This is a genomic window from Monashia sp. HAY1-11D, from assembly GCF_056868035.1.
Genome location: NZ_CP200320.1, coordinates 1,991,451 through 2,048,157, shown reverse-complemented (window position 1 = coordinate 2,048,157; position 56,707 = coordinate 1,991,451). Strand labels below are relative to the sequence as shown.

The following is a 56,707-nucleotide window of genomic DNA, read 5'->3' as shown; positions in this document are numbered from 1 at the left end:
CCCTCGCCACCCACCTGCGCAACCTCCTCCAGCTCCACTCCGTCAAGCGATCGATCAGCGAGGCGTTCCGATGACCGACACCACCGAGCCGACCACCGAGCCGACCACCGAGTCGGCCCCGACCCCCGAGGTGCTCCGAGCCCACGCGGAGGCCGCCTACGCGTCCGAGCTCGCGGCCCTCGCCGCGGTCGACGACCGGCCGCGGCCGCCGAGCTGGCGGCTGTCGCCGTGGGCCGTGACGACGTACCTGCTCGGCGGCACGCTCGCGGACGGCACCGAGATCACGCCGAAGTACCTCGGGTCACGGCGGCTCATGGAGGTCGCGGTCGCCTCGCTCGCCACCGACCGGGCGCTGCTGCTGCTCGGCGTCCCCGGCACCGCCAAGACCTGGGTCGGCGAGCACCTGGCGGCGGCGGTCAGCGGGGCCTCGACGCTCGTCGTGCAGGGCACGGCGGGGACCCCGGAGGAGTCGCTCCGGTACGGCTGGAACTACGCGCGCCTCCTGGCCGAGGGCCCGACGCGTGCTGCGCTCGTTCCGAGCCCGGTGATGCGCGCCATGGAGACCGGCGCCCTCGTGCGCATCGAGGAGCTGACCCGCATCCCGGCCGACGTGCAGGACTCCCTCATCACCATCCTGTCCGAGAAGACGCTGCCCGTGCCCGAGCTCGACTCCGAGGTGCAGGCCCGCCCCGGCTTCAACGTCATCGCGACCGCCAACAACCGCGACAAGGGCGTGAACGAGCTCTCCTCGGCGCTCAAACGACGCTTCAACACCGTCGTCCTGCCGCTGCCGGACACCCTCGAGCAGGAGGTGGAGATCGTCCGCACCCGCGTCGCGTCGCTCGGCCGCAGCCTGCAGCTGCCGGCCGAGCTCGAGTCGCTGGCCGAGATCGAGCGCGTCGTCCAGGTGTTCCGGGAGCTCCGGTCCGGCGTCACGGCCGACCAGCGCACCACCGTCAAGTCGCCGTCCGCGACGCTCTCGACGGCCGAGGCCATCTCGGTCATGACGAACGGGGTCGCCCTCGCGGCGCACTTCGGTGACGGCGTCGTGCGGGCCGACGACGTCGCGGCCGGGCTCGTCGGCGCGGTCGTCAAGGACCCGGTCCAGGACCGCATCGTCTGGCAGGAGTACCTCGAGACCGTCGTCAAGGACCGTCGCGAGTGGACCGACCTCTACCGCGCGTGCCGCGAGCTGGGCTGACGGGATCGACATGACCGTCGAGGTGCTCGGCATCCGCCACCACGGGCCCGGCTCGGCCCGGTCGGTGGCGCGCGCCCTCGACGAGCTCGACCCCGACTCCGTCGTCGTCGAGGGACCGCCCGAGCTCGACGCCCTGCTGCCCCTCGCCGCCGACCCCGGCCTGGTGCCACCGGTCGCCGGCCTCGTCTACGCCGTCGACAACCCGCGCCGGGCGGCGTTCTACCCGTTCGCGCTCTTCTCCCCGGAGTGGGTGGCGCTCCAGTGGGCGCTGGCGCGCGGCGTCCCCGTCCGGTTCGCCGACCTGCCCGCGGCGCACTTCCTGGCCCCGGGGGTGGGGGACGCCGCAGAGGCCACCGAGGGCGACCGCGACGCCGACGATGCCGGCGCCGACGACGGCGGCGCCTGGGAGGGGCCGGCCCAGGGCGTCGTGCGCGAACGCGTCGACCCGCTCTCGACGCTGGCCCGCGCCGCCGGGTACGACGACCCGGAGCGCTGGTGGGAGGACGCCGTCGAGCACCGCCGCACGTCCTCGCTCGAGCACTTCCGGTTCCTGCGCGAGGCGATGCGCGACGTCCGCGGCGGCACGACCGTCGGCGACGACGCGCGGCGGGAAGCCTTCATGCGCAAGGTGATCCGTGCGGAGGTCAAGGCCGGCCGCGAACGCGTCGCCGTCGTGTGCGGCGCCTTCCACGCCCCGGTGCTCGACCCCGACACGTTCCCCCCGGCGGGGCGCGACAACGCCCTCCTCGCGAAGCTGCCCAGGGTCAAGGTCGCCGCGACCTGGGCGCCGTGGACCGCCGCGCGCCTCGCGTACGCGAGCGGCTACGGCGCGGGCGTCCGCTCACCCGGCTGGTACCAGCACCTGTTCGTCACGCCCGAGGACGAGGTCGTGCCCTCGTGGTTCGTCCGCGTGGCGCGGGCGCTGCGCGAGGAGGACCTCGACACCTCGACGGCCGCCGTCGTGGAGGCCACCCGGCTGGCCGACGCGCTCGCCGCGGTGCGAGGCCGCCCGTCGGTGGGCCTCGCCGAGCTGACCGACTCGGCTCGCGCTGTGCTCACCGACGGGTCGGACCTGCCGCTGCGGCTCGTCGACCGGCGCATCGTCGTCGGCGAGCTGCTCGGTCGGGTGCCCGACTCGACCCCGATGGTGCCCCTCGCGTCCGACCTGGCCCGACAGCAGAGGTCCTTGCGGCTCAAGCCCTCCGCCTCGGCGACGACCGTGCAGCTGGACCTGCGGCGCGAGGCGCAGCTGGCTCGCTCGGTGCTCCTGCACCGGCTGCGGCTGCTCGGGGTCCCGTGGGGCGAGCAGGTCGACGCCGGCCGGTCCACGGGCACCTTCAAGGAGGCGTGGCAGCTGGAGTGGGACCCCGAGCTCGCCGTGTCGGTCGTCGAGGCGAGCCTCTGGGGCAACACGGTGCAGAGCGCCGCCGAGGCCAAGGTCGCCGACGAGGCCGGCAGTACCGACGACCTCGGCCGCCTCGGGGCCCTCGTCGAGCAGTGCCTCCTCGCCGAGCTGCCCGGCGCGCTGCGGGCCGTCGTCGCGGCTCTGGCCGACCGCACCGCCCGCCAGCACGACACCCGGGCCCTCCTCGACACCGTCGAGCCGCTGGCCCGCACGTGCCGCTACGGCGACGTGCGCGGCGTCGACGTCGGCGAGGTCGAGCACGTGCTGCGCACCGTCGTGGTCCGGGCCTCGGTCGGCCTGCGGTCGGCGTGCGCGTCGCTCGACGACGACGCGGCCGCCGCGATGCGCGCCGCGGTCGAGGCCGCCGACCGCGGCGTCGCGCTCCTCGACCTGCCGGACCTGCGCGAGCCGTGGCAGCGGGCCCTGGCCGCGGTCGCCGCCGACGAGAGCATCCACGGGGCCGTGGGCGGACGCGCCAACCGCCTCCTGCTCGACGCCGGACAGCTGGCGCGCGACGAGGCCGCCGGCCGGCTGAGCCGACGGCTGTCGACCGGCGCGAGCGCACCGGCGACCGCCGCCTGGGTCGACGGGTTCCTCACGGGGGAGGCGCTGCTCCTCGTCACCGACGACACGCTCCTCGCCCTCATCGACGACTGGCTCGCCGGCGTGCCCGACGCCGTCTTCGAGGACCTGCTGCCCCTCGTCCGACGGACGTTCTCGCGGTACGAGCAGGCCGAACGCCGGCTCATCGGCCGGCACCTGACCGCGCTCGGCACGGGCGGCCGCGCCGATGCGGAGGACGCCCCGGCATCCGTCGACCTCGAGCGTGCGGCGCCGGCCGTCGCCACCGTCGCCCGCCTGCTCGGGCTCGAGACCGTGGGGGGCCCGCGATGAGCGACGACGACCCGACGCCGGAGGCCGGCGCTCCGGCGACCGGCAGCGTCACCCCGACGCGTCGCGACCGGCTGACCCGCTGGCGTCTCGTCCTCGGTGGCGAGGAGGCCGACGGCATCGGCGACGCGGCGTCGCTCGACGCGGACGACGTCAAGCGCGACGAGGCGCTGCGCGAGCTGTACGACGGGCAGCGCAAGGGCGGGCTCGGCGCGTCCGCGCCCCGGGTGGCGCGGTGGCTCGGCGACATCCGGGGCTACTTCCCGTCCTCGGTCGTGCAGGTCATGCAGGCCGACGCGATGGACCGGCTCGGCCTGACCCAGCTGCTCCTCGAGCCGGAAGCTCATGGAGGCCGTCCAGCCCGACGTCAACCTCGTCTCGACGCTCGTCGGCCTGGGTCGCGTCATCCCCGAGCGGTCCCGCGCCACCGCCCGGGGCGTCGTGCGCACCGTCACCGACCAGCTCGAGGAGCGGCTGAGGCAGCGGACCGTCGAGGCCGTCACCGGGGCGCTGAACCGCGCGGCCCGCACCCGCCGCCCGCGGCACTCCGACATCGACTGGAACCGCACCATCGCGGCCAACCTGCGGCACTACCAGCCCGACCTGCGGACCGTCGTGCCCGAGCGGCTCGTCGGGTACGCGCGCCGGGCCCACCGCGTCGAGCGCCAGGTCATCCTCTGCATCGACCAGTCCGGGTCGATGGCCGAGTCGGTCGTGTACGCGAGCGTCTTCGGGGCGGTGCTCGCCTCGCTGCGGTCGGTCGAGACGAGGCTCGTCGTCTTCGACACCCAGGTCGTCGACCTGACCGACGAGCTCGACGACCCCGTCGACGTCCTCTTCGGCGTGCAGCTCGGTGGCGGCACCGACATCAACCGGGCCCTGGCGTACTGCGAGTCGCTCATCGAGCAGCCCGCCGACACGATCCTCGTGCTCATCAGCGACCTCTACGAGGGCGGCATCGCCGAGGAGATGGTGCGGCGGGCGTCCTCGGTCGTCGCCTCCGGTGCGACGATGGTCGCCCTGCTCGCGCTCAGCGACTCGGGCAGCCCGAGCTACGACGCGGAGCACGCGGCCGCGCTGGCGGCCGTCGGCGTCCCGGCGTTCGCGTGCACCCCCGACCGCTTCCCCGACCTCATGGCGACCGCGATCGAGAAGCGCGACATCACGGCATGGGCCGCCGCCAACGACATCGTCACCACCCACGAGCCCGACCCGCCCGTCTGAGCCCGCCCACGGGCGTCGGACGCCGAGTCAGGCGCCGGGAAGGGCGGCCACGGCCTCGATCTCGACGAGCTGGTCGGCGTAGCCGAGCACGGTGACGCCGTGCAGGGTGCTCGGCACCTCGTGCTCGCCGAACGCGTCGTGGACGACCGTCCAGGCGGTGACGAGGTCCTCGCGCACAGTCGTCGCCACGAGGACACGCGTGTAGACGACGTCGACCAGACGGGCGCCGGACTCGGCGAGGGCTGTGACGAGGTTGTCGATGCACTGCCGTGCCTGGGCCGCGATGTCGCCGGGCGCCACCGTGGCCCCGTCGGCGTCGAGGGGACAGGCCCCTGCCGTGAAGACGAGGCGAGCGGGCCCGTTCGTCGTCGACGCGTACGCGTAGGGCGCGGTGTCGGTGAGCGCGGTCGACCGGACGAGCCGGACGACGCTGTCGGGTGCCGTCATGGCTCCGACGGTAGCGGCCTCGCGCGGACGAACCGGACCTGACGGCCGGGGCCTCGGCAGCCGTCCCGTCGTTCCGGACGACGACCATCACCGGCCCGCGGAGGCCCGGGCACGTTCGGCCCCACGACGCATCGGGTGATCGTGGTCGTCATCCGTGACGCCGTCCGTCGACGCCATCGCCACGAGAAGCTACTGAGGCAACGGGTGCTGGGACCGTCGTCAGGTCGACGGCGCCGCGTCGCGCGCGACCTCATCGCTGTGGAGAAGTCTGGGCCGCCGCTTCGAACACTTGGACGATTGGGGCATGGCGACGGCGGCGATCGAGGCGGGCTGGGAGCTCGTCGCGGCCCTCGCCGCCGACCTCCACGACGCGCACGGGCGCCTCGTCCGGCTCGTCGAGCACGCCCTGACCGAGGGGTCCTGGCAGGCCTCCAGCATCCGCTCGCCCGAGCACTGGCTCATGGTGCGGGCGGGCCTCTCGCGCGGCCAGGCGCGGGCGATCGTGCTGATCGCGCGCCGGGCCGGCGAGCTGCCACTGACCTCGGCTGCCCTGCACGACGGTCGGCTCTCGCTCGACCAGGCGGCCGTGGTGGCGCGGCACACCCCGCCCGAGTTCGACGCGACGGTTGCGGAGTTCGCCACGCACGCGACGGTCACCCCGCTGCACCGCACCGTCAGCCGCTACGACTTCACGCTCGAGCCGGAGACGTTCGACACCGAGGGCGAGATCCAGCCCTCCGAGCAGGCCGAGTCCCGTCGGGCACCGGTCGCGCCGCCGTCGCTGTCCATGGGCACCGATGAAGAGGGCCGGTTCCGGCTGCGCTACGACGCCCCACCGGAGATCGGGGCCCTCGTCGAGGCAGCGCTGCGCGAGGCCCGAGACCATCTCTTCCACACCGCCGGGTCGAGCGAGGACAGCACTCCGGCTCTCCTCGTCGACGAGGCCGCCGGTGGACACCCCGGCGTCACGTGGGCCGACGCGCTCACCCTCATGGCCGAGCGGTCACTGGAAGGTGGCGCGACGCCGGGGCGACGCTCGCGCTACCGCGTCCACGTCTTCCTCGACACCGACGGGGGTTGGCTCACCGGCACGCCGCGCCTGCCCCGAGGCGTCGTGGACGGGCTCACGTGCGACGGCAACCTGACACCGGTGTGGACGACCGAGGGCCGCCCCATCAACGTCGGGCGCAGTCAGCGGGTGGTGCCCCACCGCACCAAGGTCCTCGTGGACGACCGTGACCGCGGCTGCCGCTTTCCGGGCTGCGGCGCGACCGCCTTCGTCGAGGTCCACCACCTGGTCCACTGGCGCGACGGCGGTGCCACCGACCTGGCGAACCTCCTGTCGCTGTGCCCCTTCCACCACGACGCGCACCACCGCGGCGAGTTCACCGTCGTGGGCGACCCTGCTGCCCCCGAGGACCTGGAGTTCACGACGCGGCTCGGGCGCCCCATCGGCCCGATGCGCCGCACCTCCCATACCGGGAGCCGGGCCGAGCCGACCGGTTCAGGTGGTCAGGCTCGTCCGGTCCTCTCGACCGGGCCGTCGGTCCGACCCGGTGCGCGACCGGACTGCGGTGCACCGCCGGGCCGGCCACGTCCACGGCTCGGTCGCCGCTACGCCGCGCCCACGGGCGGCGTCCTGCACCTCGGCCTCGTCGACTTCACCCCGCCGCGCCGTCACCCTCTGCGTACCTAGGACCCACCGCCGCGCCCCGGTCGGCCACGCCGGTCACGCGGCGGTGACCTCGGATCCGGTGGCTCGGCCGTGGTGAGTCCGCCGCGGTCACTCGTCGGCGGTCATTCGTCGGCGGGGCTCTCCTCCTGCTGGGCCTCGAGCACCTCCGCGTCCGTGTCCTCCGGCGGCTGGCCGCCGGCCTCGCGATCCTCGTCGGGCACGGCTGACGTGGACTGCCCCTGGTCGGGATGCAGCGCGTCCAAGCCGTCTGGGCGGCCCTCCTCGGGGGCCGTCATCGTGGGCTCGGAGTCCTGGTCCTGCTCGGCGTCGTAGCCGGTGTCGTCGCTCATGTCGACCCCGTACCCGGTGACCGGCCGGCCGACGCGTCTATCCGCGTCGGGACGCGGCGGCCGCGGCCACCCACTGCGCGGCGAGCTCGGCGTCGAGCGGCGTGGCGCCCGGCACGGAACCGGCGGCCTCGTCGAAACGCGCCACGAGGTCCTCGACCGACGCGGCACCGACGGCCGCGAGCGAGTCGAAACCGGCCGCACGCAGCACGGTCACGTGCCTGCCCGTGGCGCCCGGCAGCGTCACGAGCTCGGCCTCGCTGACCCAGGTACGCAGCGTCGCCCGGTCGACGCCGAGGCGGCGCTGCAGCTCGGTCGCGACGCGGGCGCGCGAGCCGACGCTGACGAGGTCGCCGGCGCGGAAGAGCCCCGCGGCGGCGAGCGCCTTGCGGCCCGCCGCGTCGACGGACGGCAGAGTCTCGAGCGGCACCGACGGGCGCAGCAGTGACGCCGCCTCGGCGTTCTCGACGGGGATCGGCACGATGGTCATGGCGAGCCGCCCGACCGACGCGTCCTCCGGGGCCCCCGGCGTCGGGAAGCGGTAGCGCAGGTTGCCGAGCTCGTCGAGGTCGAGGCTCACCCTGGTGTCGAGCTGCACCTCGCGCAGCGCGAAGCGGGTGACGCCGTTGGAGGACTCGGAGAGCTGGCGCTGCAGCTGGTCGGTGGCGTTGGCGATCGCGGTGCCGAGCTCGTCGTAGTGGCGGCCCTCGCCCTGCAGGGACGCGACCTGCGCGCGCAGGGCGTCGTTCTCCTTCTGCAGCCGGGCGACCTCGGCGGCGAGGTCCTCGACGAGCTTGCGGTCGCTGTCGTCCTCGATGGAGTCGACCGGCCGGAAGATGCCGAGGACGCCGTCGTTGCGGATGACCGTGGTGCTCGGGCGCAGGACGGCACCGACGAGCACCGACCCGGACAGCGACCCGGACAGCGATCCGGAGGGCGATCCGGACAGCGGGCCGGTGGTCGCGGTGCCGACGTGGGTCGCCGTGCCGGGTCGCAGCGTGCCGTGGTCGGTCATGTCGGTCACGGGGATCGTCCTCCAGGGGTCGGAGCGTTCAGTGGGTGGGATCGGGGTCGGCCGGGAGAGCGCTGCGCGGCCGGGTGGGGTCGGGGTCGGCCGGGTCGGCCGGGTCGGTGGGCGGGGCGACGGGCGGGCCGGGCGGGAGAACGCTGCGCGGCCGGGCGTCCATGACGACCCGGAGCCGCATCTGCGTCGCGGCCTCGTAGCCCAGGAGCGCCGCGTCGACCGGGTTCGCGGTGCGCACGAGCAGGCTCGGCCGCCCCGGCACCGTCGCGAAGACCCGCGCCGCCAGCTGCACCTCGAGGGCCGTCGAACCGACGGTGAACCAGAGCGGCGGTGGCACCGGCACGTCCCCGGGAGGGTCGTTGAGCCACGCGCCGGTGCGGGCCTGCGCATCGGCGTCGATCGTCGCCTGCGCGTCGACGACCGCGCCGAGGAGCCCGGCGACGAGGTCGCCGAGCTCCGCGGCCGGGCTGCTGCTGCCCATGGCGGTCGCGGCCGTCAGAAGACGACGGTCGTGTCGTTGGAGACGATGCCGATGCGCGCCGAGACAATCGACTCGACCGGGGAGCGGTCCGCCGTCTCGTCGAGGAAGGTCCGCCGCAGCAGGATCTGCACGGTGCCGTCCGCGTCGGTCTGGTCGACGCCGCCGACGTACTCGAACGGCACGCCGGAGGTCTCGATCGAGATGGTCTTGCCCGCGATCGGCGTGCTGTCACGGCGGAAGTACTCGACCGTCACCTGCATCGTCCGCTGGGCCGGCGTGCCGCCTGCCGCGGGGATGTCGATGATCTCGCCGGCACTGACCGCCAGGCGTGGCCCTTGGACCGCCTGGCGCGGCTTCGGCACCCCGATGTCGTGCCGCGGGGTCAGCTCCGAGTACATGCGGATCCGGCCGCGGGAGACGTCGGAGGTCACCTCGCTCGTGCCCGTCGTCGTCGTGCGGTCGTAGTCGAGGTACGTGCGACCGCCGCCGAGGATGACGAACAGGCCGCCCTGGCTCGACCCGTCGCTGTCGGTCGTGGTCGTCGAGGTGCTCGATGCCCCGGCCGACAGCTCGCTGGCGACGAAGCTGCCCTGCAGGCGCACCTGGCTCCACTGGTAGAGGACGGGGTCGATGAAGGTGATGAGCGGCAGGCGCTGCTCGTGCGACACCGACTCGTCGATGTTGCCGTCGTCGTCGTAGACGGTCTCCTGGACCGCGAGGACGTCGACGGTGGTCTCGGCGAGCGCCGTCGTCGTCGTGACGGCGGTGTCGTTGAGCTTGCGCTGCGTCGTGGCGACGGCCTGGCCGACGCCCGCGACGAGGTCGCCGAAGGACGTCCCGGCGCGCGCGAGCTCGTCGCTGACGTCGGAGTTGGGGATGTCGAGCGGGGCCGTACCGGCCCCGACCGGGATGATGCTCATGGTGTGCTCCTCGTGGTGGGGGCTCCGCGCGTCGCTGCTGCGACGCGTCAGAGCGTGACCTGGCTGCTCTGGCGGACCTGCCCCAGCGAGGCGGTGACCGGGAACTGGCGGGGCGTGACGGTGGCCCCGACGGGGACGACGCGCGAGAGGGTGACCTCGACCTCGCCGTCCGTGTTGGTGGTGCTGCCGCCGAAGCCACCACCCGTCGTGAAGCTGATCCCGAGCCCGGTCGCCTCGACGACGAGGTTCTTGCTCGGGTTGACGGCGCCGGACGCCTTGAGGACCTTGATGCGGACCTTGACCGAGCGCGTCCGCACGCCGGCAGCCGTCGTGTCGGTGACCGACCCCTGCGAGAAGTAGAGGCGCGGGCCGATGTCGACGTTGGCCGGCGGGGTGAACCCGTCCGCCTCGCGCGGCGCGAGGAGCGCGTCGACGCGGACCTGCCCCTGTGACCAGTCGACCTCCTGCTCGGAGCTCGACGTGACGGTCGTCGTCCTCGACTCGTCGTGGGTGTCGAACCAGCCGAGGAAGCCCCAGAACATGCCGACGGCGTTCGAGCCGATCGAGACCTGCTCGCGCTTGAACGTCATGGCCTGGGTGTTGTCGATCTCGCCGACCTCGAGGTCCATCGCGAGGCGCACGAACTTCCACTCGTGCACCGTCGGGGTGATGAAGTTGAGCACCGAGACCTCGGAGGTGACGAGCTCGGTGGCATCGAGGTCGGGCAGGCCGTCGTCGTCGAGCGTCTGGATGACGTCGGTGACGACCTTGACCCTCTTGTCCGAGAGCGCCTTGACGCTGTCGACGAGCCCCTTGTCGAGGGCGGTCTGCGACGTGGCGACGCCGAGACCGATCGAGGACAGGACGTTGCCGAACGTCGGGGCGACGCGGCCGAGCTCGTCGGTCACGTCGGCGCCGAGGGCGGCGGGCGTCGTGACGGCGCCCGCCGGCACGGTGTCGTCGAGCGCGACCCCGCCTGCGGGACGCGTCGCGCGTCGGGTGAGCGCCGTCGACGTTCGCGACGACGTCGACCCGTTGGCGCCGTCGGCGCCGCCGGTGGATGCCGATGCGCTCGCCGCCGGGGACGCCGTCGTGGGACGGCGTGCCGAGGTGCGGCGGGCGCGCGGCGCAGTCTTCGTCTCAGCCATGATGTGGCTCCTGCCTTGTGCGTGGCCGGTCTGCCTCGCAGACCGTCACGGGGGCGGACCCGTGCCCCCGTGGGAGTCAGAGTCAGGACGGCGGTGGGGTGATACGTCCGGATGTGCGCCGTAGCCGGCTGCCGCGCGGGGCGCGCACGGCGAGCGCGAACCGGCGGGGCCCGGTCATGACACGGCTGCCGGCGACCTCGATGCGGTGCAGCCCCTCGGCCGCGGCCGGCAGGTCGACGACCTCGACGGTGTGCACGGTGTCCGGTCGGCCCGGCGCACCGTCGGGGTGGTTGCCCCACCACGTCGTGCCGTCGGGGGTGGCGACGACCAGGTCGAGGTCGTCGACGAGGCGCGGGTCGGGCGCGTCGTACCAGGCCAGCGCCACCCGGACCGCACCTCCACCGGGCGGCACCCGCAGCGTCCAGGCGCGTCGGTCACCGGTGTCGAGGGCGTCGGCGTCGGTGTCGACGAGCCAGGCCACGTGCGCGGGTCCCGAGGGCAGCGAGCCGGCGACGTCGAGGCGTCCCCAGCCGCACACCTGCGGGTCCTCGCGCTGCCCGGTCGTCGAGCCACGTCGCAGCACGGGCGCCGCGCCCATGAGGAGAATCGCCTTGAGCCCCAGGCCGGTCGGGCGCCGACGCGTCCGCTGCCAGCCCTGGAGCACGAGGGCTGCGCCGCCGCCCAGGACCCCGACGGCGATCGACGTGCCCGACCGGTAGCAGTAGTACGGCTGGGGCGAAGCGATGCCGTTGCCGATGTCCGGCGACACGAGGCTGCGCAGGCCCACGAGGTTCGTCCCGGGGGCGCACAGGTCGGGTTTGCGGCGTCCGTCCGGGGTCGGGCCGGTCGAGGTGAGCAGCGCGATGCGGTCGGGCTCGCCACTGACCGGGTCGACGCGGTCGGCGGGGTTGGGATACCGGCGGGACGCGTTCTCGAAGGCGGCCCACCCCCGACGCTCCCCGACGCCCGCCGTCGGACCCTCGGTCGCGCCGACGGCGAGGACGTTCTTCGCGCAGGCGGGCGAGTAGACGGTCGTCCCGTCGGGCGCTCGGTCGGCGTCGGGGTCGGAGCCGAGGTTGCCGGACGCGTAGAGGATGAGGTGGTCGGGGTGCTCGGCGAGGAAGAGGTCGACCTCGTGCGCGTCGTCGGTGTACGCGCCGGCGACGGCGTCGCCCCACGCGTTGACGTGGACCCGTGCGCCCTGCCCGGCGGCCGTCTCGAAGAGGTCGCGCAGGTCGAGGGGCCGGCCGGCCAGGTAGTAGCCGTCCGGAAAGGCCTTCTCCTGCAGGGGTTTTGCATCGACGTACTGCTCGATGGCCTGCACGACGACGCGCGCGCCGGGGGCGACCCCGTGCTTGGCCCCCTGGCTCGCCGCGCCCGTGCCCACGACGGTCCCGGTGACGAAGGTCCCGTGGCCGCGGTTGGTGTCGGCCGCCCCGTCGTCGGCACCGGGGTGCACCGCGACGGCGTCCCAGCTGGCGTCGATCGGTCGGCTGACGAGGCCTGCCACGCGGCCGCGCAGGTCGGGGTGCAGGTCGTCGAGGCGTCCGGAGTCGAGGCCGGTGTCGACGACGCCGACGACGACGCCGCTGCCGTCGAGACCGTCGTGCCGCGGCAGGCTCGCACCGACGGCGGTGTCGAGCGGGTCGTCGAGGACGTGCGGCAGGCGCGGCGTCGTCACGAGCTTGACGCCGACGACCGCGGCGAGGTCGGCCCGCGTCGTTCCGGCCGCGAGCTGCACCCGCAGCTTGCTCCGGTCCTGGGCGAGCACCCGGTGCCCGGCGTCCCGGAGCCGTCGCGCGACCGCGTCGCGCTCGGCCCGCTCGAAGACGACGACGTCGACGACGTCCGGGCCGGCCACCGAGGGAGGCACGACCTCGCGGGTGCAGTCGGCGGCCCGGTACGGGACGGCACCGACGGCTCCCGGCACGGAGTCCTCGAGCGGGCCCGACGCGTCGGGCAGGTCGACGCACGCGCCCGACGGCGGGCACCAGAACCGGACGGTCACACCCGCGCTGGCGAGCGCCGCCCGCAGCCCGGCGTCGACGGGCGTACCGAAGCGGACGACGACCCGCGGGCCCTCGCCGCGGCGCCACTCACCGCCCGGCACCCGCACCGGGGTGCCGTGCACGAACACGACGTCGTCGCTCATCACCGACAGTGGCCCGAGCGCGCCGCGCTGATACGTGCGCACAGCGGCCGCGTCGTCGCGTGCGCCGTGGACACGGGCCGCGCGCCGCCGTTCCGGATGACGACCACCATCGGCCGGTGCACGCGTCGGGCCTGCTGAGCGTCGCGCAGGCGCGGGGGTCGTGGTCGTCATCCGGTGACGCCGCGGGAGCCTCGGGCGCCCACGGCGAGCGCCATGACGAGCGCCGTCAGTCGCGCGGGCGGACGAAGCACGTGCGGCAGCGTGCCTCGTAGGAGAACGTGCCGTCGTCCGGAAGGGCCTGCGTGCCGCCCGATCCGCCCGATCCGCCCGGTCCGCCGAGCCGGTCGAGGAACGGCACCCCACCACGCAGCACCTGGGTGTGGGTGGCGCTGAAGTCGCGGCACACGTCGCACACGGCTCGCCGGTACGTCACGGCGTCGGGTCCGAGCTCGAGCAGGGCCCGGACCGGCGCGAAGAGCTCGCCGCGGTGGTCGAGGTCGATGCCCGCGACGACGACGCGCGTGCCGCGACGCAGCAGCTGGCCGACGACCTCGATGTCGGCGACGTCGAACATGTGGACCTCGTCGACGGCGACGAGGTCGAGCTCGGCGTCGAGCGCCTCGGCGAGGGCGAGGGTCTTGGTCGTCGTGAGGACGCCGCCGCTGCGCGAGGTGACGCCGGTGTCGCGCACGTGCCGAGCCGACTGGTAGACCCGGTGCCTGACGCGCGTGTACTGCAACGGCGACAGCAGGGAGATGAGCTCGAGGCTCTTGCCCGACTTCATCGGCCCGAGGACGACGTCGAGCGACACCTCGCTCGCGGTGCGGACGGCCTGCCTGACGTCGTCGATCGTGGTCACGGGCCGCAACGCTATCCGTCGGCGCCGACGGTCCTGGCCCGCGGCCGACCCCCGCTCGGGACGCAAAGGGTTCGCCCGTCGGAGGCGTCGGCGCCTAGGGTGGCCGGGTGCCGATGCATGCCGACGAGGTCCGGGCCACTCCCGCGCTGGTGCGCCGACTCGTCGAGGACCAGTGCCCGCAGTGGGCCGGGCGGCCGGTGACGCCGCTGCCCGACGACGTGGAGGGCACGGACAACGTGCTCTTCCGGCTCGGCGAGGACCTCGTGGTGCGGATGCCGAAGGTGGCCCACGCGGCTGGGCAGGCCGCGTCGGACGCGCGCTGGCTCCCGGGGCTGGCGCCGCACCTGCCTGCCGAGGTCCCGGTGCCGGCGCACCTCGGTCACCCGGGAGGGCATTACCCGTGGGCCTGGGCCGTGGTGCCGTGGCTGCGCGGCACGACGCCGCCACGGCTCGGCTCCGACGACGTGCCGCTCGCGCGCGACCTGGCTGCCTTCACCCGCGCCCTGCACGCGGTCGACGCCACCGGCGGCCCCTCCCGGCAACCGGGCTCACGCGGCGCGCCGCTGCGGCACGTCGACGACGCCGTCCGCGGAGCGCTCGGGCGGCTGCAGGACCAGGACGACGGCCTCGACCTCCGGGCCGCCGAACGCGCCTGGGAGACCTGCCTCGCCGCGCCCGACTGGGACGCTGCGCCGGTGTGGATCCACGGTGACCTGCAGCCCGGCAACCTCGTCGTCGACGCGGGCCGCCTCGTCGGCGTCATCGACTGGGGCGGGCTCGGGGTCGGCGACCCCGCCCCGGACGTCGCCGCCGCCCTCTGGACGTTCACCGGCGCCGCCCGCGACGCGTACCGTGAGGCGGTCGCCCCCGACGACGCCACCTGGCTCCGGGCGTGCGGCTGGGCGCTCGCGCCGTCACTGACCGGCGTCGACTACTACCGGCACACCTTCCCGCGGATGGCCGAGCACGGCCGGCGGATGGTCCGGGCCGTCGTCGCCGAGCTCGCGTCCGCCTGACCGACCCACCGGCACCGTCGTCCGGCACCTACGTCCGGGCACCGGGTCGCGCACGAGGTCCGGCAGCGGCCGGCTCGTTCCGGCTCGTTCGGGCGTGGTGCGTGGTGCGTGGAGGTGGTGTGGGTGCGCTGTGGAGCCGCCGTGGCTGGGGTGTGCCGCACCCGCCGCCCACGCTGGACAGGTCAGCACCACGCCAGCGAAAGGGCTCGATCGTGAGCGCCACCACCTTCAGCACCACCCCGACGTCGGACCGCCCCTGGGTCCACGAGATGGTCATCGTCCACCGCGCCTTCCGGCGCGAGACGCGCCTGCTGCCGGGGCTCGTCCGCCAGGTCGCCGACGGGGACGTCGAACGGGCCGGGACCGTGGCCGGGGCCGCGCGCCTCGTCCTCGCCGGTCTCGAGATGCACCACACCGGTGAGGACGCGGTGCTGTGGCCCGCGCTGCTGGAGCGGGCCGCGCCCTCCACCGGGCTCGTCGAGACGATGCAGGCGCAGCACCACGGCATCGAGGACCACCTCCAGCGCGTCGAGCACCTGCTGCCCACCTGGGAGGCGGCACCCACCCGGGCCCGCGGCGCGGCGCTGGCCGACGTCCTCGAGCGTTTCGCCGCCGACCTCGCCCAGCACCTGGACCTCGAGGAGCGCGAGATCCTGCCCCTGTGCCTGCGGTACGTCACCGTCGCCGAGTGGGACAGCCTCGGCGAGCACGGGATCGAGAAGATGACGCGGTCCCAGCTGCCGCTGCTCTTCGGGGCGCTGCTGGAGGAGTGCACCCCGGAGGAGCGCCGGGCGATGCTCGCGAAGCTGCCCCTGCCGGTCCGGCTGCTCGTGCGCACGGTCGGCGCGCGGCAGTACCGACGCTTCGTCAGCCGCGTCCGGGGCTGACGTGCGCTTCGCCTGGGGAGCTGATCGCCTCCGCGACCTCTGCCGCGAAACGGCCCACCTCCTCCGGGGTCGCGGTCCGACCCGCCTCCCACGCGGCGGCGAACTCGTCGGGACCCAGCCGCGTCCGGGCGGCGACCAGCCCGGCGTCCACCGTGGCGCGCGAGGGCGGGTAGTGCGGGTCCACCGCCGTCGCGTCACCGAGCGTGGCGGCCGCCCCGAAGAGGAACGCTGCGGCCTCGGGTCGTCCCGACCGCGCGGCCACACCGGCCATCTCCGGGACGGCATACCCGAGCGTCCAGGCGAGGCGTAGCGGAAAGGAGACGGCGAGGGACTCGCCGAGCAGGGCCGCTGCGTCGGCATCCGCACCGGCGTGCTGTCGGGCCGTCGCCAGCGTGTTGAGCGCGGTGGCGAGGCCGAACTCGTTGCCGAGCGCTCTCGCCGCCGAGACCGCCTCCTCGAGCAGTCCGGTCGCAGCCTCGGCGTCGCCCGCGAGCAGGACCGCCTGCCCACGGCCGAGCTGCACGTGCAGCCGGACCCAGCGGCGCGGGTCGCCGTCGCCGCCCTCCTCACCGCCCAGGTCCGCGGCGCGGCCCTCTGCCTGCGCCAGGAGCCGCTCCCCTGGGACCAGGTCCCCGGCGAACACCGCGCCGAGCCCGCTGAGCAGGGTGGCCTCGACGACGAGGAGGGTCTCGCCGGCCCGGTCGCCCAGGCCGGTCGCGACCTCGCCCAGCCGGCGCAGGCCCACGACGTCACCGACGACGAGCAGCAGGCCCATCCGACCGACGGCGGCCCGCGCGACCGCCGACGGTGTGCCCGCGCCCGCGGCCCGGTCGAGCCACTCGAGTCCCTCGCGCACCCGTCCCCTCATCGCGAAGTACGGCCAGAGCGAGCCGGCGAGGTCGGCCGCATCGGCGACGCGGTCCAGCTCGAGGAGCCGGAGGAACCCTGCCCGGAGGTTGCCGTGGTCGGCATCGAGGCGGTCGAGCACCGGCCCGACGTCGCTGGCCCAGAGCCGGCGGTGCGCGGCGAGGGCCACCTCGCGCGCCTGGACGGCGTGCGCCTCGGCCGCGGCGAGCGCGTGGCCCTCGACGTGCGCCCGTGCGATCGCGTACTGCCGGACGGGCTCGAGGAGGCGGAACCGCGGGGTGCCGTCGGGCGAGGGCACCGGCAGGACGAGGGCCTGCTCGACGAGGGCCGCCACGCCGGGCAGCGCGGCGTCACCGTGCAGCGCGGCACCGGGCAGCTCCGCACCGGGCAGCGCGGCGTCGCCGGGACGGCCGGTGACGCCCGCCTCCACGGCCTCGAGCCAGTCCAGGGAGAACCCGCCGGTGAAGACGGCGGAGCGCAGGAACAGGGCCCGGTGCCGCGGCTCGAGCAGCTCGACGCTGCCGTCCAGGACCGTCGACATGCTGCGCTGCCGGTCCGGCAGGTCGCGTGGACCGGGCACGCCGACGTCGGCGCTGCCGGACTCGAGCCGGGCGAGGAGGGCGTCGGCGGGCAGCACGCGGGTGGCCGCGGCGGCGAGCTCGATGGCGAGCGGGAGTCCGTCGAGGTGGCGGGCGATCGCGGCGAGCGTCGCAGGCGCCGTGCCGTCCCGCAGCGTGTGCGCGCCCGCGGCGGACGCCCGGTCGAGGAACATCGCGACCGCGGGCGAGTCCGCCACGTCACGCCCGTCCCCGGCCACGGGCAGGGTGAGCGCTGCCAGCGGCACCTCCTGCTCCGCGCGCACCCGCAGGGGCGCGCGGCTCGTGGCCAGGACGGTGAGCCCGGGCGCGAGCGCGACGAGCTCGGCGAGCCCGGGCCCGCACCCGGTCACCTGCTCGACGTTGTCGAGGACGAGCAGGACGCGGCGGTCGGCGAGGTGGGCGGCCACCTGCTCGACGAGCGGGACCGTCCCGGCCGGCTGCTCGACGACGCCGAGCGCCACGGCGACGTGCGGCAGCACCTGCGACGGCTCACGGACGGCCGCGAGGTCGACGAGCCGGACGACGCCGGGGAAGCGGTCGGCGACGCGCGTCGCGACCTCCGTCGCCAGCCGCGTCTTGCCGACGCCACCAGGGCCGGTGAGGGTCACCAGCCGCGCACGCTGCCCCGCCAGCAGCCCCTCCAGGCGGACGAGGTCCTCGTCCCGGCCGAAGAGCGGCGCCACGGCGGCCGGAGCGAGCCGACCGGTGGTGGCCGGTGGGACCCACGCGGGCGGGGCGCCGGTCTCCGCCTCCGAGGGCTCACCCGGGCCGGCACGGCCCGCACGAGCCCGGCGCGCTCGGCGTCGTCGAGCCGCAGCGCGTCCGCGAGCGCACGGACCGTGTGCGGCTGAGGACGTCGCCGCTCCCCGCGCTCGAGCGCCCCGATCGCCTTGGCGCTCACGCCGGACCGGCCGGCGAGCTCCTCCTGGGTCAGCGCCCGCGTCTCGCGCAGCCGTCGGAGCACCGCACCGAAGCCGCTGCCGGACGCCGACCACTCCACGGGAGCGACGGTAGCGCCCGAGGGGTGGGACGGCGGGCGAACGACGCGGGCGGCCGTTCTACTCGCCGGTCACCGAGGTGGCGTGGAAGGCTGCAGGGTGCGACACCACCCCGTCAGCACCCTGTGAAGGAGACTCGATGATCTCGCGCATCGCCATCGTGAACCGTGGAGAGGCCGCCATGCGGCTCATCCACGCGGTGCGTGACCTCAACGCCGCGGCGGGCCCGGACGGTCACCGCATCGAGACGGTCGCGCTGCACACCGAGGGCGAGCGCCGGGCCATGTTCGTCCGCGAGGCCGACCTCGCGTACGACCTCGGCCCGGCGGCGAACCGCCCCTACCTCGACCACACGGTCCTCGAGCGCGCGCTCCGGGCGACCGGCGCCGACGCCGCGTGGGTCGGCTGGGGCTTCGTCGCCGAGGACCCGACGTTCGCCGAGCTGTGCGACCGCATCGGTGTCACCTTCATCGGCCCGAGCGCCGAGGCGATGCGCAAGCTCGGCGACAAGATCGGCAGCAAGCTCATCGCCGAGGAGGTCGGCGTGCCGGTCGCGCCGTGGAGCCGCGGCGGCGTCGACACCCTCGCGGACGCCACGGCCGCGGCGGCCCGCATCGGCTACCCCCTCATGCTCAAGGCGACGGCCGGCGGCGGCGGCCGCGGCATCCGCCGCGTCGACTCCGACGCCGACCTCACCGACGCGTACGAGCGCACCCGGGACGAGGCGCAGCGGGCCTTCGGGTCGGGCGTCGTCTTCCTCGAGAAGCTCGTCACCGGCGCCCGGCACATCGAGGTGCAGGTCATCGCCGACGGCCAGGGCACCGCCTGGGCCATCGGCGTGCGCGACTGCTCGATCCAGCGCCGCAACCAGAAGGTCATCGAGGAGTCGGCCTCCCCCGTCCTGACGCCCGAGCAGGCGCAGGAGGTCAAGGACAGCGCCGAGCGGCTCGCCGTCGCGGTCGGCTACGCCGGTGCCGGCACGGTGGAGTTCCTCTACCACCCGGGCGAGCGCTTCTTCGCCTTCCTCGAGGTCAACACCCGGCTGCAGGTCGAGCACCCGATCACCGAGTCCGTCACCGACACCGACCTCGTCAAGCTGCAGATCCACGTCGCGAACGGTGGGCGCCTCGACGACCTCCCGCAGGGCCGGCCCACCGAGCGTGGCCACGCCGTCGAGGCCCGGCTCAACGCCGAGGACCCCGACCGCGACTTCGCCCCGAGCCCGGGCCGCATCAGCCTGCTGCAGTTCCCGGCCGGTCCCGGCATCCGCGTCGACACCGGTGTCGGAGAAGGCGACTCGATCCCGGCCGACTTCGACTCGATGATCGCCAAGATCATCGCCTACGGCCGCGACCGCGACGAGGCGCTGGCCCGGCTGCGCCGCGCCATGGCCGAGACGACCGTCGTCATCGAGGGCGGCTCGACGAACAAGTCGTTCATCCTCGACCTGCTCGACCAGCCCGAGGTCGTCGACGGGTCGGCCGACACCGGGTGGATCGACCGGGTCCGTGCCGAGGGCCGCCTCGTGTCGCACCGGCACTCCGGCGTCGCGCTGGTCGCCGCCGGCATCGAGGCCTACGAGGACGCCGAGGCCATCGAGCGGGCGCGGCTGTTCGAGTCCGCCCGGGGTGGCCGCCCCCAGGTCCAGCACACCGTCGGCCGCGCCATCGACCTCAAGCTGCGCGGCACCGCGTACAAGGTCACCGTCCTGCGCACCGCCTCGCACCGCTACCGCGTCACCGTCACCGGCGGGGGCGCCGAGCACCTCGTCGACGCCGAGCTCGACCTCATCGACGAGTACGCCGGGCGCATCAGCGTCGAGGGCCGCAGCCACCGCCTCGTCACGGCCACGCACGGTCCCGTGCAGCTCGTCGAGGTCGACGGCGTCACGCACCGCGTCTCGCGGGACGAGGGCGGCGTCGTCCGCTCGCCCGCGCCGGCGCTCGTCGTCGCGACGCCGGTCGAGGTCGGTGCCGAGGTGGCGGCGGGCGCCCCCGTGCTCGTCCTCGAGTCGATGAAGATGGAGACGGTGCTGGCCGCGCCCGTCGCCTCGCGGGTCCGCGCGATCCTCGCGAGCGTCGGCAGCCAGGTCGAGACCGGTGCGCCCCTCGTGCGCCTCGAGCCCCTCGAGGACGCCGACGAGGCCGCGGACGCCGCACCGGCCGCCGAGGAGAGCGTCGACCTCGACCTGCCCGAGCCGACCAACGGCACCGCTGGCGCGGACCGGCGGGCGGCGCGGGCCCTGGCCGACCTGTCGGCAACCGTCCTCGGCTTCGACGGCGGCACCGACAGCGGCGAGGGCGGCACGCTCGCCGCCTACCTCGCCGCGCGGGACGAGCTCGCGGCCGAGGGGCGCGTGCCGCTCGCCCAGGAGATCGCGATCCTCGACCTCATCAGCGACTTCGCCGAGCTGAGCCGCAACCGGCCGGCGCTCGAGGAGCGCCACACCGAGCTGCTCGTGCACAGCCCCAAGGAGTTCTTCCACTCCTACCTGCAGAGCCTCGACCCGGACCGAGCCGGCCTGCCGACCGACTTCCGCGACAAGCTCGCCCGCGTCCTGCGCCACTACGGCCTCACCGACGTCGAGCGCACGCCCGAGCTGGAGGAGGCGGTGTTCCGCATCTTCCTGTCGCAGCAGCGCTCGGCCCCCGAGGTGGCGTTCGCGACGTCGGTGCTCCAGCGCTGGCTCGGCGAACCGGCCCCGGCGGCGCCGCTCGACGCCGCGGCCCGCGACGCCCTCGACCGGCTCGTCGTCGCGACCCAGCTGCGCTTCCCGGTCGTCGGCGACCTGGCCCGCAGCGTCCGGTTCCGCTGGTTCGACCAACCGCTCGTCGACGCCGAGCGCGCGAGCGTCCTGGCCGGCGTCCGTGACAAGGTGGCCGCGCTCGCGGCCGACCCCGACGCCCCCGACCGCTCCCTGCGCGTCGACGAGCTCGCGGTGATCCCGGAGCAGATCGTCCGGTTCCTCGCCGAGCGGCTGCACGCGTCGGTCGACACCGAGGCCGGCCTGCAGCAGCACGAGCCGATGCTCGAGGTGCTCATCAAGCGGCACTACCGCGAGCACGAGCTGCACGCCCTTCGCACCTTCACCGAGGCCGGCCGCCCGTTCGCCACGGCCGACTACACCCTCGACGGCCGCCCGACGCACCTGACCTCGAGCATCGGTGCCGTCGACGAGCTCACCCCCGGCAGCGCCCTCGACACCGCGGTGTCGGCCGACGTCTGGGCCCGCCCCGAGGGCAGCCAGTCCGTCGTCGACCTCTACCTGCGGTGGCCCGACGAGCCGGAGTCGCCGGACGAGGCGAGCGACCGCCTCGCGGCGCTGCTCCAGGAGCTGCCGTTCGCGCGCGACACACGGCGCGTGGCCGTGTGCGTCAGCGGCGGCACCGACCGGCACGTCGACTACTTCACCTTCCGGCCCGTCGAGGGGCGCCTCGTCGAGGACCGCCTCGTCCGCGGGGTGCACCCGATGGTCGGCCGCCGCCTCAACCTGTGGCGGCTCAGCGCGTTCGACGTGACGCGCCTCGAGGCCCCCGAGGACGTCCTGCTCTACGAGTGCGTCGCCAAGGACAACCCCGAGGACCGACGCCTCGTCGCGCTCGCCCAGGTCCGCCAGGTCGTCGTCGTCCGCGACGAGCACGGCCAGGTGTCCGGCCTGCCGCACGTCGAGCGTGCCATCGCCCAGTGCCTCGAGGCCGTCCGCCGGGTCCGGGCCGCCCGTGGTCCCGGCGGCTCGCGCCTCGACATGAACCACGTGTGGGTGCAGATCTGGCCGACCATCGAGGCCGACCTCGGCCAGCTGACCGCGCTGCGCGGCAAGATCGCGCCGCTCACGGCAGGCGCCGGCATCGAGGAGGTCCTCGTCCAGGCGAACGTCACCACCGCCGCGGACCAGAAGCCGGTCCCCATCGCCGGTCGCTTCTTCTACCAGCCGGGCTCGGGCGTCGAGGCGGCCGTCGGCGCCCCGCCCACCGAGCCGCTCGCTCCGCTCGACGACTACGCGTCGAAGGTCGTCCGGGCGCGCCGCCGGGGTCTCGTCTACCCGTACGAGCTGCAGTCGATGATCGCCGGCCAGGGCGGCACCGTCGTCGAGCACGACCTCGACGACACCGGTGTCCTCGTGCCCGTCGACCGTCCCGTCGGGCTGAACAAGGCGGGCATCATCGTCGCCGTCGTCACGACGCCGACGCAGCGGCACCCGCAGGGTGTGAGGCGCGTCGTGCTGTCGGGCGACCCGCTGCGCTCGCTCGGCTCCGTCGCCGAGGCCGAGTGCGCGCGGGTCATCGCCGCCATCGACCTCGCCGAGGCGATGAAGGTGCCGCTCGAGTGGTACTCGCTGTCGGCCGGCGCCCGCATCTCGATGGACTCGGGTACCGAGAACATGGACTGGGTGGCCCGCGCCCTCAAGCGGATCATCGAGTTCACGCAGGCGGGCGGCGAGATCAACATCGTCGTCGCCGGCATCAACGTCGGCGCCCAGCCGTACTGGAACGCCGAGGCGACGATGCTCATGCACACCAAGGGCATCCTCGTCATGACGCCCGACAGCGCCATGGTCCTGACCGGCAAGCAGTCGCTCGACTTCTCCGGTGGCGTCAGCGCCGAGGACAACTTCGGCATCGGCGGCTACGACCGCGTCATGGGCCCCAACGGCCAGGCCCAGTACTGGGCCAAGGACCTCGTCGAGGCCCGCGAGATCCTCATGGCGCACTACGAGCACGCCTACGTCGCCCCCGGCGAGGCCGGCCCGCGCCGCGTGACGACGAGCGACCCCGCCCACCGCGACGTCACGCTCTTCCCGCACACGTTGCCCGAGTCGGGGTTCACGACGGTCGGCGACATCTTCTCGGCCGTCACCAACCCCGACCGCAAGAAGCCGTTCGACATCCGCACCCTGATGCGGGCCGTCAGCGACCAGGACCACGAGCCGCTCGAGCGCTGGGCCGGCATGGCCGACGCCGGGACCGCCGTCGTCCAGGACGCGCACCTCGGCGGCTTCCCGGTCACCCTCATCGGCATCGAGTCCAAGCCGGTTCCGCGCCGCGGGTTCCCACCCACCGACGGCCCGGACACGTACACGGCCGGCACGCTGTTCCCACGGTCGAGCAAGAAGGTGGCCCGGGCCATCAACGCCGCGAGCGGCAACCGCCCCGTCGTCGTGCTCGCGAACCTGTCCGGCTTCGACGGCTCGCCGGAGTCGATGCGTGAGCTCCAGCTCGAGTACGGCGCCGAGATCGGCCGGGCCATCGTCAACTTCGAGGGCCCGATCGTCTTCACGGTCGTCTCGCGGTACCACGGCGGCGCGTTCGTCGTCTTCTCCAAGACGCTGAACCCGCGCATGACGGTGCTGGCGGTCGAGGGGTCGTTCGCGTCGGTGCTCGGGGGCGCGCCCGCGGCTGCCGTCGTCTTCTCGCGTGACGTCGACGCCCGCACCGCCGCCGACCCGCGCGTCGCGCAGCTGGCGGAGCAGGTCGCCGGGGCGTCAGGCGTCGAGCGGGCCCGCCTGGCCACCGAGCTCGCCGAGGTGCGCAGCTCGGTCCGGGCCGAGAAGCTCGGCCAGGTGGCCGCGGAGTTCGACGCCGTGCACAGCATCCAGCGCGCCGTCACCGTGGGGTCGGTCGACGCCGTCATCGCGCCGCACGACCTCCGCCCGCGCATCATCGCCGCGGTCGAGGCCGGGCTGGCCGGCACGCCCTGACGGGCCGGGGACGGCGTCGGCCCGGCGTCAGCCGGCGACCGCCCGGGCCGCTCCGGCGCTGGAGGCCACCCACAGCAGCAGGCCGACGGCGTTGACCCAGGGGTGGTGGGTGACGGCGGCGGCGACCTCGCGCAGGAAGGCGCTCGGCAGGAAGGACCACGGGGTGCGGGCCGGGCTGACGTCGGCGTCGATGCCGAGGCGACGGGTCAGCAGCGCCGCGCGGCCGGCGTGGTAGCTCGACGTCACGACGCGCAGCCGCCCCGTGACGCCACGCTCCTCGAGCAGGCGCAGCGACCGGACGAGGTTCTCCTCGGTGGTCGTCGCCCGGTCCTCGGTGACGATGCGCGCCGGTTCGACGCCGCGGTCGAGGAGGTAGGCCGTCATCGCCGCACCCTCGGACACCGGCTCGTCCTCACCCTGGCCGCCCGAGGGCACGAGCAGGGGGCAGCGTCCCTGGGCCTCCTCCGCGCGGAGCAGCGCGAGCGCGGCATCGAGCCGGTGGGCGAGCACCCGCGGGACCTGGCCGCCCACGAGCCCCGACCCGAGCACGACGATCGCGACGGGCGCGGGACGCGGCGCGCGACGCAGGTAGGCGACGCAGTACAGCAGGTAGCTGACGATCACGAGGGCCGGGTAGCCGGGCAGGAGCAGCACGACGAGGCCGACCGCCGGCAGGGCGGTCGACCCGGCGCCGGCGCGGGTGCCCGAGCCCGCGCCGAACCAGACGAGAGCCACGCCGAGGGCCGTGGCGCCCGTCATCGCGACGCCGACGACGAAGGACAGGAGCGTGCCGAGGGTGCGGCCCTCGGGGCCCACCAGGCGCGCGCCGTTGACGACGAGCACGGTGCCGACGACGAGTGACACCGCCCACGGCAGGGTGAGCGCGACGACGCCGTCACCGAGCGGGCCGTCGAGTGCGTCGAGCGGCTGGAGGAGCGCCACGGCGGCAAGCCAGCCCGCGGCGGTGAGCGCAACACCGATGCGCCACCGCCGGGGGTCGCGGCGCCGCCACCACCCGGCGATCCCGAGGAACGCGATCGTGAGGGCGAGCGCGACAGCGGGACCGACGAGGTGGGTCACGAGGTGGGTCACGCGGCCGGACCCCGGGCGACCCCGTCACCGCACCGACGCCCCGGTCCGCTCATGCGCCCCACCCTAGGGTGCGCACCCACAACGGCCGTGTCGCCGTCAGGAGCCGGGCTCGTCGGTGTTCTCCAGGTGCGCCGCGAGGGCGCCGAGCGCGGCCGGCTCGCAACCCGCGGCCCACGCCGCGTAGGCCGACTCGCGCGCGGCGGTGTGCGCGTCGGGCTTGAGCGCGGCGATGACCGAGGCGACCGCCTTGGCCTCTGCGCACTCGTCGTGCAGCCGCAACGTCTCGGGGTCGGGGTAGCCGGCGTCGGGGTCCAGGCCCCCGTCGCACGCGGCGTCGAGGCGGCGCTCGAGCTCCCACAGGCTGACGAGCTCATCGATGCCGGGCCCCGCGGCGATGCCGTCGCGCGCGATGTCGAGGGCGGTCCGGTCATGGACGCCGGCGACCCCGCACGCGAGCCGCGCCGCGGCGAAGGCGAACCGACGGGCACCGCCGCTGCTCGCGCGACCGATGCGCGCCGCGAGCGCGGGCGCGACCGATTCGAGGCGATGCGTCGGCACGACGTCTCCCGGGGTGGACGGCGGGTCTGCGGACGCTCCCGTACGTACCCGGTCGCGGCTACCCGTCGTCATCGTCGCGCGTCCCGGCGCCGGCGAGGCGCTGGGCCCGGCCCGAGCCCGGTCAGGACTGCGTGCGCAGGTAGCGGCCGAAGTGCGGGACGGTGAAGGCGATGAGGCCGCGCTCACCGGAGTAGATGAGGCCCTTCTTGATGAGCGAGTCACGGGCCGGTGACAGCGACTGCGGCTTCCGGCCGAGCACCTCGGCGACGGCCGACGTCGGTACGGCCTCACGTTCCTCTGCGTGGGAGTCCTCCTGCGGCGCAGCGGGTTCGGCGATGGCGGCGTCGGCCATGGCCCGCAGGTACTCCCGCTCGGCGGGGGTCGCGCGCTCGAAGCGGGAGCCGAAGAACCCGACCGCGAGCTCGCTCTCGGCCTCGGGTACCGCGACCCGGATGTCCTGGGCGGTGACCGGCGAGGTGGGGGCGACGTCCCACACGACCTTGCCGTAGGCCTGGATGAAGTACGGGTAGCCGGCGGTCACGGCGTACATCTCGTCGAGCGCCTCCGGCGTGAACGCGCAGCCCTCCTCGGCCGCCGGCCCGACGAGGGCGTGGTCGGCGGCCTCACGCGGCAACCGGTCGATGCGCGAGTAGCGGAACAGCCTCTCGGAGTAGGACTTCGAGGCGGACAGCACCGCGGGCAGGTGGGGCAGGCCGGCGCCGACGACGATGACCGGGAGCCCCGACTGGGAGATCTCGTGGCAGGCCGCGCACAGCGCCGAGACGTCGTCGGGGTCGAGGTCCTGCATCTCGTCGATGAAGAACGCGATGCCCTTGCCGACGTCGGCCGCGAGCCCCCCGATGTCGGTGAACAGCTCGACGAGGTCGATCTCGATGTCACCGCTGTCGGCCCGGCCGGACACGGTCGGCACGTCGATGCCCGGCTGCCACCGGTCGCGCAGCCGGGCACCCGGTGGGTTGTCGCGCAGGGCGAAGGCCTTGATCGTGCCGAGCACCTGGTCCACGACCTCGCCGCGGGGGTGGCCCAGCTCACGGACGGCCTGGTGAGCGGCCGCGGCGAGCGGGCGGCGCAGCCGCTGGTCGGGCCGCGCCTCGAACTTGCCGGTGCCCCAGTCGGCCCGCACGGCCGAGGACCGCAGGGCGTTGAGCAGGACGGTCTTGCCGACGCCGCGCAGGCCGGTGAGCACGATCGAGCGCTCGGAGCGTCCGCGCGCGATGCGCTCGAGGACGACGTCGAAGGTGCGCAGCTGCTCGTCGCGGCCCGCGAGCTCGGGCGGACGCTGGCCCGCGCCCGGGGCGTACGGGTTGGTGATCGGGTCCACGCTCGGAGGCTATACGTCTGTCTACGCTTCACCGGAGACATCCGCATACGGGGCGAGAGCGTGTCGGCGGTCGCGCCGGATCCTGCCCGGATCCGCGGGAGGTCACTCTTCGGTGGAAGCGAATTCCACTGAAAACAGGACAAAAAGGCGCCGTTCCGCACGGTCAGGGGTGGTCATGCGGAACGGCGCGCCTGTGACTATAACGGCTCTGGGGGCCGAGTGGGTCATCGAACCCGCACGATCTCGAATTTCTCGTCGGGGTCGGCGATGGCGTCCTGCTCGGCGACGAGCAGCATCTCGTCGGAGCCGCTGGCGTGGGTCCGCTCGAGCACCGCGTACATCGTGGCGGCAGTGCGCCGCAGCGCCGCCTCGGGCCCGTCCGTGAGGTGGTGGGCGAGGAAGACCGCCGCGGTGACGTCACCACCTCCGCGGACCGTCATCGGCAGCATCGGCGTCGTCACGAGCCAGGCGCCGTCGGCGGTGATGCACGCCATCTGGATCGAGCCCTCCGGGGTGTCGGAGGTCAGGGCGCTCGTCACCAGCACGACGGCGGGTCCCGACGCGCGCAGGTGGTCGGCGGCCGCGAGGAGGTCGTCCTGGCTCTCGACGCTCCGGCCCGAGAGGAACTCGAGCTCGAACTGGTTCGGCGTCACGATGTCGGCCCGCGGGACGACGTGGTCGCGCATGTACTCGGGGATGCCCTCGCGGACGAAGAACCCGCGCCCGACGTCGCCCATGACCGGGTCGCAGCAGTAGACCGCGTCGGGGTTGGCGGCCTTGACACGGGCCACCGCGTCGAGCACGACCTCGCCGACGGACTCGGCACCCTGGTAGCCGGAGAGCACCGCGTCGATCGAGGGGAAGGCGCCCCGCTCCTCGACACCGGTGATCACCTCGGCGACGTCGGCCGGCGGGATGAGCGGGCCGCGGGTCGCGCCGTAGCCGGTGTGGTTCGAGAACGTCACGGTGAGCACCGGGTAGACGTCGTGGCCGAGGCGCTGGAGCGGGAAGACCGCCGCCGAGTTGCCGGCATGGCCGTACGCGACGTGGGACTGGATCGACAGGATCTTCACCGCGCTCACGATAGTGCCGGCCCGTGGTGGCCCGGTCGTGGCTCGGTCGTGGCCCGGTCCGGTCGTGTCACGATGGAGGGCATGAGCATCCCGACGACGACCGTCTCCGAGCTGCCCGACGACGCCGTCATGGTCGACGTGCGCGAGCCCGACGAGTGGGCCGCCGGCCACGCCCCCAACGCCGTCCACATCCCGCTCGGTGAGCTGCCCGCCCGCCTCGGTGAGCTGCCCGACACCGACGAGACCGTCGGCATCGTGTGCCGCATGGGCGGCCGCTCGGCCCGGGCCGTCCAGTGGCTCGTCATGCAGGGCTACGACGTCGCCAACGTCGAGGGCGGCATGCTCGAGTGGGAGCGTGCGGGCAAGAAGGTCGTCGCCGACGGCGACCCCCGCATCATCTAGCCGCAGGGCCGGGGCGACGGAGCAGGCTCAGGACACCGGCACCGTCAGCGGGTCGGTGCACACGAGGGCGGCACCCGACGGGGCGGCCACCGGGGCCTGGAGGACGCCGCGCACCGTCGGCGAGGGCCGCAGCTGCGGCCCCCCCAGGCCGACCTGCACGCAGAAGGAGAAGGCACCTGCGGCCGGCGGCAGCGGGTCCTGCGGCGCGGTGAAGGCGGCACCCGGGACCGCGAGGGCGAGCGGCGTCGGCACGAAGGCGCGGCCGGTGAGCGTCCCTCCGGCGGGCAGCGCGCGGGCCCCCATCGTCGGCGCCGCGGCGAAGCGCACGTTCGGCGCCGTCGCGAACCCCTGCTTGCTGACGCGCACCGTGCCCTCGTGCGCGTAGACCCACGCGTGCTCGCGGTCGACGTCGGCCGGCAGGACCGCCGAGCCGAGCGAGTCCGGCACGATGTCGTAGGCGGCGAGTGGCCTCGACCCGGTGTTGGTCAACGTGTACTCCACGACGACGCCGGGCTCGGCCTTGACACCCCTTGCGTGCGCCGGTGCGCCGGGTGCCGCGCTCGCGACGAGCCGTACCCCTCCGGCGCTGCCCGTGGCCCGACCCGATGCACCCGCGCCGGTGCCGTCGCTCGGCGCCGGCAGGGTGGAACCGACGACCGTCGTACCGTCGGAGGACCCCGAACCTGGCGACGCGACGGAGCCGCACGCCGCCGTGGCGAGGACGGTCAGCAGGGCGGCCGGCAGCAGGGCGGTGGAGGGGGCGCGAAGGATCGGCTTCATGACGGTGCAGACAACCACGGCGACCGAACCGTTGCACTCCGGACGAACCGGGTCACTTGAGCAGCTTGGACATCCGCCGGTCGGCGAGCGGCTTGCCACCGGTCTGGCACGTGGCGCAGTACTGCAACGACGTGTCGGCGAACGAGACCTCCCGCACGACGTCGCCGCACTCGGGACACGTCTGCCCGGTGCGGGCGTGCACGCGCATGCCGGCGCGCTTGGCGTCCTTGAGCTCCTTGGCCGGCTTGCCCGAGGCCGTGGCGACGGCCGAGGCGAGCGTCTCGCGCAGCGCACGGTAGAGCCGGTCGACGACGTCGGGCGCGAGCGACCCGGCGATGGCGAAGGGGCTGACCTTCGCGACGTGCAGCACCTCGTCGGAGTAGGCGTTGCCGACCCCGGCGATGACCTCCTGGTCGCGCAGCAGACCCTTGATCTGGGTGCGGCGACCCTCGAGGATCTCGCCGAACCGCTCGCGGGTGAAGTCCTCGGCGAGGGGGTCCGGGCCGAGGCGGGCGATGCCCGGCACCTCGTTCGGGTCGCGGACGATGTAGGCCGCGAGCGACTTCTTCGTGCCCGCCTCGGTCAGGTCGAAGCCCGAGCCGTCCGACAGCCGCACCCGCAGGGCGATGGGCGACTTGCCCGGCCGCAGGACCGTCGCCGGCAGCTGGTCGGACCAGCGCAGCCAGCCGGCGCGCGCGAGGTGGAAGACGAGGTGGGTGCCGTCGGCGTCGATGTCGAGGAACTTGCCGTGCCGGTGGACGCCGTCGACGGGCACGCCCTCGAGCGCCTGCGGCGGCGGGTCGAACGTCTTGAGGACGCTGAACGAGGCGAGCTCGACCGTGGCGACGGCAAGACCGGCCGTCCGCTCGGCGAGGAAGTCGACGAGTGCCTGCACCTCGGGCAGCTCCGGCATGGCGTCAGTCTGTCACCCGGTGGCGACGTCGCGGCCCGGACGCGACGGCTGCTGGTCGGCCGCGACCGGCTCGCCGACCCGTCCGTGGTCCTCGAGGAGGCGCAGCAGCTCGTGCCCGTCCGGCGCCGAGAACGTCTGGACGGTGCGCGCGGCCCACGGCCGCAGCGGCGGGTCGAGCTTGATGGGGTTGGACAGGACCTGCTCGGCCGGCGTCAGCTGCCGGATGCAGATGGCGTCGACCCGGTCCGGGCGTGCCTCCGCGAACTCGGAGTAGAGCGCGGGGTCGTGCTGGCCGTCGTCGCCGACGAGCAGCCACGTGATGTCCGGGAAGTCGCGGGCCAGGCGGTGCAGGCAGGTGCGCTTGTGGTCCTGCCCGCTGCGGAACCAGCCGGTGTTCGTCGGACCCCAGTCGGTGAGCAGCAGCGGCCCGAGCGGGAACCCGTTGTCGACGAGGAACCGGGTCAGGGTCGGCGTCGTGTTCCACGCGCCCGTCGACACGTAGACGATGGGTGCACCCGGGTGGGCGGCGAGCACGCGCCGGTAGAAGGGCGCCATGCCGCTGACGGCGCGGCGCGTCTTGCCTCGGCGCACGAAGGTGTTCCACGCCGCGATCATCGGGCGGGGCAGCATCGTCGTGATGACGGTGTCGTCGATGTCGCTGACGATGCCGAACCGCACGTCGTCGCCGACGATGAACACGTCCGCCGGCACCGGGTCGGCCCCGCGCGCCTGGACGACCACCTGCTGCCACCCCGGCGCCAGGCCGTGGTCGTGGGCGACGAGGTCGACGTACCCGCCGCGGTCTGTGCGGCCGTAGACCTCACGGTCGCCGATCGTCACCGTGACGGGGACACCGCTCGCGTGGGCCGTGACGAAGACGCGCCAGCCGCGGTCGTAGCGCGCGGGAGCGAGCGCGCCGGTGGCGTCCTGACGGCTCGGCGGGCCGGCCTTGCCCCTGCGCTGCAGGATGACTCGGGCGAAGACGCGGACGAAGTCGGTGGACCCGTAGCCGATGTGCGTGACGACCTTGTTGCCCCATCCACGTCCGCGCAGGACGCGCTCGACCTGGCGGTCGACCGCGTCCTCGACGACGGCGGCCGCGTGCGGTCGGGACATGACCCGACCCTACCGGCAGTGGTCATCCCGTGGACGACGGCGAGCGCGCGGCGGACCGGAGGGGTTGTATGGAGCGCGTGCACCCGATCGCCTCCGTCCTGACCCACGCCGCCACGGGCCACTTCCCCGCCGTCGACGGTGCCTGGCGGCGCGTCCCACCGTGGCGCGAGGGCATCGAGGGCGTCATCGCCTTCACGGGCCACGCCGTGCTCGCGGTCGCCGACGACGTCCACGACGACCACCTCGACGGGCTCGGGGCGGACGGCTTCGGCGGCGCGAGCAACCCGCGCGTCGTGTCGGCCCTCGCCGCGGGCGGCTGGATCGACTCCCTCGATGTCGTGCTCGTCGCGCGTGGCCGCGGCGGCGAGCCGGCCCTCGTGCCGCGCAGCGACCTGCGCAACCACCCGCGCGCCGAGCACGCCACCGCGGTCCGCAGCAGCGTCCGCACCTTCGGCTACCCGCAGGCCCGCGACAAGACCCTCGTCACCCTGTCGCTGGGGCTCGGCGGGCTGCCCGAGGTCGGCGTCGAGACCGACCCGGCGCGGGAGCGGTCCGGCACCGAGGTCGTCCGCGACAGCCTGACCCTCGTCCCCGAGGACGAGGTCGTCGTCGCGACGTGTGCGCCGGGCAACGCGCGGGCCCTGCGCGCTTTCCTCTCAGCGGGATTCGAGCCGGTCGCGTCGGTGCAGCTGTGGCGTCCGGAGCGGGGTTGACGGTCGTCGGAGGACTGGCGCGGGCGCGCCCGACGTGATCGGATCTCCCGGTGGACACCGCTGCCCGCCGCTTCAGCCCAGAGGCACGACTCCGGTACGCCCGCACCCTCGTGTGGCCCGTCGCGCCCCTCGCCGCGACCGCCTGGTGGGTCGTCGGGGCGCTGCCCTGGATCGTCGACGCCCTCGGCGCGTCCTCACCCCGGTACTGGGTCGCCGACGCCGTCACGGGTGAGGCGAGCGGGGGGTACGTCACGCTCCTGCCGTTCCGGACGGTGTTCCTCCCGCTGCTGCTGGCGATGACGCTCGTCGGCGGCGCCGCTGCCGGTCTCTGCGTCCGTTGGGTGCGCCGCGACGCGGGACGAAGGGTGCTGCCCGCGGCAGCCGCCGTGGTGGGTGCGCTCGCCGCCACGGCCTACTCGGTGGTCCAGTCGGCGGGCGCGACCCGGCAGCTCGGCAGCGACTTCGACCGGGACGACCGCGTCCTGGTCGGCATCGCGGCCGTCGCCGTCGCCGGTTCCCTCCTCGGGGCCGGGCTCGGTGCGGTCATGGCCCTCGCACGGCCGGGCGTCGCGGCCCTCGCCGCGGCGCCGGTGGCCGTGGCGGCCGGGGCCTGGACGACGCGCCTCGTCGTCGTGGCCCTCGGCGCCGAGGATGCCGGCTCGGTCGTCCAGTGCACCGCGCCCGCCACCGTCGGCCTCGTCGCCGGACTCGCTCTGGCCCGGGTCGGCGGCACGAGCCGCCGACGCGTCGCCGGGTGGGCCGGCGTCGTCGTCGCCGTCGCCGTGACCCAGGCCGCCTCGGCCGCGTTCGAGCACCTCGCCGGCGGGCTGCGCACGGGTGTCGGCCTCCCCGGGACGCTGGGCGGGCTCGCGGCGGACGCGCGCGGTGTCTTCGTCACCGCCCTGCTGCCCACCCACCTGTCGTGGTGGTGGCTGCCCGTGGCCCTCGGCGTGGCCCTCGTCGTCGCGCCGCTCCGGTCCCCGGTGCCCGTCGCTCCCGTCGTCACCGGCGCCACCGAAGCCACCGAAGCCACCGGCGCCGCGCCGGGGCGCGTGCCGGTCGACAGCACGACGCGGTGACCGGCCGATCCGGCGTGGCGCCCGCCCCGTACGGTGGGGCCATGCTGCCCAGGACCGGGATGAGGAGAGCCGCGGCCGCCGCCGTGGCTGCGGCCGTCGTCGGCGGCCTCGGCGCCGGCTGCTCGATGTTCGAGCAGCCGCCCGCGCCCGACGACACCGCTCGCGCGCTCGCCGCCGGCCTGAGCAGGGCCGACGTGACGGGCGTCGCCCTCAGGGGCACCACGGCGCAGAAGGTCAACGCCTTCCTCGCGGCCGCCTTCAAGGGCATGGACGGCAAGCGTCCGGCCGTGACCCTCCAGCGGATGACCCACGCCGAGGGCTCCGAGCGGGCCACGGCCACCTTCGCGACGACGTGGGACGTGTCCGCGTCCCCGACCGACTGGACGTACACGACGCAGGCCGACCTCACCCTCGTCGACGGCACGTGGCAGGTGACGTGGAGCCCGCGGGTCGTCGCGCCCGACCTGCGCTCCGACGAGGGCCTCGCCCTGGCGCGCACGTGGCCGCGACGCGCCGACATCCTCGACCGCAACGGCGCCAAGCTCATGACCGAGCGCGAGGTGGCCGTCGTCGGCATCGACAAGACGAAGGCGTCGGGGTCCGCCGCCACGGCGTCGGCGCGCCGGCTGGCGGCGCTCGTCGGCGTCGACCCCGGCCGCTACGCCGCGAAGGTGTCGCAGGCGGGCAGCAAGGCCTTCGTCGAGGCCATCACCTTCCGCGCGGACGACCCGACGCTGACGAGGAACGCCCAGGCCATCGACCGGGTCCCGGGCGCCGTCACCGTGCCGGCGCTCCAGGTGCTCGGTCCCAGCCGCACCTTCGCGGCGCCCATCCTCGGCACCGTCGGGGAGGTGTCCGCCGAGGACGTCACGCGGTCCAAGGGCGTCCTCGAGGCCGGCGACACCATCGGCAAGAACGGCCTCGAGTACCGCTACGACGCCCAGCTGCGCGGTCGGCCGGGCCTCGCCGTGCAGGCGGTCCGGCGCGGCGCAGACGGCAGCGTCCTCGACAAGCGGGAGGTCTTCGCCGAGCAGTCCACGGACGGTACCCCCGTCACCGTGACGCTCGACGAGAAGCTGCAGGCCGCCGCCGAGGCGGCGCTCGCCCGCCAGACCCAGCGCCCCACGGCCCTCGTGGCCGTCCGCATCTCGACCGGTGAGGTGCTCGCCGCCGCGGTCGGCCCCGGAGCGAACGGCTCGACGCTCGCGCTCGCCGGCCGCAACCCTCCCGGCTCGACGTTCAAGATCGCGAGCTCGCTCGCCCTGGTCCGCAAGGGTGCGACGGCCGCGACGACGCTGCCGTGCACCGACTCGATCACCGTCGACGGCCGGCGCTTCAGCAACTACACGACCTACCCGAAGCAGCACCTCGGTGACATCCCGATGCAGACCGCCCTCGCGTTCTCGTGCAACACGGCCTTCATCAGCCAGTACCGGAAGGTGAGCCAGGCCGAGCTGGCCACGGCCGCGCAGTCGCTCGGCATGGGCGAGAAGCTCGACCTGCCCTTCACCGGCTTCCTCGGTTCGGTGCCCGCCACCGACGACACCGTCGAGCACGCGGCGTCGTTCATCGGGCAGGGACGCGTCGAGGCGTCGCCGCTGACGATGGCCCTCGTCGTGGCATCGGTCGTCAAGGGCCAGACGGTCCGGCCGGTGCTCGTCAAGGGCAGCCCAGCGCTGCCGGCGCCGGCGACGCCCCTGCGGCCGGAGGAGGCGCAGGTGCTGCGCCAGGAGATGCGGGCCGTCGTGCAGGAGGGCTCCGGCACCGTGCTCGCGCCGCTCGGTGTCGAGTACGCCAAGACCGGCACGGCCGAGTTCGGCACGAAGAACCCGCCGGACACCCACACGTGGATGGTCGCCGCACGCGGCGACATCGCCGTCGCCGCCTACAACGAGGTGGGCGACAACGGCGTCACCGGCTCGGCACCGTTCATCATCGACTTCCTCGAGCGGACGAACGTCCGCTGACGCCCCACGCCCGAGACGCCACCCCCGCGGCCGGACGTGGCCCGCCACCGGAAAGTTGATCGAAGCGTTGCCTCCACCGACCGCGTCCTCCGTGCGCCGGCCCCGGCCGGGGTCCACGATGGGACCCATGGGGCGCGCAGGCCGGTGCCTGGGACTGGCAGCCGTGGCACTCCTGCTCGCAGGGTGCGGCGTCGACGTGCCCTCCACCGACGGCGACTTCACGACACCACCCGCACCCGCCGGCGCCGAGGCGTCGACGTCGCCGGCCTCGACGAGCGCCGAGGACAGCATCGGACCCGAGTACGGGCCACAGTTCCCGCTGACGCTGCGCCGCACCGGGGGCGTCGCCGGCTTCGACGACCGCATCGTGCTGCGCGCCGACGGCAGGCTCCTCGTGGAGACCCGATCGGTGCACGGCCGCGTCTGCACCCTCAGCGGCCCGCAGCTGCGCCAGGTCGTCGGTGCGCTGAGCACGCTGCGTCTGGGGCCCTGGAGCGGCACCGTCGGCCCCGCGGGTGGGAGCGGTTCCGCCGACCCGGCCACCACGGCCGCGAGCGACCCCATCACCATCTCGGTCACCGACGACCGCTCGCGGGCCGTCGACCTCACCGACCCCTCGGTGGGCGAGGCCGCGGGCCTCGTCGGCTCGCTCGTCGCGGACGTGACCCTGTCCTCGCCCGCCACGACGCGCTGCGCCGACCCGCCCTCTCCCTGAGGACGCGGCGAGGCCGGTGTGCCGCGTGGGCGACACACCGGCCTCGCGTCGAAGCGTGGAGGGGAGGTGACAGGGTGGGTCAGAAGTTCGTCGACACGTCGTCGACGACGAAGCTCGTCTGGAGCGAGGAGTCCTCGTTCATCGCGAACTTCAGGGTCACGTTGGTGCCCTTGTAGGCGGTGAGGTCGATCGTCTTCTGGACGTAGGAGGCCTTCGGCGTCGACAGGTTCGAGTAGCTGTGCTTCGTCACGCCGTTGATCTGCACGGTGGCCGTGTCGTAGGCGGTCGTGGTCGTCGTCTCGGCCGTGTCGATGCGGATGTAGTACGTCAGCGTCGGGGACGTCGCCGTCGAGGGGACCGCGAACGTCTGCGACTCGTTCTCCGAGGCGGTGCTGCCGTTGCCACCGAGCCACAGCTTCCAGGACCCGGTGCGTGCGGGTCGGCCCGTGTTGTTGGTGATCGGGCCGGATGTGCCGGTCCAGCCGGTCTGGCCGGACTCGAAGCCACCGTTGGTCAGCGAGCCGCCGGTGGGCGGGGGCGTCGTGCCGCCGCAGGTCTCGGTGCTGGCCGGGGCGGCGATGGCGCCCATGGCCTTGTCGACCGCGGTGCACTCGGCCGAGCCGGCGCCGTAGAGGTCCTTGGCCGCCTTGATGACGCCGGTGCGGGCCGCCGCGTAGTTGCTGCTCGAGGTCAGGTACGTCGAGAGGGTGCGGTACCAGATCTTCTCCGCCTTGAGGTGGCCGATGCCGGTCACCGTCGAGCCGTCGCACGTCGGGCTGTTGTAGCTGACGCCGTTGATCGTCTTGGCGCCCGAACCCTCCGAGGCCAGGTAGTACCAGTGGTTGAGGGGGCCGGAGGAGTAGTGCGGGTCGAGGCCGCCGAGCGAGCTGCTCCAGCAGTCCTTGGAGCCGCCGTCCTTGCTCGGCTTGTCCATGTAGCGCAGCGGCGTGCCGTTGCCGTTGATGTCGATCTCTTCACCGATGAGGTAGTCCGGCACGTCGCTCGGGTTGTTGGCGTACCACTCGACGCCGGTGCCGAAGATGTCCGAGGTCGCCTCGTTGAGGCCGCCCGCGTCGCCGGTGTAGGCCAGGCCCGCGGTGTTCTCCGTGACGCCGTGGCTCATCTCGTGCCCGGCCACGTCGAGCTCGACGAGCGGGGAGGCGTTGTTCGCGCCGTCGCCGTACGTCATCTGCGTCCCGTCCCAGAAGGCGTTGACGTAGTTCTGGCCGTAGTGGACACGGCTGCGGGCGCCGGTGCCGTTGTTCCAGATGCCGGCCCGGCCGAGCTGGGTGTTGTAGTAGTCGTAGGTCTTGCCGGCGCCGTAGTGGGCGTCGACGGCCGCCGACTGGCGGTTGCTCTGCGACCCGGTGCCCCAGACGTCGTCCGCGTCGGTGAAGGTCGTGCCGGTGCCGCTCGTTGCCTGGTTGAGGTCGGTCGCGTAGTTCCCGTGCGTGTCCTTCATCGTGTACGCGCCTGAGGTGCCCGACGTCGCGAGGGACACGGTGCCGACGAAGATGCCGTTGCCCGTCCCCTCCTTGATGTCGTCCCAGCTCGTCAGCGTCCGGCCGGTGTTCGCGTCGACGATCGTGTGCAGGCGCGTCGGCGTCTGGTCGGCCTTGATGCCCTCGGTGACGACCTCGTAGGCCAGCTTCGGGCCGGTGGCCGACTGGAAGACGACGAGCTCGCCGGGGGTGGCCCTCTCGTCCCGAGTCGCCTGGGCGGCTGCCAGGCCGGCGGCGTGGGCCGTGCTGCGGGCGATCTTCGGCGAGAACGAGGCCGGGGTGACGTCCTTGCGGATGTTCCAGGTCACGCTCCGGACGGCGCCGGACGCGTCCTTGTGGCTGACGAAGTCGCCGCCGATGACGCGCAGGCCGCCCACCGTGCGCTCGTACCGGACGTGCGTGGCACCGTTCGGGTCGGCGATGACCGACTTGACGGTGAGCGCCTCCCCCTTGAGGCCGAGGGCGCTCGCGGTGGCCGCCGCGCGGGACTGCTCGGTCGCCTTGAGGGTCTGCGACTCGGGGGCGGGTGCCTTGTCGTGGCCGCCACCTGCCGCTGCACCCGCCGGGATTGCCGGCGAGATGGCCAGCGCGAGGGCCAGCAGGCCCCCGGTCGCCAGCCCGGACTTCAGTCGATTCACTGGGAACTCCTTGTCAGGATGCGGCTCGGTCGGCCGCCTCGGAGAGGTGTCCCGGCCGTCTCGCTGGGTGAGATGCGGCGGAACGAGCGCGACGCTCCCAGCCGTCCGGAATTCGGGTCAACGGGGCTTACCAAGTCTTTGCCAAACCCGGTCCAAACGCTGAGTAACGGCTGGCGACAGGGAGATTCGCGACTGGCGGGCGCTTGGCCGATCTCCCAGACTGACCCGCCGAGAGGCCGTGACGACGCCCCGCCACCGGCGTCGGCGCGGGGCTCGTGACGGCGTCGGTGGACGGCGCGTCGCACGGCCCGTCGGGTCTCCTAGGCTGGACGGCATGGGACGGGTCACGGTGCGGCGGAAGGTGACGACGGTCGACGTCGCCGCACCCCCGGAGCGCACCCGGACGACCCGACCGGACACCCTGACCGTCGAGGAGCCGCTCGAGATCCGCGTCGGGGACACGCCCCTGACGGTGACGATGCGCACGCCCGGGCACGACATCGAGCTCGTCCACGGGTTCCTCCTGTCCGAGGGCATCATCGGCGCGGCCGAGGACGTCTCGCTGGCCCGGTACTGCGCCGGCGCGGTCACCTCCTCCGACAGCGGTTTCGACGAGAACACCTACAACGTCATCGACGTGACGCTCGCCCCGGGCGTGGCACCGCCCGAAACGTCTGCGGCCCGGGCCTTCCTCACCTCCTCGTCCTGTGGCGTGTGCGGCACCGCGAGCATCGAGCAGCTGCGCACCCGGACCGCCTTCGACGTCGCGGCCGACCCGATGACCGTCACTGCATCGACACTGCTCGGCCTGCCCGACGCACTGCGCGCCAGGCAGCAGTCCTTCGACCGCACGGGCGGCCTGCACGCGGCGGGCCTGTTCACCTCCGACGGCGAGCTGCTCGCGGTGCGGGAGGACGTCGGGCGGCACAACGCCGTCGACAAGGTCGTCGGCTGGGCCATGCTCCAGGGGCGGCTGCCGGCCGCCGGGTGCATCCTCATGGTGTCGGGTCGCGCCTCGTTCGAGCTGGTCCAGAAGGCGGTCGTGGCAGGGATCCCCTGCCTCGCCGCGGTCTCGGCTCCGTCCTCGTTGGCCGTCGAGCTCGCCGAGGACGCCGGCGCGACCCTCGCCGGCTTCGTGCGCGGCACCCGCTTCAACGTCTACACCGGCGCCCACCGCGTCACCTGACCCGCCCGCTGCCGCCCACAGCCGCACAGCCGCACAGCCGCCCGAGGAGCAACCGTGCCCGTCTTCGCGATCCACTACACCTACCCCGACGACCCCACCGAGATGCTGACGGTGCGGCCGGCGCACCGCGAGTGGCTCACCTCCCAGCCGGGTCTCCTCGTCGGAGGCATGTACCAGGCGGGGCTCGACGAGGTGAGCGAGGGCGAGACGACCGACCAGGAGCCCGCCAACGCCGCCCTCATCGTGTGGTCGGGCGAGTCGCTCGAGGCGGTCAGCGCCACCTTCGACCAGGACCCGTACTGGCAGGGCGGCTACGTGCTGCGACGCGTCATCCGCGAGTGGGACCCGCCGCTCGGCCCGTGGGTCGCCGACGCGACGAACTCCCCCGCCTGACGCGTCGGACCTCCCTGCCCGACGAGGCGGTCACGGCGACAGCGCACAGACGGCGCCACGTCGAGGCACCACGTGGCGCCCTGTTGCGGCGCGTCGCCGCCGATCGCCACGACAGGATGCCATCTGGCGCGTCGTCGCGTCAGAGGCGGGTGACGCGACCGTGCTCGACGTGCCAGCGCTCGTCGAGACGGACGTTCTCGAGCAGGCGACGGTCGTGGCTGACGAGCAGCAGCGCGCCGTCGTAGGACTCGAGCGCCTCCTCGAGCTGCTCGATGGCCGGCAGGTCGAGGTGGTTGGTCGGCTCGTCGAGGACGAGGAGGTTGACGCCGCGGGCCTGCAGCAGCGCCATCGCGGCGCGGGTGCGCTCACCGGGCGACAGGCGCCCGACCCGGCTGGCGACGTGGTCGGCCTTGAGCCCGAACTTCGCGAGCAGCGTCCGCGCGTCAGCGGGTGCGAGGTCGGGCAGCGCGTCGCCGAACGCGTCACCGAGCGGAAGGTCCTCGCGCAGGCCGGTTCGGCCCTGGTCGATCTCTCCGACCGCGACGCTGGCCCCGAGCGAGGCCCGACCCTCGTCGGGGGCGACCCGGCCGAGGAGCAGTGACAGCAGGGTCGTCTTGCCGGCACCGTTCGGGCCGGTGATGCCGATACGTCGGCGCGCCTCGACCTGAAGGGACGCCGGCCCGAGCGTCCAGTCACCTCGGCGCACGAGGGCTCCGTCGAGCGTCGACACGACGCTGCTCGACCGCGGCGCGGCGGCGATGCCGAACTTCAGCACCCACTCCTTGCGCGGCTCGGCGACCTCGTCGAGCCGGGCGATCCGCGACTCCATCTGGCGCACCTTGCGGGCCTGCTTCTCGGCGGAGTCCTGCTGGGCGGCGCGACGGACCTTGTCGTTGTCGGGGCTCTTGCGCATCGCGTTGCGCACGCCCTTGGACGACCACTCGCGCACCGTACGGGCGCGCGCCTCGAGCCCGGCCTTCGTGCCGGCGTACTCGTCGTAGGCCTCGCGCGCGTGCCGCCGTGCGCGCTCACGCTCGTCGAGGTAGGACTCGTAGCCGCCGTCGTGGACGTGGACGGCGTTCTGGTGCAGGTCGAGCTCGACGACCCGGGTGACGCACCGGGCGAGGAACTCCCGGTCGTGGGACACGACGACGATGCCGCGACGCTGGCCGGCGACGAACGCCTCGAGCCGGTCCAGCCCCGCGAGGTCGAGGTCGTTCGTGGGCTCGTCGAGCAGCACGACGTCGAACCGGCTGAGCAGGAGCGCGGCGAGCGCGACGCGAGCCGCCTGGCCGCCGGACAGCGACGTCATCGGGGCGTCGGTGCCGACGTCGAGGCCGAGCTCGGCGAAGACGGCCGGCAGCCGGTCCTCGAGGTCCGGTGCGCCGCTGGCCAGCCAGTGCTCGAGGGCGACCGCGTACCGGTCGTCGGCGGCCGGGTCCGTGCCCAGCTGCGACGCGGCCTGCTCCATCTGCGCGGTCGCCGCTGCCGCGCCGGTGCGGCGCGCCACGTGGCCGGCCACCGTCTCACCGGTCACGCGCTCGTGCTCCTGGGGCAGCCAGCCGACGAACGCGTCGGCCGGCGCGGTCGTGACGCTCCCGGCGAGCGGCACGTCCACACCGGCGAGCAGGCGCAGCAGCGTCGACTTGCCGGCGCCGTTGGGGCCGACGACACCGACGACGTCCCCGGGCGCGACGGTCAGGTCGAGGTGCTCGAAGAGGGTGCGGTGCGCGTGGCCGCCGGCGAGGTCCTTGGCGACGAGGGTCGCGGTCACAGCGGGTGCACCGTGACGACGTCGCCGTCGATGAGCTCGTCGACCGGCTCGGGCACCTCGACGAGGCAGTTGGCCGCCGCGAGCGCCGTGAGGTGACGCGCGTCGGGCGCACGCACCGTGCCGTCGGGCGACAGGACGCTCGTCAGCAGCTGGAGTCGTCCCGCTCGGGTGCGCCGGCGGGGCCCCCGGTACGTCGCGCTGACCGGCACGCGCGGCGGCGCACCGTGCCGGGCGTCGAGCGCGGGCCGGACCAGCACGTGGAAGGCGACGAACGCGCCGGTCGGCGTGCCGGGCAGGCAGACGACCGGCGTGGAGCCCCAGCGCCCGAGGCCCTGCGGCCCGCCGGGCTGGAGCGCGAGGTGGACGAAGCGGAAGCCGTCGACGGGCTCGCACACCTGCCGGACGACCTCGTGCGCCCCCGCGCTGACGCCGCCGGTCGTCACGACGAGGTCGACGGTCGGTGACGCGTCGAGCTGCTCGAGCAGCCCGCGGAGCACGGCCGGCTCGTCGGGGCAGGTGTCGATCCGGGCGAGGGTGGCGCCGGCGGCCTCGAGGAGGGCGGCGACCATGTCGGAGTTCGACTCGTGGATGCCTCCCGGACCGGGGTCGAGGCCGGGGTCGGTCAGCTCGGCCCCGGTGGCGACGACGGCGACCCGGGTGCGCCCGTGGACCTCGGCGTGGACGCAACCGGCGGAGCGGGCGAGCGCGATCACCCCCGGCGTCAGGACGGCGCCGGCCACCGCGACGACGCCGCCGGCGCACAGGTCCTCGCCGCGCAGGCGGACGTGCTGGCCGGGCTCGACCGGTCCGGTGACGGTGACCGACGCCGGCGCCGGACCGGTGCGGGCGGCGTCGGTGCGCTCGACCGGAACGACCGCCCGGGTCCCCTCCGGCAGCCGGGCGCCGGTCATGACCCGCGCGGCCTGGCCCGGGCCGAGGCTGAACGTCGGCGCGTCACCGGCGGCGACGTCGCCGATGACGGGAAGGGTGGCGGTGGGCGCGTCATCCGGGTCGTCGGTCAGGTCGGCGGTCAGGTCGGTGGCCAGGTCGGCGGTCAGGTGCACCGCGTAGCCGTCCATGGCGCTGTTGTCGAAGCGCGGGAGGTCGTCGCGGGCGAGGAGGTCGGCCGCGAGGTACCGGCCGCGCGCACGGTGGTCGAGCACGACGCGCTCCACGGGCGCGACACCGAGCAGCTCCGCCACTGCGGCGCAGTGCTCAGCCACGGAGACGTGGTGTGGGTGGTCGCTCGGCACGCGGCAAGTCTGCCGCACCGCGGGCGGACACCGCGGCCGGGTCTGCGCCGGTGGCTCGTTACGGTCGGTGGATGCCTTCCGCACCCATCCGGCGGCACGTCGGCCAGGTCTTCGTCCCGGTCCGCGACCTGGCGCGCTCCGCGCGCTGGTACGGCGAGGTGCTCGGCTTCGAGCCGGACGCCGCGTCGCACGACGGCACGATCCTCGACATCCCCGTGCAGGACGGCCCAGGGATCGCGCTCGACGCCACCCGCCCCGACTTCACTCCCGAGCGCACCCGACGCGTCAGCACTCGATGACGTTGACGGCGAGGCCACCACGGGCGGTCTCCTTGTACTTCACCTTCATGTCGCGGCCGGTCTCACGCATCGTCTTGATGACCTTGTCGAGGCTGACGACGTGCGAGCCGTCGCCACGCAGCGCCGTTCGGGCCGCCGTGATGGCCTTGACCGAGGCGATGGCGTTGCGCTCGATGCACGGGATCTGGACCAGCCCGCCGACCGGGTCGCAGGTCAGGCCGAGGTTGTGCTCCATGCCGATCTCGGCGGCGTTCTCGACCTGCTCGGGGGTGCCGCCCATGACGGCGGCCATCGCCCCGGCCGCCATCGAGCACGCGGAGCCGACCTCGCCCTGGCAGCCCACCTCGGCGCCGGAGATCGAGGCGGTCTCCTTGTAGATGACGCCGATGGCGCCGGCCGTCAGCAGGAACCGGACGATGCCGTCGCGGTTGGCGCCCGGCACGAAGTTGGCGTAGTAGTGCAGGACGGCCGGGATGATGCCGGCGGCACCGTTGGTCGGGGCGGTGACGACGCGTCCGCCCGAGGCGTTCTCCTCGTTGACGGCGAGAGCGTAGAGGGTGATCCAGTCCATGCCGCGCAGCGGGTCGTCGGTGCTGCCCTCGACCCGCAGCCGCCGGGCCAGCTCGGGGGCCCGACGCCGCACGCGCAGGCCACCGGGGAGCACGCCCTCGGTCTCGATGCCGTTGCGGACGCACTCCTTCATGACGGCCCAGATCTCGAGGAGCCGCTCGCGGACCTGCTCCTCGGTGCGCCACGACAGCTCGTTCTCGAGCATGATCCGGGCGATCGACTTGCCCGTCTCGCGGCAGTGCGCGAGCAGCTCGTCGGCGGTCCGGAACGGGTGGGCGACCGGCGTCGAGTCCTCGACGATCCTCGAGGACCCGTCGGCGTCCTCGCCGACGACGAACCCGCCGCCGACCGAGTAGTACGTGTGCGAGGCGACGACCTCGCCGGACCCGTCGAGCGCGGTGAACGTCATGCCGTTCGGGTGCAGCGGGAGGGCCTTGCGCCGGTGCAGCACGAGGTCCTCGTCCTCCACGAGGTCGATCTCGTGCTCGCCGAGGAGGCTGAGGCGCCGGCGCGACCGGATGTCGGCCAGGCGACCCTCGACGGCCCGCGGGTCGCACGACTCCGGCCGCTCGCCCGTGAGGCCGAGCAGGACCGCCTTGTCGCTCCCGTGCCCGTGGCCGGTGGCGCCGAGGGACCCGAACAGCTCGGACCGCACGCGCGCGACCTCCCCCAGGCGTCCCTCCTCGCGCAGCCCCTCGGCGAACAGCGCGGCGGCCCGCATGGGCCCGACGGTGTGTGAGCTCGACGGCCCGATGCCGATCGAGAAGAGGTCGAAAACGCTGAGCGCCATGCTGTCCTGACTTCGTGTCGTCGTTGACGTCTGCCACCCGGGGTGGTGGGTGACCGCTCGACTCTACGTCCACCCGCTGGCCGGACGCACACGCCTCGACGCGGCCCCTCCGAGCGGCGCCGCTGCCCTGCCGCGCGGACGGCCCGCGGGTGACCTAGATTCGAGCCGTGCCGCACCCCACGCCAGCGCAGCCGCGCTGGGTCGACGCCACGGCCGTGCGCCGGGCGCTCTCGCCGGACCGGGCCCGCCGCCTGCTCCGGCAGGCGCTCGTCGACGGCCTCGACCCGGCCGTCGACCCGCCCCGCCAGGCCCTCGGCACCGACGCGGGACAGCTGCTCGTCATGCCCTCGGCCAGCCGCACCGCCGCGGGCGTCAAGGTGCTGTCGGTCGCGCCGGGCAACGGCGCCCGCGGGCTCGAGCGCATCCAGGCCGTGTACGTGCTCATGGACGGCGAGACGTTGACGCCGAGCGCACTCCTCGACGGCGCGGCGATCACCTCGCTGCGCACACCCGCGGTGTCGGCGGTCGCGGTCGACGCGCTGTCCGCGCCGGAGGTCGAGTCCGTCGTCATCTTCGGCAGCGGACCCCAGGCGCTCGGGCACGCCGAGGCGCTGCTCGCCATCCGGCGTCCGTCGTCGGTGACCGTCGTCGGACGCCGACGCGACGCCGCCCGGGCCACGGCCCAGCGGCTGTCGGGTCTCGGCACGAGCACCCACCTCGGGACGCGAGCCCTGACGGCCGACGACCACGAGGTCGAGCAGGCCGTCCGCGAGGCGCAGGTCGTCGTCACCGCGACGTCGTCCGCGACCCCGGTCCTCGAGGACGCGTGGGTCACCGACGGCACCTGCGTCGTGGCCATCGGCTCCCACGAGGCACACCGGCGTGAGCTGCCGGGCCGGCTCCTCGGGCGCTCCCTCGTCGTCGTCGAGGACGTCGCCACGGCCCGCCGTGAGGCGGGGGACGTCATCCTCGCCGCGGCGCAGGGCCACCTCGCCTGGGGGGACGTGCGTGACCTCCGGGACGTCGTCCTCGGCCGGGTCGAGCGGGTGACCGACCGGCCCACGGTCTTCAAGAGCGTCGGCATGGCGTGGCAGGACCTCGTCGTCGCCGAGCACGCCGCGCGGAGCCGGGACTGACCCCGTGTTGCGCGCCCGCGGGTTCGGCGCAATTCCTGCGACGCCGCCGCCGTTCCGAGCGACGATGGCCTCCGCGCCACTACTGGCCCGTCACCCGGCGTCGAGCAGCGGCCGGGCGACGGACGAGGGCCCATCCACCGGATGCGGATGGGCCCTCGTGTCGTGCGTGGGCCCTGGTCAGTCGCCGCGCCGGCCGATGAGCCAGCCGACGAGGGCGCCGACGAGCGCCGCCCCCGCGTACGGCGCGTAGCGCTGCACGAGGACGGGCAGGACCGCGGTGCCGAGGTCGAGCGCGTCCTGGCCACCTGCCCGGGCCGTCGACGCCTCGGGCGCGGCGTCGGCCGAGGTGACGCCCGCGGCCGGCTCCGACGTCTGCGACGCACCCGACGGCTGTGACGCCCCCGACGCCTCCGACGCCCCAGAGGCCCCAGACGCCCCGGACGCCTCCGACGCCGCGGACGCCGCCGAGGCCCCCGACGACGCCGAGGCCTCGGCCGTCACCGGCGCCCCTGTCGCGTCGGCCTGCTCCGTACCCGCGCCGCCGAGCTGCTTCTCGATGCACGCGACGAAGGCCTGGAGCAGCTTGTCCGAGACGTCCTGCATGACCCCGCGGCCGAACTGCGCCGGCTTGCCGGTCACGGCGAGGTCGGTGACGACGTCCGCCCGGGTGCCGTCGAGGTCGGGGCGCAGGGTGATCGTCACCGTGGCCCCGGCCGTTCCGTTGCCCCGCTTGTCCTTGCCCTTGGCCTCGATGACCGCGTGGTGCACGAGGTCGTCGCGTTGCACGATCGACCCCGACCCGGAGTACACGAGGGCGATGGGCCCGAGCTTGACCTTGACCGTGCCCGAGAAGGTGTCGTGCGTCGTGTCGGTGACCGTGGCACCGGGGAAGCAGCCGCCGACGCGCTCGAGGTCCATGAACAGGGCCCACGCGTCCTCGACCGAGGTCGGCACCGTGAAGGAATGGGTCAGCTCCACCGGCGATCACGCCCCCGCCGCGGCGAGGACGGCCCGGCGCGTCAGGACCGTCGCCAGGTGCCGCCGGTAGTCGGCGTCGCCGTTGAGGTCCGAGGGCGGGTCGGTGCCCTCGGCGACGGACGCCACGGCCTCGCGGATCGCCTCGTCGGTGGCCTGCTTGCCGACGAGCGCCTGCTCGACCGCCCTGGCGCGCAACGGCGTCGAGCCCATGTTCGTCAGGCCGACGCGGGCCTCGGCGATCGAGCCGCCGTCGGTCCGGACCGCCGCCGCGACCCCGACGATCGACCACTGGTGGCTGACCCGCACGAACTTCTCGTAGTGCGCCCCCCACCCGGTGTGCTTCGGGATGCGGATCTGCGTCAGCAGCTCGCCGTCGCCGACGGCCGTGGTGAAGAGGTCCTCGAAGAAGTCGTCCGCCGCGACCGTGCGCGTCGACCCACCCGGGCCGGCGATGACGAGCTCGGCGCCGAGCGCGAGCGCCGGAGCCCCGACGTCCCCGGCCGGGTCGGCGTGCACGAGCGCCCCACCGATGGTGCCCCGGTGGCGGATCTGTGGGTCGGCGACGGTGCGGATCGCCTTGGAGAGCAGGGCCGCGTGCGTCGACACCGCCTCGGACGCGAGCACCTCGGCGTACGGCGTCATGGCGCCGATGACGAGGTGGTCGTCGTCCTCGGAGATGCCGCGCAGCTCGGCGATGCGGCCGAGGTCGACGACGACGCCGGGGGCGTTGAGCCGCATCCGCAGGATCGGCAGCAGGGACTGCCCGCCGGCGAGGACCTTGGCCTCGTCGCCGTGCTCGGCCAGCGCGGCGACGGCCTCCTCGACGCTCGACGGGGCGAGGTAGTCGAACGATGCGGGGATCACTGGTCGCTCCCTTCACCGAGGCCGGCGGCCGGGTCGGCGTTCGGCGCTCCCTCGTCGAAGTGGGGTTGGGCGTCGCGGTCGCCCTCGGTCGTGACGGCTGCCCCCGCCTGGATCGCCTTCCACACCCGCTCGGGGGTGCACGGCATGACGAGGTCGTCGACGCCGAGGTGGCGCACGGCGTCGACGATGGCGTTGACGACGGCCGGCGTCGACGCGATGGCTCCGGCCTCACCCACCCCCTTGGTGCCGAGCTTGGTGTACGTGGAGGGCGAGGTGGTGTGGTCGGTGACGAAGCTGATCGTGTCGGCCGTCGTGGGCAGCGTGTAGTCGACGAAGGAGCCCGTGACGAGCGTGCCCTGGTCGTCGTACTCGGCGCCCTCCCACAGAGCCTGCGAGATGCCCTGGACGAGGCCGCCGTGCACCTGGCCCTCGACGATGAGCGGGTTGATGATGGTGCCGATGTCGTCGACGCACACGTATTTGCGCATCGTCGTGGCGCCCGTCTCGGTGTCGACCTCCATGGCGCACAGGTGGGTGCCGTGCGGGAACGAGAAGTTCTCGGGGTCGAAGGTCGCGTCCGCGTCGATGCTCGGCTCGACACCGTCGGGCAGGTTGTGGCCGGTCCACGTCGCGAGCGCGACGTCGGCCATCCCGACCCCCTTGTCGGTGCCCTTGACCCCGAAGCGACCCCCGGTGAACTCGATGTCGTCGACACTCGCCTCGAGCAGGTGCGCCGCGATCGGCTTCGCCTTCTCGATGACCTTGTCGGCGGCCCGGACGACGGCCTCGGCCCCGACGACGAGCGAGCGCGAGCCGTAGGTGTCCATGCCCTTGGGGGCGATCTGGGTGTCGCCGTGGAGCACCTCGACGTCCTCGAACGGCACGCCGAGGCGGTCGGCGACGATCTGGCTCCACGCCGTCTCGTGCCCCTGGCCGTGCGGCGAGGTACCGGTGAGGACCTCGACCTTGCCGGTGGCGAGCATCCGGATGCTCGCCGACTCCCAGCCGCCCGCGGCGTAGTTGAGCGCGCCGAGGATGCGCGAGGGCGCCAGGCCACACATCTCGGTGAACGTCGAGATGCCGATGCCCAGCTGAACCGGGTCGCCGGACTCACGGCGTCGCTTCTGCTCGGCGCGCAGCTCGTCGTAGCCGAAGAGCTCCTTGGCCTTGGCCGTCGCGGCCTCGGCGTTGCCGGGGAACTCCTCGTGCGTGATCCAGTTCTTCTCGCGGATCTCGAGCGGGTCGACGCCGACCTCGACGGCGAGCTCGTCCATGAGCCGCTCGATGGCGTACGTCGCCTCCGGGCGTCCCGCGCCGCGGTACGCGTCGACCCACGTCTTGTTCGTCAGCAGCGTGCGGACGGTGAAGTGGTAGGCGGCGAACTTGTAGATCGAGTTGAACATCCAGGCGCCGAGCACCGGTACGCCACCGCCCACGAGGCCGACGTACGCGCCGAGGTCGGCGAGCAGCTCGACCTTGAGCCCGGTGACGGTGCCGTCCTTCTCGGCGGCGAGGGTCAGCTTCTGCCACTGGTCGCGCCCGTGATGGCCCGACAGCAGCGACTCGGAGCGGGTCTCGGTGTACTTGCACGGCTTGCCGACGAGCCGGGCGACGGCGATGGTCGCGAACTCCTCCGGCGTCGTCTGCAGCTTGCCGCCGAAGCCGCCGCCGACGTCGGGCGCGATGACACGCACCTTGGACTCGGGCATGCCGGTGGTGGCCGCGACGAGGAACTTGAGGATGTGCGGCACCTGCGTCGAGGTCCACACGGTCAGCTGCTCGCCGGTCGGGTCGCAGACGGTCGAACGCGGCTCCATGAAGGCAGGCAGCAGCCGCTGCTGGCGGTACTCCCGCTCGATGAGGATGCCGCCCTCGCGAGCCCTCGCGATGGCCTCCTCGACGTCGCCGCCCGAACCCTGGGCCGCCGAGTCGAGCGTCCAGACGGCGCTCGTGTTGGTGCCGAGATCGGGGTGGGCGAGGACCTCGTCCTTCGCGGCCTCCTTGAGGTCGAGGACCGCCGGCAGCTCCTCGTAGTCGACGTCGACGAGCTCGACGGCGTCGCGGGCGGCCGCCGCGGAGCGCGCGACGACGACCGCGACGATCTCGCCGGAGCACGCGACGTGCTCGACGACGATCGGCAGGTGGTCCGGGGTCTTCTGCTCGGCGTTGAGCGGCCACGCCGTGGCGACGAGGCCCTGCTTGCCCTCGACGTCGGCGCCCGTGACGACGGCGACGACGCCCGGGGCCGCCTTGGCAGCGGCCGTGTCGATGGCGGTGATCCGGGCGTGCGCGAAGGGGCTGCGCACCATGGCGAGGTGGAGCATGCCGGGCAGCTGGATGTTGTCGGTCCAGCGGGTGCGGCCGGTGATGAGGCGCTGGTCCTCCTTGCGGCGTCGGGCCCTGCCGATTTCGCCGCCCGCCTCGGTGGGCCGGTCCTCGGTGATCGTCATGAGGACACCGCCTGCGAGCTGAGGTCCCTGGCCGCCTGCTGCACGGCCTTGACGATGTTGTGGTAGCCCGTGCAGCGGCACAGGTTGCCCTCGAGGCCCTCGCGGATCTCCTGCTCGCTCGGGTCGGGGTTGTCCTTGAGCACGTCGCAGGCCTGCATGATCATGCCCGGGGTGCAGTAGCCGCACTGGAGCGCGTGGCACTCGTGGAAGGCCTTCTGGACGGGGTGGAGCTCGCCGTCGGTGGTGAGCCCCTCGATGGTGGTGACCTCGTGGCCGTCGGCCTGGACGGCGAGGACGTTGCACGACTTGACGCTCGTGCCGTCGAGGTGGACGGTGCACGCACCGCAGTTGCTGGTGTCGCACCCGATGACGGTCCCGGTCTTGCCGAGCGTCTCGCGCAGGTAGTGGACCAAGAGGGTCCGGGGCTCGACGTCGTCGGAGTACTCGACCCCGTCGACGTTCACGGTGATACGGGTCATTCGCTGTGTCCTCCTGCCGCGCTGCAGTTGACTTCCCACGGTGAGTCTTTGCCACAAGTGGTTGGCGCACAAGGGGCTGTCGCCACGGACGCCGGACGGACCCCGGACGAGGCGGGCGCCGGACGCAGACCCGGCCGCCGGATCGGGACGCGGCCTCGTCGGCGCTTGCCCCGCGGGGCAGACTGTCGCCCATGACGTTCCACGCCGACGACTACCAGGCGCTCCCCTCGCGCTATGACTCGATGACCTACCGCCGGACCGGCCGCTCCGGCCTCGACCTGCCGGCCGTCTCGCTCGGCCTCTGGCACAACTTCGGCGACGACGTGCCGCTCGAGAACCAGCGCGCGACGCTGCGCCGGGCCTTCGACCTCGGCGTCACTCACTTCGACCTCGCGAACAACTACGGTCCGCCCTACGGCAGCGCCGAGCGCAACTTCGGCACGATCTTCGCCCAGGACTTCAGGCGCTACCGCGACGAGCTCGTCATCAGCAGCAAGGCCGGCTACGACATGTGGCCGGGCCCCTACGGCCAGGGCGGCGGCAGCCGCAAGTACGTCCTCGCGTCGCTCGACCAGTCGCTGCAGCGGATGGGCCTGGACCACGTCGACATCTTCTACAGCCACCGCTTCGACGACACGACGCCGCTGGAGGAGACCATGGGCGCGCTCGACACCGCGGTGCGCCAGGGCAAGGCCCTCTACGTCGGCATCTCGAGCTACTCGGGGGCGCGCACGCGGGAGGCCGTCGAGATCCTGCGCTCCCTCGGCACGCCGCTGCTCATCCACCAGCCGAGCTACTCGATGCTCAACCGCTGGGTGGAGGAGGACCTGCTCGACGTCCTCGGCGAGGAGGGTGTCGGGTGCATCGCGTTCAGCCCGCTCGCGCAGGGGATGCTCACCGACCGGTACCTCGACGGCGTCCCCGAGGGCTCGCGCGCCTCGCAGGGCAAGTCGCTGTCGACCGACCTGCTGACCGAGCAGAACCTCAAGCACGTCCGCGCCCTGAACGACATGGCGAAGGAGCGGGGCCAGTCACTGGCGCAGATGGCGCTGGCCTGGGTGCTGCGCGACGATCGGGTCACCTCGGTGCTCGTCGGCGCCTCGTCGGTGCGCCAGCTGGAGAACAGCCTCGGCTGCCTCGACAACCTCGCGTTCACCGACGACGAGCTGCGCCGCATCGACGAGCACGCCGTCGAGGGCGGCATCAACCTCTGGAAGACCTCCAGCGCCCACTGACCCGAGCCCACCGACGACCGTTGGTCACCGAACCGTTCCGACATGCCGCGTCGACACGCGGGTGCGGCGAGGACGGTGGATCAACGGTCGTCGGTCGGGCCGAGGCGCTCCGCCTCCGCTCAGTCGAGGAAGCTGCCGACGAACGCGAGGACGTCGGGCCGGTCGACGCGGAAGACGCCGCCCGTGCCACCGCACGTCGAGTTGATCCCGAACGAGGTCACGGCCGCGACGACGTTCGAGCTGCCGAGGAAGTTCGGCCCGCCCGAGTCACCGAAGCACGTGCCGCCCGAGCTCGCGTTGTTCGACAGCAGCAGCGACTGCGGGCCGGTGAACCCGGTGTTGACCTGGAGCAGGTACGGGTGCGCCACCATGCGGATGCGCAGGGCCTGCTCCTTCCACGACGCGGCGTCCGGGAACGACTGCTGCAGGCCGTAGCCCACGGCCGTGAACGTCGTCGAGCGGCGCGGCTTGAGCGCGTCGAGCTGGTTGCTCGACGGCAGGGCACCGTAGGCCGGCATCGCCATCGGCTCGTCGAGGACGACGACGCCGACGTCGTGGAGGTAGAACGCGTCGGTGTCGAAGTCGGGGTGCGTGTACGGCGTGCCGCCGACCTGTCCCGTCGTGGGGTAGCCGTTCTGCGGGCGGCCGTTCTCGACGTCGGACTGGAACCAGATCTCGACGTGGGCGGCAGGCGCCTCGGTGCAGTGCCCGGCGGTGAGGTACACCGTCGGGCTGAGCAGCGTGCCGGAGCAGCGCCAGAGCGGGTTGCCCTTGGCGTCCTGGGCGACCATGAGCCCGACGAACGGGTGGGCGTCCCCGTCGAGCGCCCCGTCGGTGATCGCGCCGGCCCGGGCCGCTGCCCCGGAGACGAGCGCGAGGGTCGCGACGAGCGCGAGCCAGAGCTTCTTCATGAGCTGACCTTTCGAGGGCTGGCACGCCGCGGCGAGCGGCGCGTCCCCCCGAGGGATGCCGCCACCGTAGGCCAGCCCGGGCGTCCGCGTCTCGCCGTTCCCGAGAGTTTCCCGGGAGTTCGGTGGGAGCCCGCCGTCAGGCGACGCCGCCGCGCGGCCGCCAGCCCGGGCCGCGGAGCAGGTACCCCACGCGGTCGCGCCACGAGGCGGCGGCCCGTACGTCCGACCAGATCGACGCGTACTCGTGCGTCGCGACGACGAGGGGGTTGTACGTGCGCAGCTGCGTGGTCAAGCCGTAGAGGACGCGCTCGCCCTCGGGCTCGAAGGTGCCGAAGAGCCGGTCCCAGACGATGAGGATGCCGCCGTAGTTGCGGTCGAGGTAGGCGTCGTTCGTCCCGTGGTGGACGCGGTGGTGCGACGGCGTGTTGAGGACGAGCTCCACCGGGCGCCAGAGGGTCCCGACGCGCTCGGTGTGGAGGAAGAACTGGTAGACCAGCGAGACGGACTGCTGCAGGAAGATGGCCCAGGGAGGCACCCCGAGGATCGCGAGCGGCGCCCAGAACGGCACGCCACCGAACGGCGTCCACGTCTGGCGGAGCGCGGTCGAGAGGTTGTAGCGCCGGCTCGAGTGGTGCACGACGTGGCTGGCCCACAGGATCCGCACCTCGTGGTGCGCCCGGTGGTACCAGTAGTACGCGAGGTCCTCGGCAAGGACGATGACGACCCACGTCCACCACAGCGCCGTGTCCAGGCGCAGCGGGCTCAGCTCGTAGAGGGCCGCGTAGACGACGAGCTGGACCGCCTTGTAGCCGACGCCGACGCCGACGCTGCCCAGACCCATGGCGAGGCTGGTGGCCGTGTCCCGCACCTCGTAGCCCACGACGTCGTCGTCGGGCGCGAACCACAGCGAGGCGACCTCGACGACGATGAACAGGACGAAGAACGGGATCGCCGCGAGGATGAGGTCGACCATCACGCCCCCTCGGCCGCGCCGGCACGGACCCGGGACGTGCCGCTCTCGCCGAGCGCCTCCCAGACGTCGAGGGCCTGGCGCAGGATGGCGTCGGCGAGCCGGGCCGCCTCGTCGGCGTCGCCGGACGCGATGGCCGCCCCGAGCGGTCGGTGCGGCAGCAGGTCGGCGCGGTCGGCCGCGAGCAGCGCCTCCATGACCTCGGGCCGGGCGTCGATCGCGTGGACGAGCGAGTTGAGCGCGAGGCGGAACGCGAGGTTGCCGGACGCCTCGACCACCTCGAGCCAGAAGGCGCGGTCGGCGTCCGTCGACGAGGCGTCGTCGTAGGCGGCCGCCGCCGCGGTGACGCGCACGCGGGCCTCGGGCGTCGCCCGGAGCGCCGCGAGCCGTGCCGCGTCGACCCCGATGCAGCGACGCATCTCCAGCCCGTCGCGCAGGACGCCGGGCTCGAGCGCGCCGCCCGAGCGGGCCAGGTGGGCGAGCAGGTCGAGGCCCGCGCTGCTGCGCACGTCGAGGACACGGGTGCCGCCGCCGTGGACGACGCGGACGAAGCCCGCCGCCTGCAGGCGCTGGAGCGCCTCGCGGACCGCGTGCCGGTTGACGGCGAAGGAGACCGCGAGCTCGCGCTCGGGCGGGAGGTTCTCGCCGGGGGCGAAGCGACGCGTCAGGACGGCATCGCGCAGCTCGGCGAAGACCTCGTCGGAGACCGACCGTCGGGCCACAGGGGAGAATCCATGCTCGTCCATGCGCGACACCCTGCCCGACGAGTGGCGCACTCATCAAGAGGTTGGACCAATTTCGCGAGGCGGTCCGCCCGGTAGGTTGGCGCCGTGCCCGACACCGACGTCACGACCCTCAGCATCCAGGAGCGGCTCTACCCGGACCTGCCCTGCTTCGGCTGCGGCCAGGCCAACGAACGCGGACTGCGGCTGCGCAGCTACCCGCTCGGCGCGGCGGCGGCCGACGGCGTCACCGCGTCGTTCACGCCGTGGCCGGAGCACGACAACGGCCTCGGCTACCTCAACGGCGGCATCATCAGCACGGTCCTCGACTGCCACAGCGCGGCCGCGGTCATGCTCGAGGCGGAGCGCGGCGGGTGGCCACCACTGCCCGGCGCCGACCTGTCGTACGTCACGGCCGGGCTCGACGTGCGCTACCTGCGCCCGGCGCCGCTGCACGACACCGTCGAGCTGTTCGCGGCGGTCGTCGAGGCATCCGAGCCGCAGATGACCGTCGAGGTGCAGCTGCGCTGGGACGGCAAGGTGCGCGCGCAGGCCACCGCGCTGTGGAAGCGCTGGCGGCCGCGCGCCTGAACGTTCAGGTCGACGCCCCGGCGTCCGGCTCCGTGTCGTGCGCGGGATGGTGGTGGTGGATCGGGCCGGCGAGGTCGCCGAGACGCTCGCCCCCACCGCCCCACCGCAGCGCGATGATCTCGGCGGCGATCGAGACGGCGGTCTCCTCGGGCGTGCGCGCGCCGAGGTCGAGCCCGATCGGCGAGCTCATCCGCGCCAGCTCGGCATCGGTGAGGCCGGCCTCCCGCAGCCGCGCCAGCCGGTCCTCGTGGGTGCGCCGCGAGCCCATCGCCCCGATGTAGGCGACGTGGGGCAGGCGCAGCGCCACCTCGAGCAGCGGAACGTCGAACTTCGGGTCGTGGGTCAGCACCGCGATGACGGTGCGGGCGTCGACGCGCCCCGCCTCGACCTCGGCGGTGAGGTAGTCGTGCGGCCACGTGACGACGACCTCGTCGGCCCCGGGGAAGCGGGACGCCGTCGCGAAGACGGGTCGGGCGTCGCACACGGTGACGTGGTAGCCGAGGAACCCCCCGACACGGGCGACCGCGGCGGCGAAGTCGATGGCGCCGAAGACGAGCATGCGCGGCTTGGGCGCGTGCGCGGCGACGAAGACCCGCATGCCCTCGCCCCGACGCTCACCGTCCGGCCCGTAGGTCAGCGTGCCGGTCGTGCCCTGGGCGAGCATGCCGCGCGCGTCGTCGCGCACCGCGTCGTCGGCGCGTTCGCTGCCGAGGCTCGAGACGGACCGGGCGTCCCCGGCCTCCTCGGCCTCCTCGGCGTGGATGACGAGGCGGCGCCCGACCCGTGACGGGTCGGGGTGCTCGATGACGGTCGCGACGGCGACCGGGCGCCCCGCCGCGATGTCGGCGGCGACCTCGCCGAGCTCGGGGAAGGTGTCGCGCGAGACCTTCTCGACGAAGACGTCGAGGATGCCGCCACAGGTCAGGCCGACGGCGAAGGCGTCGTCGTCGCTGACCCCGTACCGCTGCAGCACGGGGGTGCCGGACGCGACGACCTCCTGGCCCAGCTCGTACACGGCACCCTCGACGCAGCCGCCCGACACCGACCCGACGGCCTCGCCGCCGGGACCGACGAGCATCGAGGCGCCCGGCTGGCGCGGCGCCGAGCGCCACGTGCCCACGACCGTGCCCACGCCGACGGTCTCGCCGGCCGACCACCAGCGCATCAGGTCCGGGAGCACCTCACGCACGGGCCACCACCTCGATCAGCTCCTCGAACGCGGCGAGCGAGTGGCCCGCCACGAAGTCGTCAACGTGCGGCAGGGCCGCGACGATTCCCTGCTGCACCGGCTCGTAGCCGACCTTGCCGCGGTGCGGGTTGGCCCAGACGACGCGATGGGCGAGCCCGGCCAGGCGGCGCATCTGCTCGCCGAGCACCTCGGGCCCGTCGCGCTCCCAGCCGTCGGAGACGACGACGACGACGGCGCCCCGGGCCATGCCGCGCCGGCCCCACCGGTCGAGGAAGGCGCCCACGGAGTCGCCCAGGCGGGTGCCGCCGGACCAGTCCGGCACGACGCGTCCCGCGGCCCTGAGCGCGCGGTCAGGGTCGCGCTCGTGCAGGGCCCGGGTCACGTGCGTGAGCCGGGTGCCCATGGTGAACACCTCGACGTGGTCACAGCGGCGGACGTAGGCGTGCGCGAGCCGTAGCAGGCTGTCGGCGTAGGGACTCATCGAACCGGACACGTCGACGAGGAGAACGACGCGTCGGGCCCGGACTCCCCTGCGCCGGTGGCGGATCCGGCCCGGCTCACCCATCCGGCGCAGCTGTTCGCGCAGCGTCGCCGGGCCGTCCACCGTGCCCGACCGCGCCCGCACGTGGCGTCGGGCCCGCCGGCGCGGGGACCGCGGGTCGAGCGCGTCGAAGAGCCGCGCTGCGGCCGCGCGCTCGGCGGCGCTCAACGTGGCGAGGTCCCGGTGCCGGAGCACCTCGGTGTCGCTGGCGCGGGCCCGGACCGTGTCGCCGGCCGACGAGTCCTCGCCCTCCGTCTCGGCACCGAGCGGCGCCCGGCGCACCGGCGGACGGGCGACATCCGCGCGCGAGCCCCGGCGCACCTCCTCCGGGCCGAACCAGCGCTCGAACACCTCGTCGTAGACCGGGAAGTCGGCGGGCACCGACGTCAGCGTGGCCCGCCCGGCCCAGTAGACGCCCGTCCGCCGCGCGACGCCGACCGTGGCGACCGCCACGAGGAAGGTGCGCTCGCGGTCGGCGGTCACGGCCAGCCCCGCCGCCCGCAGGGCCCGGGCGAAGCCGAGCAGCCACGCGTCCGGCGGCGCCTCGGCCGGCCGGTCGGCGAGCGCCCCCGAGGTCATGCCGTGAGCAGCCTGTCGAGCGCGGCGCGGACCCGCTCGGAGTCCTCGCGGTACTTCAGGGCGGCACC

General features: G+C 74.1%; 50 protein-coding genes (2 of these 50 only partly in view). 19 read left to right on the top strand and 31 right to left on the bottom strand.

What is annotated here, in order from left to right; genetic code table 11:
* The 4 genes from AC1VM9_RS09500 to AC1VM9_RS09485 all read left to right on the top strand — a co-directional run.
* Positions 1 to 74, top strand: partial view of a DUF5691 domain-containing protein gene (locus AC1VM9_RS09500; RefSeq protein ID WP_481346511.1) — the 3' end only. Its footprint begins 1,477 nt before the window's first position; 74 of the gene's 1,551 nt are visible here — the last part of the coding sequence; the start codon falls outside the window, past its left edge; the stop codon is at positions 72 to 74.
* Positions 71 to 1,201: an ATP-binding protein gene (locus AC1VM9_RS09495; protein WP_481346510.1), complete on the top strand. Its 1,131-nt coding sequence runs from the start codon at positions 71 to 73 to the stop codon at positions 1,199 to 1,201. Before AC1VM9_RS09500 ends, AC1VM9_RS09495 begins: the two co-directional genes overlap by 4 nt.
* A 10-nt stretch (positions 1,202 to 1,211) precedes the next feature.
* Positions 1,212 to 3,500 carry a DUF5682 family protein gene (locus tag AC1VM9_RS09490; RefSeq protein ID WP_481346509.1) on the top strand — a complete coding sequence of 763 codons (2,289 nt, stop codon included), beginning with the start codon at positions 1,212 to 1,214 and terminating at the stop codon, positions 3,498 to 3,500.
* 342 nt (positions 3,501 to 3,842) lie between these two features.
* The gene (locus AC1VM9_RS09485) at positions 3,843 to 4,721 is read left to right on the top strand and encodes a VWA domain-containing protein (RefSeq protein ID WP_483122445.1); all 879 of its coding nucleotides are present in this window, start codon (positions 3,843 to 3,845) and stop codon (positions 4,719 to 4,721) included.
* Between the two features lie 27 nt (positions 4,722 to 4,748).
* Here the strand turns inward: AC1VM9_RS09485 and AC1VM9_RS09480 are convergent, their stop codons facing one another.
* On the bottom strand, positions 4,749 to 5,168 hold the full coding sequence (locus AC1VM9_RS09480) for a RidA family protein (RefSeq protein WP_481346507.1): 420 nt from the start codon (positions 5,166 to 5,168) through the stop codon (positions 4,749 to 4,751).
* Between the two features lie 304 nt (positions 5,169 to 5,472).
* On the opposite strand from AC1VM9_RS09480, the gene AC1VM9_RS09475 reads away from it, so the two are divergent.
* Positions 5,473 to 6,864, top strand: a complete 1,392-nt coding sequence (locus AC1VM9_RS09475) for an HNH endonuclease signature motif containing protein (protein WP_481346506.1) — start codon at positions 5,473 to 5,475, stop codon at positions 6,862 to 6,864.
* Positions 6,865 to 6,965: 101 nt separating this feature from the next.
* Here the strand turns inward: AC1VM9_RS09475 and AC1VM9_RS09470 are convergent, their stop codons facing one another.
* From AC1VM9_RS09470 to AC1VM9_RS09440, 7 genes are all read right to left on the bottom strand, one after another.
* Positions 6,966 to 7,193, bottom strand: coding sequence for a hypothetical protein (locus AC1VM9_RS09470; protein ID WP_481346505.1), 228 nt, complete (start codon positions 7,191 to 7,193; stop codon positions 6,966 to 6,968).
* 37 nt (positions 7,194 to 7,230) lie between these two features.
* Entirely contained in the window at positions 7,231 to 8,205 is a 975-nt protein-coding gene (locus tag AC1VM9_RS09465; protein WP_483123988.1) for a DUF4332 domain-containing protein, read from the bottom strand.
* Positions 8,206 to 8,242: 37 nt separating this feature from the next.
* A complete protein-coding gene (locus AC1VM9_RS09460) occupies positions 8,243 to 8,695 on the bottom strand; it encodes a hypothetical protein (protein WP_483122444.1) in 453 nt (150 codons plus the stop codon).
* A 14-nt stretch (positions 8,696 to 8,709) separates the two neighbouring features.
* A complete protein-coding gene (locus AC1VM9_RS09455) occupies positions 8,710 to 9,615 on the bottom strand; it encodes a hypothetical protein (RefSeq protein WP_483122443.1) in 906 nt (301 codons plus the stop codon).
* Positions 9,616 to 9,662: 47 nt separating this feature from the next.
* Positions 9,663 to 10,763, bottom strand: a complete 1,101-nt coding sequence (locus tag AC1VM9_RS09450) for a hypothetical protein (RefSeq protein ID WP_483122441.1) — start codon at positions 10,761 to 10,763, stop codon at positions 9,663 to 9,665.
* An 82-nt stretch (positions 10,764 to 10,845) separates the two neighbouring features.
* Entirely contained in the window at positions 10,846 to 12,915 is a 2,070-nt protein-coding gene (locus AC1VM9_RS09445) for a S8 family serine peptidase (RefSeq protein ID WP_483122440.1), read from the bottom strand.
* Between the two features lie 226 nt (positions 12,916 to 13,141).
* A complete protein-coding gene (locus tag AC1VM9_RS09440; protein WP_483122439.1) occupies positions 13,142 to 13,774 on the bottom strand; it encodes a thymidine kinase in 633 nt (210 codons plus the stop codon).
* Between the two features lie 113 nt (positions 13,775 to 13,887).
* Between AC1VM9_RS09440 and AC1VM9_RS09435 the strand changes: the two genes are divergently transcribed.
* Positions 13,888 to 14,790, top strand: coding sequence for an aminoglycoside phosphotransferase family protein (locus tag AC1VM9_RS09435; RefSeq protein WP_483123987.1), 903 nt, complete (start codon positions 13,888 to 13,890; stop codon positions 14,788 to 14,790).
* Between the two features lie 212 nt (positions 14,791 to 15,002).
* The gene (locus AC1VM9_RS09430; RefSeq protein ID WP_483122438.1) at positions 15,003 to 15,677 is read left to right on the top strand and encodes a hemerythrin domain-containing protein; all 675 of its coding nucleotides are present in this window, start codon (positions 15,003 to 15,005) and stop codon (positions 15,675 to 15,677) included.
* On the opposite strand, the gene AC1VM9_RS09425 is transcribed toward AC1VM9_RS09430, so the two are convergent.
* Both AC1VM9_RS09425 and AC1VM9_RS09420 read right to left on the bottom strand, forming a co-directional pair.
* Positions 15,658 to 17,826 (bottom strand): ATP-binding protein, encoded by a 2,169-nt coding sequence (locus AC1VM9_RS09425; protein ID WP_483122437.1) that lies wholly within the window; start codon positions 17,824 to 17,826, stop codon positions 15,658 to 15,660. The genes AC1VM9_RS09430 and AC1VM9_RS09425 overlap by 20 nt on opposite strands.
* Positions 17,748 to 18,143: a helix-turn-helix domain-containing protein gene (locus AC1VM9_RS09420; protein WP_483122435.1), complete on the bottom strand. Its 396-nt coding sequence runs from the start codon at positions 18,141 to 18,143 to the stop codon at positions 17,748 to 17,750. Before AC1VM9_RS09420 ends, AC1VM9_RS09425 begins: the two co-directional genes overlap by 79 nt.
* 137 nt (positions 18,144 to 18,280) lie before the next feature.
* Here AC1VM9_RS09420 and AC1VM9_RS09415 point away from each other — a divergent pair, with 137 nt between their 5' ends.
* Positions 18,281 to 23,839 carry an ATP-binding protein gene (locus tag AC1VM9_RS09415; protein WP_483122434.1) on the top strand — a complete coding sequence of 1,853 codons (5,559 nt, stop codon included), beginning with the start codon at positions 18,281 to 18,283 and terminating at the stop codon, positions 23,837 to 23,839.
* Between the two features lie 27 nt (positions 23,840 to 23,866).
* On the opposite strand, the gene AC1VM9_RS09410 is transcribed toward AC1VM9_RS09415, so the two are convergent.
* From AC1VM9_RS09410 to pdxY, 4 genes are all read right to left on the bottom strand, one after another.
* Positions 23,867 to 24,931, bottom strand: a complete 1,065-nt coding sequence (locus AC1VM9_RS09410; RefSeq protein ID WP_483122433.1) for a YdcF family protein — start codon at positions 24,929 to 24,931, stop codon at positions 23,867 to 23,869.
* A gap of 96 nt (positions 24,932 to 25,027) precedes the next feature.
* Positions 25,028 to 25,489, bottom strand: a complete 462-nt coding sequence (locus AC1VM9_RS09405) for a hypothetical protein (protein WP_481340286.1) — start codon at positions 25,487 to 25,489, stop codon at positions 25,028 to 25,030.
* Positions 25,490 to 25,610: 121 nt separating this feature from the next.
* Entirely contained in the window at positions 25,611 to 26,831 is a 1,221-nt protein-coding gene (locus AC1VM9_RS09400; protein ID WP_481344803.1) for an ATP-binding protein, read from the bottom strand.
* Positions 26,832 to 27,055: 224 nt separating this feature from the next.
* Positions 27,056 to 27,904 carry a pyridoxal kinase PdxY gene (gene pdxY / locus AC1VM9_RS09395; RefSeq protein WP_483122432.1) on the bottom strand — a complete coding sequence of 283 codons (849 nt, stop codon included), beginning with the start codon at positions 27,902 to 27,904 and terminating at the stop codon, positions 27,056 to 27,058.
* Between the two features lie 72 nt (positions 27,905 to 27,976).
* Here pdxY and AC1VM9_RS09390 point away from each other — a divergent pair, with 72 nt between their 5' ends.
* Positions 27,977 to 28,306 carry a rhodanese-like domain-containing protein gene (locus AC1VM9_RS09390; RefSeq protein WP_483122431.1) on the top strand — a complete coding sequence of 110 codons (330 nt, stop codon included), beginning with the start codon at positions 27,977 to 27,979 and terminating at the stop codon, positions 28,304 to 28,306.
* A gap of 27 nt (positions 28,307 to 28,333) precedes the next feature.
* Here the strand turns inward: AC1VM9_RS09390 and AC1VM9_RS09385 are convergent, their stop codons facing one another.
* Genes AC1VM9_RS09385 through AC1VM9_RS09375 form a run of 3 tightly spaced genes read right to left on the bottom strand, consistent with a single transcriptional unit; the run spans position 28,334 to position 31,115 of the window.
* Complete coding sequence (locus tag AC1VM9_RS09385) at positions 28,334 to 29,086, bottom strand: hypothetical protein (protein ID WP_483122430.1); 753 nt, start codon at positions 29,084 to 29,086, stop codon at positions 28,334 to 28,336.
* A gap of 52 nt (positions 29,087 to 29,138) precedes the next feature.
* Complete coding sequence (locus AC1VM9_RS09380) at positions 29,139 to 29,999, bottom strand: Fpg/Nei family DNA glycosylase (protein WP_483122429.1); 861 nt, start codon at positions 29,997 to 29,999, stop codon at positions 29,139 to 29,141.
* A gap of 12 nt (positions 30,000 to 30,011) precedes the next feature.
* Positions 30,012 to 31,115 (bottom strand): App1 family protein, encoded by a 1,104-nt coding sequence (locus tag AC1VM9_RS09375; RefSeq protein WP_481340274.1) that lies wholly within the window; start codon positions 31,113 to 31,115, stop codon positions 30,012 to 30,014.
* Between the two features lie 68 nt (positions 31,116 to 31,183).
* Between AC1VM9_RS09375 and AC1VM9_RS09370 the strand changes: the two genes are divergently transcribed.
* The 4 genes from AC1VM9_RS09370 to AC1VM9_RS09355 all read left to right on the top strand — a co-directional run bounded on the left by AC1VM9_RS09370 (position 31,184) and on the right by AC1VM9_RS09355 (position 35,589).
* Positions 31,184 to 31,828 carry an N-acetyltransferase gene (locus AC1VM9_RS09370; RefSeq protein WP_481340272.1) on the top strand — a complete coding sequence of 215 codons (645 nt, stop codon included), beginning with the start codon at positions 31,184 to 31,186 and terminating at the stop codon, positions 31,826 to 31,828.
* A gap of 50 nt (positions 31,829 to 31,878) precedes the next feature.
* Positions 31,879 to 32,907: a hypothetical protein gene (locus AC1VM9_RS09365; protein ID WP_483122427.1), complete on the top strand. Its 1,029-nt coding sequence runs from the start codon at positions 31,879 to 31,881 to the stop codon at positions 32,905 to 32,907.
* Positions 32,908 to 32,948: 41 nt separating this feature from the next.
* A complete protein-coding gene (locus AC1VM9_RS09360; protein ID WP_483122426.1) occupies positions 32,949 to 34,874 on the top strand; it encodes a penicillin-binding transpeptidase domain-containing protein in 1,926 nt (641 codons plus the stop codon).
* A gap of 127 nt (positions 34,875 to 35,001) precedes the next feature.
* On the top strand, positions 35,002 to 35,589 hold the full coding sequence (locus tag AC1VM9_RS09355; RefSeq protein WP_483122425.1) for a hypothetical protein: 588 nt from the start codon (positions 35,002 to 35,004) through the stop codon (positions 35,587 to 35,589).
* 79 nt (positions 35,590 to 35,668) lie between these two features.
* Here the strand turns inward: AC1VM9_RS09355 and AC1VM9_RS09350 are convergent, their stop codons facing one another.
* Entirely contained in the window at positions 35,669 to 37,729 is a 2,061-nt protein-coding gene (locus AC1VM9_RS09350) for a M4 family metallopeptidase (RefSeq protein ID WP_483122424.1), read from the bottom strand.
* 334 nt (positions 37,730 to 38,063) lie between these two features.
* Here AC1VM9_RS09350 and fdhD point away from each other — a divergent pair, with 334 nt between their 5' ends.
* Both fdhD and AC1VM9_RS09340 read left to right on the top strand, forming a co-directional pair.
* Complete coding sequence (fdhD, locus tag AC1VM9_RS09345) at positions 38,064 to 38,915, top strand: formate dehydrogenase accessory sulfurtransferase FdhD (RefSeq protein WP_483122422.1); 852 nt, start codon at positions 38,064 to 38,066, stop codon at positions 38,913 to 38,915.
* 54 nt (positions 38,916 to 38,969) lie between these two features.
* On the top strand, positions 38,970 to 39,308 hold the full coding sequence (locus tag AC1VM9_RS09340) for a YciI family protein (RefSeq protein WP_481340260.1): 339 nt from the start codon (positions 38,970 to 38,972) through the stop codon (positions 39,306 to 39,308).
* Between the two features lie 139 nt (positions 39,309 to 39,447).
* Here AC1VM9_RS09340 and AC1VM9_RS09335 read toward each other — a convergent pair whose 3' ends face one another.
* On the bottom strand, positions 39,448 to 41,082 hold the full coding sequence (locus AC1VM9_RS09335) for an ABC-F family ATP-binding cassette domain-containing protein (protein WP_483122421.1): 1,635 nt from the start codon (positions 41,080 to 41,082) through the stop codon (positions 39,448 to 39,450).
* Positions 41,079 to 42,305, bottom strand: coding sequence for a molybdopterin molybdotransferase MoeA (locus AC1VM9_RS09330; protein WP_483122420.1), 1,227 nt, complete (start codon positions 42,303 to 42,305; stop codon positions 41,079 to 41,081). The genes AC1VM9_RS09335 and AC1VM9_RS09330 overlap by 4 nt, the downstream gene beginning before the upstream one ends.
* A 101-nt stretch (positions 42,306 to 42,406) precedes the next feature.
* Here AC1VM9_RS09330 and AC1VM9_RS09325 point away from each other — a divergent pair, with 101 nt between their 5' ends.
* A complete protein-coding gene (locus tag AC1VM9_RS09325; RefSeq protein WP_483122419.1) occupies positions 42,407 to 42,634 on the top strand; it encodes a VOC family protein in 228 nt (75 codons plus the stop codon).
* On the opposite strand, the gene AC1VM9_RS09320 is transcribed toward AC1VM9_RS09325, so the two are convergent.
* Entirely contained in the window at positions 42,621 to 43,994 is a 1,374-nt protein-coding gene (locus AC1VM9_RS09320) for an L-serine ammonia-lyase (RefSeq protein WP_481344808.1), read from the bottom strand. The two genes, AC1VM9_RS09325 and AC1VM9_RS09320, sit on opposite strands and share 14 nt — an antisense overlap.
* Positions 43,995 to 44,161: 167 nt before the next feature.
* On the opposite strand from AC1VM9_RS09320, the gene AC1VM9_RS09315 reads away from it, so the two are divergent.
* On the top strand, positions 44,162 to 45,130 hold the full coding sequence (locus AC1VM9_RS09315; RefSeq protein WP_481344809.1) for an ornithine cyclodeaminase family protein: 969 nt from the start codon (positions 44,162 to 44,164) through the stop codon (positions 45,128 to 45,130).
* Positions 45,131 to 45,307: 177 nt separating this feature from the next.
* Here the strand turns inward: AC1VM9_RS09315 and AC1VM9_RS09310 are convergent, their stop codons facing one another.
* The 4 genes from AC1VM9_RS09310 to AC1VM9_RS09295 are packed head-to-tail and all read right to left on the bottom strand — an operon-like array spanning position 45,308 to position 49,901.
* Entirely contained in the window at positions 45,308 to 46,108 is an 801-nt protein-coding gene (locus AC1VM9_RS09310) for an SRPBCC family protein (protein WP_483122417.1), read from the bottom strand.
* A 6-nt stretch (positions 46,109 to 46,114) separates the two neighbouring features.
* Complete coding sequence (locus tag AC1VM9_RS09305; protein WP_483122416.1) at positions 46,115 to 46,972, bottom strand: FAD binding domain-containing protein; 858 nt, start codon at positions 46,970 to 46,972, stop codon at positions 46,115 to 46,117.
* Entirely contained in the window at positions 46,969 to 49,422 is a 2,454-nt protein-coding gene (locus AC1VM9_RS09300; protein WP_483122415.1) for a xanthine dehydrogenase family protein molybdopterin-binding subunit, read from the bottom strand. The genes AC1VM9_RS09305 and AC1VM9_RS09300 overlap by 4 nt, the downstream gene beginning before the upstream one ends.
* Positions 49,419 to 49,901, bottom strand: a complete 483-nt coding sequence (locus tag AC1VM9_RS09295; RefSeq protein ID WP_483122414.1) for a (2Fe-2S)-binding protein — start codon at positions 49,899 to 49,901, stop codon at positions 49,419 to 49,421. Before AC1VM9_RS09295 ends, AC1VM9_RS09300 begins: the two co-directional genes overlap by 4 nt.
* Positions 49,902 to 50,092: 191 nt before the next feature.
* Here AC1VM9_RS09295 and mgrA point away from each other — a divergent pair, with 191 nt between their 5' ends.
* A complete protein-coding gene (gene mgrA, locus AC1VM9_RS09290) occupies positions 50,093 to 51,136 on the top strand; it encodes an L-glyceraldehyde 3-phosphate reductase (protein ID WP_483122413.1) in 1,044 nt (347 codons plus the stop codon).
* 119 nt (positions 51,137 to 51,255) lie between these two features.
* Here the strand turns inward: mgrA and AC1VM9_RS09285 are convergent, their stop codons facing one another.
* The 3 genes from AC1VM9_RS09285 to AC1VM9_RS09275 all read right to left on the bottom strand — a co-directional run bounded on the left by AC1VM9_RS09285 (position 51,256) and on the right by AC1VM9_RS09275 (position 53,763).
* Positions 51,256 to 52,047 (bottom strand): S1 family peptidase, encoded by a 792-nt coding sequence (locus AC1VM9_RS09285; protein WP_483122411.1) that lies wholly within the window; start codon positions 52,045 to 52,047, stop codon positions 51,256 to 51,258.
* Between the two features lie 136 nt (positions 52,048 to 52,183).
* On the bottom strand, positions 52,184 to 53,020 hold the full coding sequence (locus AC1VM9_RS09280) for a sterol desaturase family protein (protein ID WP_481340236.1): 837 nt from the start codon (positions 53,018 to 53,020) through the stop codon (positions 52,184 to 52,186).
* A complete protein-coding gene (locus tag AC1VM9_RS09275; protein WP_483122410.1) occupies positions 53,020 to 53,763 on the bottom strand; it encodes a FadR/GntR family transcriptional regulator in 744 nt (247 codons plus the stop codon). The genes AC1VM9_RS09280 and AC1VM9_RS09275 overlap by 1 nt, the downstream gene beginning before the upstream one ends.
* An 84-nt stretch (positions 53,764 to 53,847) precedes the next feature.
* Here AC1VM9_RS09275 and AC1VM9_RS09270 point away from each other — a divergent pair, with 84 nt between their 5' ends.
* A complete protein-coding gene (locus tag AC1VM9_RS09270; RefSeq protein ID WP_483122409.1) occupies positions 53,848 to 54,330 on the top strand; it encodes a PaaI family thioesterase in 483 nt (160 codons plus the stop codon).
* A 4-nt stretch (positions 54,331 to 54,334) separates the two neighbouring features.
* On the opposite strand, the gene AC1VM9_RS09265 is transcribed toward AC1VM9_RS09270, so the two are convergent.
* The 3 genes in view from AC1VM9_RS09265 to AC1VM9_RS09255 are tightly spaced (each overlapping or abutting the next) and all read right to left on the bottom strand, a layout consistent with a single transcriptional unit that may run on beyond the window.
* Positions 54,335 to 55,519, bottom strand: a complete 1,185-nt coding sequence (locus AC1VM9_RS09265; RefSeq protein ID WP_483122408.1) for an XdhC family protein — start codon at positions 55,517 to 55,519, stop codon at positions 54,335 to 54,337.
* The gene (locus tag AC1VM9_RS09260) at positions 55,512 to 56,639 is read right to left on the bottom strand and encodes a vWA domain-containing protein (protein WP_483122406.1); all 1,128 of its coding nucleotides are present in this window, start codon (positions 56,637 to 56,639) and stop codon (positions 55,512 to 55,514) included. The genes AC1VM9_RS09265 and AC1VM9_RS09260 overlap by 8 nt, the downstream gene beginning before the upstream one ends.
* Positions 56,636 to 56,707 carry the 3' portion of an AAA family ATPase gene (locus tag AC1VM9_RS09255; protein WP_481340224.1) on the bottom strand. 816 nt of this gene lie beyond the right edge of the window, so the window shows 72 of its 888 coding nt (coding positions 817-888); the start codon falls outside the window, past its right edge; the stop codon is at positions 56,636 to 56,638. Before AC1VM9_RS09255 ends, AC1VM9_RS09260 begins: the two co-directional genes overlap by 4 nt.

Bases quoted from the DNA above. Each gene is read 5' to 3' on its own strand.
- AC1VM9_RS09470 (WP_481346505.1), bottom strand. From the start codon at position 7,193: ATGAGCGACGACACCGGCTACGACGCCGAGCAGGACCAGGACTCCGAG.
- AC1VM9_RS09480 (WP_481346507.1), bottom strand. From the start codon at position 5,168: ATGACGGCACCCGACAGCGTCGTCCGGCTCGTCCGGTCGACCGCGCTC.
- AC1VM9_RS09415 (WP_483122434.1), top strand. From the start codon at position 18,281: ATGATCTCGCGCATCGCCATCGTGAACCGTGGAGAGGCCGCCATGCGG.
- AC1VM9_RS09300 (WP_483122415.1), bottom strand. From the start codon at position 49,422: ATGACGATCACCGAGGACCGGCCCACCGAGGCGGGCGGCGAAATCGGC.
- AC1VM9_RS09370 (WP_481340272.1), top strand. From the start codon at position 31,184: ATGGAGCGCGTGCACCCGATCGCCTCCGTCCTGACCCACGCCGCCACG.
- AC1VM9_RS09260 (WP_483122406.1), bottom strand. From the start codon at position 56,639: ATGACCTCGGGGGCGCTCGCCGACCGGCCGGCCGAGGCGCCGCCGGAC.
- AC1VM9_RS09475 (WP_481346506.1), top strand. From the start codon at position 5,473: ATGGCGACGGCGGCGATCGAGGCGGGCTGGGAGCTCGTCGCGGCCCTC.
- AC1VM9_RS09275 (WP_483122410.1), bottom strand. From the start codon at position 53,763: ATGGACGAGCATGGATTCTCCCCTGTGGCCCGACGGTCGGTCTCCGAC.
- AC1VM9_RS09455 (WP_483122443.1), bottom strand. From the start codon at position 9,615: ATGAGCATCATCCCGGTCGGGGCCGGTACGGCCCCGCTCGACATCCCC.
- AC1VM9_RS09485 (WP_483122445.1), top strand. From the start codon at position 3,843: ATGGAGGCCGTCCAGCCCGACGTCAACCTCGTCTCGACGCTCGTCGGC.
- AC1VM9_RS09450 (WP_483122441.1), bottom strand. From the start codon at position 10,763: ATGGCTGAGACGAAGACTGCGCCGCGCGCCCGCCGCACCTCGGCACGC.
- AC1VM9_RS09375 (WP_481340274.1), bottom strand. From the start codon at position 31,115: ATGTCCCGACCGCACGCGGCCGCCGTCGTCGAGGACGCGGTCGACCGC.
- AC1VM9_RS09285 (WP_483122411.1), bottom strand. From the start codon at position 52,047: ATGAAGAAGCTCTGGCTCGCGCTCGTCGCGACCCTCGCGCTCGTCTCC.
- AC1VM9_RS09390 (WP_483122431.1), top strand. From the start codon at position 27,977: ATGGAGGGCATGAGCATCCCGACGACGACCGTCTCCGAGCTGCCCGAC.
- AC1VM9_RS09355 (WP_483122425.1), top strand. From the start codon at position 35,002: ATGGGGCGCGCAGGCCGGTGCCTGGGACTGGCAGCCGTGGCACTCCTG.
- AC1VM9_RS09465 (WP_483123988.1), bottom strand. From the start codon at position 8,205: ATGACCGACCACGGCACGCTGCGACCCGGCACGGCGACCCACGTCGGC.
- AC1VM9_RS09495 (WP_481346510.1), top strand. From the start codon at position 71: ATGACCGACACCACCGAGCCGACCACCGAGCCGACCACCGAGTCGGCC.
- AC1VM9_RS09295 (WP_483122414.1), bottom strand. From the start codon at position 49,901: ATGACCCGTATCACCGTGAACGTCGACGGGGTCGAGTACTCCGACGAC.
- fdhD (WP_483122422.1), top strand. From the start codon at position 38,064: ATGGGACGGGTCACGGTGCGGCGGAAGGTGACGACGGTCGACGTCGCC.
- AC1VM9_RS09360 (WP_483122426.1), top strand. From the start codon at position 32,949: ATGCTGCCCAGGACCGGGATGAGGAGAGCCGCGGCCGCCGCCGTGGCT.
- AC1VM9_RS09380 (WP_483122429.1), bottom strand. From the start codon at position 29,999: ATGCCGGAGCTGCCCGAGGTGCAGGCACTCGTCGACTTCCTCGCCGAG.
- AC1VM9_RS09320 (WP_481344808.1), bottom strand. From the start codon at position 43,994: ATGGCGCTCAGCGTTTTCGACCTCTTCTCGATCGGCATCGGGCCGTCG.
- AC1VM9_RS09490 (WP_481346509.1), top strand. From the start codon at position 1,212: ATGACCGTCGAGGTGCTCGGCATCCGCCACCACGGGCCCGGCTCGGCC.
- AC1VM9_RS09385 (WP_483122430.1), bottom strand. From the start codon at position 29,086: ATGAAGCCGATCCTTCGCGCCCCCTCCACCGCCCTGCTGCCGGCCGCC.
- AC1VM9_RS09460 (WP_483122444.1), bottom strand. From the start codon at position 8,695: ATGGGCAGCAGCAGCCCGGCCGCGGAGCTCGGCGACCTCGTCGCCGGG.
- mgrA (WP_483122413.1), top strand. From the start codon at position 50,093: ATGACGTTCCACGCCGACGACTACCAGGCGCTCCCCTCGCGCTATGAC.
- AC1VM9_RS09445 (WP_483122440.1), bottom strand. From the start codon at position 12,915: ATGAGCGACGACGTCGTGTTCGTGCACGGCACCCCGGTGCGGGTGCCG.
- AC1VM9_RS09280 (WP_481340236.1), bottom strand. From the start codon at position 53,020: ATGGTCGACCTCATCCTCGCGGCGATCCCGTTCTTCGTCCTGTTCATC.
- AC1VM9_RS09325 (WP_483122419.1), top strand. From the start codon at position 42,407: ATGCCTTCCGCACCCATCCGGCGGCACGTCGGCCAGGTCTTCGTCCCG.
- AC1VM9_RS09435 (WP_483123987.1), top strand. From the start codon at position 13,888: ATGCATGCCGACGAGGTCCGGGCCACTCCCGCGCTGGTGCGCCGACTC.